The 57,671-nt window shown below is 40.0% G+C and carries 45 protein-coding genes and 6 tRNA genes (1 of these 51 running past the window's edge); 50 read left to right on the plus strand and 1 reads right to left on the minus strand.

All coding sequences use genetic code 11. The features are described 5' to 3' along the window. The first annotated feature begins 56 nt into the window (after positions 1–56). The 16 genes from BLP87_RS13170 to pckA all read left to right on the plus strand — a co-directional run bounded on the left by BLP87_RS13170 (position 57) and on the right by pckA (position 10,852). Positions 57–130, plus strand: a tRNA-Asp gene (locus BLP87_RS13170). A 33-nt stretch (positions 131–163) separates the two neighbouring features. Further along, a tRNA-Val gene (locus BLP87_RS13175) sits at positions 164–236 on the plus strand. 30 nt (positions 237–266) lie between these two features. Continuing rightward, positions 267–339 (plus strand) — tRNA-Thr (locus tag BLP87_RS13180). Between the two features lie 6 nt (positions 340–345). Then, positions 346–427, plus strand: a tRNA-Tyr gene (locus BLP87_RS13185). Positions 428–557: 130 nt separating this feature from the next. Next, positions 558–631, plus strand: a tRNA-Met gene (locus tag BLP87_RS13190). 6 nt (positions 632–637) lie between these two features. Continuing rightward, a tRNA-Phe gene (locus BLP87_RS13195) sits at positions 638–710 on the plus strand. A 192-nt stretch (positions 711–902) separates the two neighbouring features. Next, positions 903–1,505, plus strand: coding sequence for an HD domain-containing protein (locus tag BLP87_RS13200; protein WP_242871868.1), 603 nt, complete (start codon positions 903–905; stop codon positions 1,503–1,505). Beyond that, complete coding sequence (locus tag BLP87_RS13205) at positions 1,489–2,940, plus strand: aminotransferase class I/II-fold pyridoxal phosphate-dependent enzyme (RefSeq protein WP_074463080.1); 1,452 nt, start codon at positions 1,489–1,491, stop codon at positions 2,938–2,940. Before BLP87_RS13200 ends, BLP87_RS13205 begins: the two co-directional genes overlap by 17 nt. A gap of 42 nt (positions 2,941–2,982) precedes the next feature. Further along, positions 2,983–4,392 carry a pyruvate kinase gene (gene pyk, locus BLP87_RS13210; RefSeq protein WP_074463081.1) on the plus strand — a complete coding sequence of 470 codons (1,410 nt, stop codon included), beginning with the start codon at positions 2,983–2,985 and terminating at the stop codon, positions 4,390–4,392. Next, positions 4,392–4,985 carry a nucleoside/nucleotide kinase family protein gene (locus BLP87_RS13215; protein ID WP_074463082.1) on the plus strand — a complete coding sequence of 198 codons (594 nt, stop codon included), beginning with the start codon at positions 4,392–4,394 and terminating at the stop codon, positions 4,983–4,985. Before pyk ends, BLP87_RS13215 begins: the two co-directional genes overlap by 1 nt. Before the next feature lie 38 nt (positions 4,986–5,023). Continuing rightward, complete coding sequence (locus BLP87_RS13220) at positions 5,024–5,464, plus strand: YaaR family protein (RefSeq protein ID WP_074463083.1); 441 nt, start codon at positions 5,024–5,026, stop codon at positions 5,462–5,464. A gap of 12 nt (positions 5,465–5,476) precedes the next feature. Continuing rightward, positions 5,477–6,544: a DNA polymerase III subunit gene (locus tag BLP87_RS13225; protein ID WP_074463084.1), complete on the plus strand. Its 1,068-nt coding sequence runs from the start codon at positions 5,477–5,479 to the stop codon at positions 6,542–6,544. Then, positions 6,522–7,454 carry a PSP1 domain-containing protein gene (locus tag BLP87_RS13230; RefSeq protein WP_074463085.1) on the plus strand — a complete coding sequence of 311 codons (933 nt, stop codon included), beginning with the start codon at positions 6,522–6,524 and terminating at the stop codon, positions 7,452–7,454. Before BLP87_RS13225 ends, BLP87_RS13230 begins: the two co-directional genes overlap by 23 nt. A gap of 82 nt (positions 7,455–7,536) precedes the next feature. After that, complete coding sequence (locus BLP87_RS13235; RefSeq protein WP_242871869.1) at positions 7,537–8,181, plus strand: tRNA1(Val) (adenine(37)-N6)-methyltransferase; 645 nt, start codon at positions 7,537–7,539, stop codon at positions 8,179–8,181. Between the two features lie 24 nt (positions 8,182–8,205). Then, positions 8,206–9,063: a 16S rRNA (cytidine(1402)-2'-O)-methyltransferase gene (gene rsmI, locus BLP87_RS13240; protein ID WP_074463087.1), complete on the plus strand. Its 858-nt coding sequence runs from the start codon at positions 8,206–8,208 to the stop codon at positions 9,061–9,063. A gap of 175 nt (positions 9,064–9,238) precedes the next feature. Further along, positions 9,239–10,852, plus strand: coding sequence for a phosphoenolpyruvate carboxykinase (ATP) (gene pckA / locus BLP87_RS13245; RefSeq protein WP_026514212.1), 1,614 nt, complete (start codon positions 9,239–9,241; stop codon positions 10,850–10,852). Between the two features lie 147 nt (positions 10,853–10,999). On the opposite strand, the gene BLP87_RS13250 is transcribed toward pckA, so the two are convergent. Continuing rightward, positions 11,000–12,613 (minus strand): CTP synthase, encoded by a 1,614-nt coding sequence (locus BLP87_RS13250; protein ID WP_074463088.1) that lies wholly within the window; start codon positions 12,611–12,613, stop codon positions 11,000–11,002. Positions 12,614–12,884: 271 nt separating this feature from the next. On the opposite strand from BLP87_RS13250, the gene ftsH reads away from it, so the two are divergent. From ftsH to BLP87_RS13430, 34 genes are all read left to right on the plus strand, one after another. Next, positions 12,885–15,092, plus strand: a complete 2,208-nt coding sequence (ftsH, locus tag BLP87_RS13255; RefSeq protein WP_074463089.1) for an ATP-dependent zinc metalloprotease FtsH — start codon at positions 12,885–12,887, stop codon at positions 15,090–15,092. 195 nt (positions 15,093–15,287) lie between these two features. Next, positions 15,288–16,097 (plus strand): PP2C family protein-serine/threonine phosphatase, encoded by an 810-nt coding sequence (locus BLP87_RS13260; RefSeq protein WP_074463090.1) that lies wholly within the window; start codon positions 15,288–15,290, stop codon positions 16,095–16,097. 9 nt (positions 16,098–16,106) lie between these two features. Continuing rightward, the gene (locus BLP87_RS13265; RefSeq protein WP_074463091.1) at positions 16,107–17,804 is read left to right on the plus strand and encodes a serine/threonine protein kinase; all 1,698 of its coding nucleotides are present in this window, start codon (positions 16,107–16,109) and stop codon (positions 17,802–17,804) included. Between the two features lie 3 nt (positions 17,805–17,807). Beyond that, positions 17,808–18,245, plus strand: a complete 438-nt coding sequence (locus BLP87_RS13270; RefSeq protein WP_074463092.1) for a hypothetical protein — start codon at positions 17,808–17,810, stop codon at positions 18,243–18,245. After that, entirely contained in the window at positions 18,238–20,106 is a 1,869-nt protein-coding gene (uvrC, locus tag BLP87_RS13275) for an excinuclease ABC subunit UvrC (protein WP_074463093.1), read from the plus strand. The genes BLP87_RS13270 and uvrC overlap by 8 nt, the downstream gene beginning before the upstream one ends. A gap of 244 nt (positions 20,107–20,350) precedes the next feature. Beyond that, positions 20,351–24,661, plus strand: coding sequence for an Ig-like domain-containing protein (locus tag BLP87_RS13280; RefSeq protein WP_074463094.1), 4,311 nt, complete (start codon positions 20,351–20,353; stop codon positions 24,659–24,661). Between the two features lie 177 nt (positions 24,662–24,838). Next, entirely contained in the window at positions 24,839–26,506 is a 1,668-nt protein-coding gene (locus BLP87_RS13285; protein WP_074463095.1) for a trypsin-like peptidase domain-containing protein, read from the plus strand. Between the two features lie 29 nt (positions 26,507–26,535). Further along, complete coding sequence (locus BLP87_RS13290) at positions 26,536–33,066, plus strand: DUF6531 domain-containing protein (RefSeq protein WP_074463096.1); 6,531 nt, start codon at positions 26,536–26,538, stop codon at positions 33,064–33,066. Between the two features lie 5 nt (positions 33,067–33,071). Next, entirely contained in the window at positions 33,072–33,758 is a 687-nt protein-coding gene (locus tag BLP87_RS13295) for a hypothetical protein (protein WP_074463097.1), read from the plus strand. Between the two features lie 56 nt (positions 33,759–33,814). Next, the gene (locus BLP87_RS13300; RefSeq protein WP_074463098.1) at positions 33,815–34,087 is read left to right on the plus strand and encodes a hypothetical protein; all 273 of its coding nucleotides are present in this window, start codon (positions 33,815–33,817) and stop codon (positions 34,085–34,087) included. A gap of 108 nt (positions 34,088–34,195) precedes the next feature. Continuing rightward, complete coding sequence (locus tag BLP87_RS13305; RefSeq protein ID WP_143002144.1) at positions 34,196–34,600, plus strand: hypothetical protein; 405 nt, start codon at positions 34,196–34,198, stop codon at positions 34,598–34,600. A gap of 198 nt (positions 34,601–34,798) precedes the next feature. Then, positions 34,799–35,737, plus strand: coding sequence for an FHA domain-containing protein (locus tag BLP87_RS13310; protein ID WP_074463100.1), 939 nt, complete (start codon positions 34,799–34,801; stop codon positions 35,735–35,737). A 5-nt stretch (positions 35,738–35,742) separates the two neighbouring features. Further along, on the plus strand, positions 35,743–36,768 hold the full coding sequence (locus BLP87_RS13315) for an AAA family ATPase (RefSeq protein WP_074463101.1): 1,026 nt from the start codon (positions 35,743–35,745) through the stop codon (positions 36,766–36,768). 13 nt (positions 36,769–36,781) lie between these two features. After that, on the plus strand, positions 36,782–37,036 hold the full coding sequence (locus tag BLP87_RS13320; protein WP_074463102.1) for an EsaB/YukD family protein: 255 nt from the start codon (positions 36,782–36,784) through the stop codon (positions 37,034–37,036). A gap of 6 nt (positions 37,037–37,042) precedes the next feature. After that, positions 37,043–41,563, plus strand: a complete 4,521-nt coding sequence (gene essC / locus BLP87_RS13325) for a type VII secretion protein EssC (protein ID WP_074463103.1) — start codon at positions 37,043–37,045, stop codon at positions 41,561–41,563. A gap of 16 nt (positions 41,564–41,579) precedes the next feature. After that, positions 41,580–41,873, plus strand: a complete 294-nt coding sequence (locus BLP87_RS13330) for a WXG100 family type VII secretion target (RefSeq protein ID WP_143002145.1) — start codon at positions 41,580–41,582, stop codon at positions 41,871–41,873. A gap of 21 nt (positions 41,874–41,894) precedes the next feature. After that, complete coding sequence (locus BLP87_RS13335) at positions 41,895–42,203, plus strand: WXG100 family type VII secretion target (protein ID WP_074463105.1); 309 nt, start codon at positions 41,895–41,897, stop codon at positions 42,201–42,203. 83 nt (positions 42,204–42,286) lie between these two features. Beyond that, entirely contained in the window at positions 42,287–42,697 is a 411-nt protein-coding gene (locus tag BLP87_RS13340; protein ID WP_074463106.1) for a hypothetical protein, read from the plus strand. Between the two features lie 18 nt (positions 42,698–42,715). Beyond that, positions 42,716–43,087, plus strand: a complete 372-nt coding sequence (locus BLP87_RS13345) for a hypothetical protein (RefSeq protein ID WP_074463107.1) — start codon at positions 42,716–42,718, stop codon at positions 43,085–43,087. 25 nt (positions 43,088–43,112) lie between these two features. After that, positions 43,113–48,926, plus strand: coding sequence for a DUF6531 domain-containing protein (locus BLP87_RS13350; RefSeq protein WP_074463108.1), 5,814 nt, complete (start codon positions 43,113–43,115; stop codon positions 48,924–48,926). A 52-nt stretch (positions 48,927–48,978) separates the two neighbouring features. Then, positions 48,979–49,620, plus strand: coding sequence for a hypothetical protein (locus BLP87_RS13355; protein WP_074463109.1), 642 nt, complete (start codon positions 48,979–48,981; stop codon positions 49,618–49,620). A 256-nt stretch (positions 49,621–49,876) separates the two neighbouring features. Then, positions 49,877–50,137 (plus strand): RHS repeat domain-containing protein, encoded by a 261-nt coding sequence (locus BLP87_RS13360; RefSeq protein WP_074463110.1) that lies wholly within the window; start codon positions 49,877–49,879, stop codon positions 50,135–50,137. A gap of 67 nt (positions 50,138–50,204) precedes the next feature. After that, positions 50,205–50,732, plus strand: a complete 528-nt coding sequence (locus tag BLP87_RS13365) for a hypothetical protein (protein ID WP_074463111.1) — start codon at positions 50,205–50,207, stop codon at positions 50,730–50,732. 7 nt (positions 50,733–50,739) lie between these two features. Beyond that, on the plus strand, positions 50,740–50,982 hold the full coding sequence (locus BLP87_RS13370) for a hypothetical protein (protein WP_074463112.1): 243 nt from the start codon (positions 50,740–50,742) through the stop codon (positions 50,980–50,982). Between the two features lie 386 nt (positions 50,983–51,368). Then, positions 51,369–51,629 (plus strand): hypothetical protein, encoded by a 261-nt coding sequence (locus BLP87_RS13380; protein WP_143002146.1) that lies wholly within the window; start codon positions 51,369–51,371, stop codon positions 51,627–51,629. Beyond that, the gene (locus BLP87_RS13385) at positions 51,626–52,081 is read left to right on the plus strand and encodes a hypothetical protein (protein WP_074463115.1); all 456 of its coding nucleotides are present in this window, start codon (positions 51,626–51,628) and stop codon (positions 52,079–52,081) included. The genes BLP87_RS13380 and BLP87_RS13385 overlap by 4 nt, the downstream gene beginning before the upstream one ends. A 709-nt stretch (positions 52,082–52,790) precedes the next feature. Then, positions 52,791–53,030 (plus strand): hypothetical protein, encoded by a 240-nt coding sequence (locus BLP87_RS13395; RefSeq protein WP_074463117.1) that lies wholly within the window; start codon positions 52,791–52,793, stop codon positions 53,028–53,030. Continuing rightward, positions 53,030–53,473, plus strand: a complete 444-nt coding sequence (locus BLP87_RS13400; protein WP_074463118.1) for a DUF6560 family protein — start codon at positions 53,030–53,032, stop codon at positions 53,471–53,473. The genes BLP87_RS13395 and BLP87_RS13400 overlap by 1 nt, the downstream gene beginning before the upstream one ends. A 5-nt stretch (positions 53,474–53,478) precedes the next feature. After that, the gene (locus BLP87_RS13405; protein WP_143002147.1) at positions 53,479–53,922 is read left to right on the plus strand and encodes a hypothetical protein; all 444 of its coding nucleotides are present in this window, start codon (positions 53,479–53,481) and stop codon (positions 53,920–53,922) included. 28 nt (positions 53,923–53,950) lie between these two features. After that, the gene (locus BLP87_RS13410) at positions 53,951–54,406 is read left to right on the plus strand and encodes a hypothetical protein (RefSeq protein ID WP_074463120.1); all 456 of its coding nucleotides are present in this window, start codon (positions 53,951–53,953) and stop codon (positions 54,404–54,406) included. A gap of 47 nt (positions 54,407–54,453) precedes the next feature. After that, positions 54,454–54,882: a hypothetical protein gene (locus BLP87_RS13415; protein ID WP_074463121.1), complete on the plus strand. Its 429-nt coding sequence runs from the start codon at positions 54,454–54,456 to the stop codon at positions 54,880–54,882. A 254-nt stretch (positions 54,883–55,136) separates the two neighbouring features. Beyond that, a complete protein-coding gene (locus BLP87_RS13420; RefSeq protein ID WP_074463122.1) occupies positions 55,137–55,580 on the plus strand; it encodes a hypothetical protein in 444 nt (147 codons plus the stop codon). 26 nt (positions 55,581–55,606) lie between these two features. Beyond that, positions 55,607–56,110, plus strand: a complete 504-nt coding sequence (locus BLP87_RS13425) for a hypothetical protein (RefSeq protein WP_074463123.1) — start codon at positions 55,607–55,609, stop codon at positions 56,108–56,110. A 255-nt stretch (positions 56,111–56,365) separates the two neighbouring features. Beyond that, a protein-coding gene (locus tag BLP87_RS13430) for an Ig-like domain-containing protein (RefSeq protein ID WP_074463124.1) crosses the window boundary here: on the plus strand, positions 56,366–57,671 show its 5' portion. It continues 3,347 nt past the right edge of the window; the window shows 1,306 of its 4,653 coding nt (coding positions 1–1,306); its start codon is at positions 56,366–56,368; the stop codon falls past the right edge of the window.

Genomic DNA, 57,671 nt, shown 5'->3' on the forward strand with positions numbered 1-57,671 from the left:
ATCTGGAGAAGATAGTTCAGTGTTCGGTTTTGAAGGTACAAAACCTTAAATAATATGGCCCGGTGGCTCAGCTGGTTAGAGCGCCGCCCTGTCACGGCGGAGGTCAGGGGTTCGAACCCCCTTCGGGTCGCTCAAACTGAATAATGTTTGAAAATAAGAGAACGGGATCTTAGCTCAGCTGGGAGAGCATCTGCCTTACAAGCAGAGGGTCACAGGTTCGAGCCCTGTAGGTCCCATTTTTCTTCTTACACAATTCGTGTGTGTAAGCCGATGTGGCTCAATTGGCAGAGCAGCTGATTTGTAATCAGCAGGTTAACGGTTCGAGTCCGCTCATCGGCTCTATATGGATGGCTTCCCGAGTGGCCAAAGGGGACAGACTGTAAATCTGCTGCAAATTGCTTCGGTGGTTCGAATCCACCGCCATCCATTTTGTGCAGAGCACTTAACGAGTGTACGAGTTTAGTGCGAGCCATGGGTGAACACTTAATGAGGTATTTTCGAATTTAGTGTGAATCCCAATTTAATATGATTCGTACGAGGTACGGATTTTATAATGACGCGGGGTGGAGCAGTCTGGAAGCTCGTCGGGCTCATAACCCGAAGGTCATAGGTTCAAATCCTGTCCCCGCTACTATATGCCTAGATAGCTCAGTTGGTAGAGCAGAGGACTGAAAATCCTCGTGTCGTTGGTTCGATTCCGACTCTAGGCATCTTTTTTTATTTAAAAAAGAATATAAGTAAGATATCATGACTCAGTTGACTATATTGTTTACTGAGTTTTTTTATGTAATTCATTAGATTTTATTTTTTTTTCTCCTTTTTGTGCTAAGATAAATAATATTATTTTACGAGAGATATATGTGTAGAGCATTAAGATAGCAGAGTATTTATTGAGGAGTTACATGTTTAAGCTTAACGAGAATGATAAGACAGCAATTAAAGCTGTTTTGGATATTAAGGAATATAACGAGGAGAACTTTGATCCCGCTATATTAGATCAACTGGAGAATGATCCCAAGATTCTTTCTTTACTAAAAAAATATGGAGGAGAGCTTCTTAGCGACAGAAGATATTTGCAACTGACCAAATTTATACAACATGGAGATGTAACTGTTTATCAACATTGCATCCATGTGGCATTGTGTGCGCTGAAATTTAATGACAGATTTAATACAGGAGCAGATCTCAGTGCTTTGGTAAGAGGATCTCTTTTGCATGACTATTTTCTGTATGATTGGCATGATGGAAGTGCTCCGGGTAATATTCATCCCAAGCTTCACGGATTCTATCATCCGGGAATTGCACTTAAGAATGCAGTAAAGGACTATAATCTCTCAAAGAGAGAGAAAGATATAATTAAAAAGCATATGTGGCCGCTTACAATTAATCCGCCCAGATGCAGAGAGGCATGGATAGTATGTATTGCGGATAAATATGCATCTACGCTTGAGACTCTCAAGTTGAAGAAGGGAATAATCGCAACCGACTATGCAGAATCTTTATAGTAAGCTCATAGAGCTTTCGGAGAGCATGCAGTATCCGTTCCACATGCCGGGACATAAGAGAAACATTGACAGCACCCCGTTAAAGGGTGCTTTTCGTTGTGATATAACTGAAATTGATGATTTTGATAATCTTCACGATGAAGAAGGGATCATACTCAGTGCTGAAGAGCGTGCAAACAGGATATATGGGGCTTATAAGACATATTTCTGTGTGAATGGAAGCACGGCAGGCGTACTTGCCGCTGTTTCGGCATCTGTAAAAAAAGGCGGCACGATTCTTGCGGCCAGAGGAAGTCATAAATCTTTTTATCATGCAGCTTTTCTAAGGGACCTACAGATCAAATATCTTCCCGATAAATCCGATGATAAATTAAAAATTCCGGGTACTTATACACAATACGATGTGGAAAAGTTGCTTGATGACAGCATCGAATGTGTATTCATCACGTCTCCGACATATGAGGGAAAGTGTTCTGATATAGCAGGAATAGCTGAAGCCTGTCATAAGAAGGGAATCCCGCTTATTGTGGATGCGGCTCACGGAGCACATTTTGGTTTTGGAAAAAAATTTGATAAAGACGGAGAATATAATTCCGTTCCGAAAAGCGCAATTAATCTTGGAGCAGACATAGTTATCCACAGTGTCCACAAAACACTTCCGGCAATGACTCAGACGGCGCTTGTTCACATATCCGGCATGGACGGCCTTGCGGACGAAGTAAAGAAGTATCTGAGAATATTTCAAACGAGCAGTCCGTCGTATGTTCTGATGTCATCGATCGATCTTTGCATGCAGGAGATGGAAGAAAACGGCGAAGAATTCATAGAAGCACTTCTGGATTACAGAAACAGGATATCAGCAAAGACAAAGAAGCTAAAAAATCTGGCTATTCCGGGGAGCAAGATCATAGATGATCCGGCTAAACTTGTAATCTATGATACCAGCGGGACAATGACAGGAAAGCAGATATATGGTATACTTCGGGAGGAATATGGTCTTCAACTTGAGATGGCGGGAGATAAGATCGCACTTGCCATTTTGTCAGGATGGGATACGAGCGAAGGTATCGATAGGCTTATAGAAGCAGTCTTGAAAATAGATGAAAAAATCCAGAAAACAAAGATAAATACGGACACATCTGCAGATAAAACAAGTGGTGATATAGTTTCATCGGAATATCCTAAGGTCATAATGAGACTAAGTGAAGCATGGGATAAATCTTCAGAGGATATTTTGCTTAAAGATGCAGAGGGAAAAATAGCCGGTGATTTCATAAATCTTTATCCTCCGGGAATCCCGTTAATTGTACCGGGAGAAGAATTTTCGGAGAAACTGATAAAGGAGATAGTCGGCTACTTGAATGAAGACTTAAATGTTCAAGGCGTGGTGTCAGAGCCCGGTGGGACGGGCTACCGCGTTAGAATAATAAAGTAAATATATATGGCGAACATTTTTTTTAACAAGGAAAGGAATTACATGCGCAGAACTAAGATAATCTGTACAATCGGACCGGCAAGTGAAAATGAAGATAAGTTACGTGAGATAATGCTTGCTGGAATGAACGTTGCACGTTTTAATTTTTCTCACGGATCACACGAAGAACATAAGAGAAAATATGACAGAATAAAAAAATTACGCGAGGAACTCAATCTTCCTATAGCGGTTATGCTGGATACAAAAGGTCCTGAGATAAGGCTCAAAGATTTTGCCAATGGCAAAGAGGAGCTTGAGGCAGGACAGAAGTTTACTTTAACAGCAAGAGAAGTGCAGGGAACCAAGAGTGAAGTTTCAATCACATACAAGGAACTTACAAAAGATTGCAAGGAAGGTATGACAATCCTTCTTGACGACGGACTTATTGAGCTTCGAGTTGATGAAGTAACAGACGAAGATATAAACTGCACAGTAGTAAACGGCGGACCGATATCGGACAAAAAAGGTGTCAATGTTCCCGGGGCAAAGCTTACCATGCCATACCTTAGCGAGCAGGACAGAAGAGATATAGAGTTTGGTTGCGATCAGGGATTTGATTTTGTTGCAGCTTCTTTTGTAAGGACAAAAGAGGATGTTTTTGATGTAAGAAAAATTCTGGACGATAAGAACAGCTGCATGAAAATAATTGCAAAGATTGAGAGTACACAGGGAATCAACAACCTTGAAGAAATCATTGATACAGCAGACGGAATCATGGTAGCAAGAGGAGATATGGGTGTTGAAGTTCCTTTTGAGGATGTGCCTGTAATCCAGAAAGAGATGATAAAGCTTGCGGAATCAAAGGGCAAATATGTTATAACAGCAACACAGATGCTTGATTCCATGATACATCATCCAAGACCGACAAGAGCGGAAGTAACTGACGTTGCAAATGCTATATATGACGGAACAACTGCAATCATGCTTTCGGGAGAGACCGCTTCGGGCGATTATCCTGTTGAAGCAGTAAAGACGATGGCAAGAATTGCAGAGCGTACCGAGCAGGATATAGATTATGTAGGAAGACTCAGAAAAAAAGATTATGCACCTACAGATTCAACAACTGCGATTTCGCACGCAACATGTAATATCGCGACAGAAGTCGGCGCAGATGCCATCCTTACAGTCTCAATGTCAGGATTTACCGCAGCAATGGTATCAAGATACAAGCCAAGCTGCAGAATAATCGCGTGTACGACAAAGCCGACTGTTTGCAGACAGACTAATCTCATGTGGGGAGTGACACCACTTCACATAAGACAGGAAGATACTACGGACGAACTCTTTAAAGAGGCCATTAATTCTGCCAAGAACGCAGGACTTCTCAAAGCCGGTGATAAAGTAGTTCTTACGGCGGGCGTACCTCTCGGAATACCCGGAAGAACCAATATGATACGTGTTGAGGAGCTTTGATGGGAAAAATATTTCTTTTAATGGGAAAAAGCTCGTCGGGAAAAGATACTATCTACCGCGAACTCATTAAGACAAAAGAACTGGGACTGAAAAAAATAGTTTCCTACACGACAAGACCCATGCGTGAAGGCGAAACTGACGGAGTGCAGTATCTTTTCAAGAATGAAGAAGAATATAAGAAACTCAGAGCGGATAATAAGATAATCGAGGAAAGAGCCTATGACACAAAATGTGGTATATGGCGATATTTCACGGCAGACGACGGTCAGATTGATCTGAAGGACGGCGATTATCTGATAATCGGTACACTTGAATCCTACTGCTACATAAGGGATTATTTTGGAAAAGATAATGTGGTTCCTGTTTACATAGACACGAGCGCCAAGATAAGGCTGGAGCGTGCTATGCATCGGGAGGAACAGCAGGAAAAACCCAGATATGACGAAATGTGCAGAAGATTTCTTGCGGATGAAGAAGATTTTAGCGATGCAAAGCTATCTGATGCAAAGATAGAAAAGCGTTTTGAGAACAATGCTGAGATTGAAGACTGTATTAGGAAAATTACTGAATACATAGCGCAGAAAATACGATAAAATATATGTAGGAAGTATTAGTATAAGAGGTGCGCGGCATGGATATTAAAGTAAACAATATCGGTCAGACAGCTCAGGTTGCAGGGCCTGAACAGCCCAAAGAAGTAAATGGAGATTTTAAGTTTATGCTCACTTCCAAGCTTGAAGATACCGGGCTTGCGGAGCGGCTTAATCTCATGTTGCAGGATATTGTTCAGCAGGGCGAAAGAATTGCAAAACGCAACGACATCAAAGACATGCAGCGTTACAGGATTCTTATAAAAGACTTTATGAATGAAGTAGTGTCAAGATCGCATGCTTTTTCACGAGAGAACTTTTTGGACAGAAGGGGACGTCATCGCGTGTATGGGATAATCAGACAGGTAGATGATGAACTTGATGCTCTGGCAAAAGAACTTGTTAAGGATGAAAAAGATAACATTGGGATACTTGCAAAAATAGGACAGATACAGGGGTTGTTACTGGATATATTTACTTAAAGAGGAGTGGAAATGGCGGATTTTTCCGAGATTATTGATCAGGGGCAGCTAAAAGAACACATGCAGAATGCGCTTTTGACGGATAAAGTATCTCATGCGTACATAATATCCGGAGAAGCGGGCTCGGGAAAAGAATTTGTGGCAAAAATATTTGCTAAGGCTATCCAGTGTGAGAACAAAGAGGAACGAAACGGATTCACTGAGGCATGTAACACATGCCCGTCATGCATAAAGGCTTTGAGTGACAGCCATCCGGATATAATTACGATAACGCACGAGAAGCCGAACAGCATAGGTGTTGACGACATCAGACAGAAGTTAAGAGATGACGTTGTCATAAAGCCGTATGAGAGCAGGCACAAGGTATATATTATTCCGGAAGGTGAGAAGATGACACCGGCAGCACAGAATGCGCTGCTTAAAACGCTGGAAGAGCCGCCGTCATACATAGTCATAATAATTCTTACAAGCAATATCAATGCTTTTCTTCAGACGATCATAAGCAGATGTGTAGTTTTGCCGATGAAACCGGCGCAGGACGATTCCATCAGGAAGTATCTGATGGAAGAGTGTCAGGTAGTTGATTATAAGGCTATGCTATGCGCTTCGTTTGCCAGAGGAAATGTCGGAAAAGCGCTTGAACTTGCATCAAATGAGAGATTTGAAAATCTGAAGGATTCTTCCATTGAATTAATATCCAAATTGGAGCGGCTTGAGATTCACGATATGATGGACAGGCTGCATACTTTGCTTGCGCCTTCGGAAGAAGATGCCAAGACTGCCAAAAAGGGTATAGATTCAAAAAACTTTGAAGATTTCATGGATATTCTCGTTTTTTTGTTCAGAGATATGCTTGTTTACAAGGCGACCGAAAATCCCGATCACTTGATTTTCACTGATAAGTTGTCGTATATTAGAAGTGTTACTGTTAACATTTCATATGAAAAACTAAACGAAATAATAAAAACAATGGATCAAGCGAGAAATCGCATAAACTCCAATGTTAATATAGATCTTGTACTTGAGCTTATGCTCATTGCAATTAAGGGGTACATTTATGACAAGAGTAATCGGCGTTAGATTCAGAACAGCCGGAAAGATATATTTCTTTTCACCGGGAAAGTATGTGATCAAAAAGGGTGATCACGTAATCGTAGAGACAGCCCGTGGAGTTGAGTACGGAACAGTTGTCGGAGAGCCTAAGGAAGTGGAAGACAGTGAGGTCGTAAAACCACTTAAGTCAGTGCTCAGAACAGCAAGCACCAAAGATGACGAGCAGGAAAAGGCCAATAGGGAGAAAGAGAAAGAGGCATTCAAAATCTGTCTTGAGAAGATCAAAAAGCATAATCTCGAGATGAAACTTATAGATGCCGAGTATACATTTGATAATAATAAGATTCTCTTTTACTTTACGGCAGATGGAAGAATCGATTTCAGAGAGCTGGTAAAAGATCTTGCGGCTGTATTCAAGACTAGAATAGAGCTTAGGCAGATCGGTGTAAGAGACGAGACAAAGATCATCGGAGGTTACGGTATTTGTGGAAGAACACTTTGCTGCCACACATACCTTGCTGATTTTGTGCCCGTTTCCATCAAGATGGCCAAAGAGCAGAGCCTTTCACTTAATCCGACCAAAATTTCCGGAGTTTGCGGAAGACTTATGTGCTGTCTTAAAAATGAAGAAGATGTATATGAAGAGCTTAATCGCATGATGCCAAGTGTCGGTGACTTCTGTAAGACCAAGGACGGATACGAGGGTGAAGTTGCGAGCGTGAATATCCTTCGTCAGACTATCAAGCTTCTTGTTGACGTTGATGATGAGAAGGAAGTGCATGATTACAAGCTTGACGAGATCGAATACACCAAGAAGAGACAGAAGAAAAAGAATAACGCTAAAGACAATCACCGTGAAGATGAGGATGTAAAAGAGCTTGAGAAGCTTGAACGTATAGAGAAACAGGAAGGAAAGTCAAAACTTGGGGAAAATTGAACTTAAACCCGGAGAAAGACTGGACGATCTACAGAGGAACGGCTACAAGATAATACAAGATCCCGAGAAATTTTGCTTTGGGATGGATGCGGTACTTTTATCAGGATTTGCGGATGCGCCGGAAAATGGAAGAGTGCTTGACCTGGGAACGGGAACCGGCATAATACCGATATTGATGGCGGCAAAAACTAAAGCAAGTGAGCTTATAGGGTTGGAGATTCAATCCGAGAGCGCAGAAATGGCGGATAGAAGTGTTGAACTTAACGACCTCCGAGATCGGGTGAAAATAATTCAAGGCGATATTAAAGAGGCAGGTCAGATATTCGGAGCTGCTTCTTTTGATATAGTAACAAGCAATCCGCCTTATATGATAGGAGGACATGGGCTTCAGAACCCTGACGGACCAAAAGCTATCGCAAGGCATGAAGTTCTGTGTGATCTGAAAGATGTTGTTGCCGCGGCAGCAAAATGTCTTAAACCAGGCGGTAAATTTTATATGGTGCACAGACCGTTCAGACTTGCCGAGATCATGGTCACGATGCATGAGTACAAGCTTGAGCCTAAGCGGATGAGACTGGTTCATCCCTTTATCGATAAGGAACCGAGCATGGTTCTTATTGAAGGCGTCAGAGGCGGAAAATCAAGGATAAAAGTTGAAAGCCCTCTGGTAATTTACGAAGAGCAGGGCAAATATACAAGAGAAATATACGACATCTACGGATATTGATAAAACATCAAAAAGGAAATACGGATGAGCGGAACACTATATCTGTGTGCAACACCCATAGGAAACTTAGGTGATATGACTTTCAGGGTTTTGGACACACTTAAGCAGGTAGATCTCATTGCGGCAGAGGATACGAGAAACAGCATTAAGCTTCTTAATCACTTCGATATTCACACCGAAATGACAAGCTATCACGAATATAATAAATACGATAAGGCACAGTATCTTATAGAGCAGATGCAGCAGGGAAAAGATGTTGCTCTTATAACAGATGCGGGAACGCCCGCAATATCAGATCCCGGCGAAGTTCTAGTTGCAGAGTGTCACAAGGCGGGAGTACATGTTACATCACTTCCCGGGCCCGCAGCCTGCATAACGGCGCTCACACTATCGGGACTCAGTACGAGAAGATTTTGCTTTGAAGGTTTTTTGCCCTCATCGGATGATAAAAAAGCCAGAAAAAGAATCCTCGAAGATCTTAAGACGGAGAGCAGGACGACCATATTGTATGAGGCGCCGCACCATTTAAGAGCGGTTCTTGACGACTTGTACGAAGCGCTTGGCGACAGGAAAGTCAGCATCTGCAGAGAGCTTACAAAAAAGTTTGAAGAAGTTAACGTGACGACGCTTGCTCAGGCGATAGCTTTTTATAAAGAGAATGAACCGAGAGGCGAGTATGTGCTTGTTCTTGAGGGGAAAAGTCTTGAAGAACAAGAGGAAGAAAAACGTAGGAGCTGGAATGAAATGAGCATCGAAGATCATATGAAATACTATGAAGATGAGGGATTTTCTCATAAAGATGCCATGAAAAAAGTTGCAGCGGACAGAGGAGTCGGTAAACGCGAGATATATCAGGCTCTTTTGGAAAAAAGTCAGGACTGAAGCGCTAGCATTTTTCAATCGAATTTGTTTTTTTTGTGCTAAATTCTTGTTAAAAGATAGACTTTGTAGTATAAAAGAAGTATCGGTCATAATTTGTTTTCTTTTCATGAGATGATTGAAAAGAGAGTACAATTTATTACATAAGATCAAAAATAAAAGAAGAGAGGTCAATCAGATGGCAGAGATTAATTTAAGTCAGTATGGTATCACAGGAACAACTGAGATAGTTCATAACCCTTCATACGAGTGCTTATATGAAGAGGAGTTAAAGCCTGAACTTACAGGTTATGAGAAGGGTCAGGACACAGAGCTTGGCGCTGTCAACGTTATGACAGGTATCTACACAGGACGTTCACCTAAAGATAAATATATCGTTATGGATGAGAACTCTAAGGACACTGTATGGTGGACAACAGAGGAGTATCCTAACGACAACCACCCTATGACAGAAGAGACATGGGCTAAGGTTAAAGAAATCGCAAAGAACGAGCTTTGCAACAAGAGACTTTTCGTTGTTGACGCATTCTGCGGTGCTAACAAGGATACTCGTATGGCAGTTCGTTTCATCGTTGAGGTTGCTTGGCAGGCTCACTTCATTAAGAACATGTTCATCCAGCCTACAGATGAAGAGCTTGCAGATTTCAAGCCTGATTTCGTAGTTTACAACGCTTCACTTGCAAAGGTTGAGGATTACAAGGCACTTGGACTTAACTCAGAGACATGTGTAGCATTCAATATCACAAGCCGTGAGCAGGTTATCATCAACACATGGTATGGCGGAGAGATGAAGAAGGGTATGTTCTCAATGATGAACTACTACCTTCCTCTTAAGGGCATGGCTTCTATGCACTGCTCAGCTAACACAGACATGGAAGGTAAGAACACAGCTATCTTCTTCGGTCTTTCAGGAACAGGTAAGACAACACTTTCAACAGATCCTAAGAGACTCCTCATCGGTGATGACGAGCACGGTTGGGATGACAACGGTGTATTCAACTTCGAAGGTGGTTGCTACGCTAAGGTTATCGGACTTGATAAGGATTCTGAGCCTGATATCTACAACGCTATCAAGAGAGATGCTCTTCTTGAGAACGTAACAGTAGCTGCTGACGGAAAGATTGATTTCGAAGATAAGAGCGTAACAGAGAATACTCGTGTATCTTATCCTATCAACCACATCGACAACATCGTACAGAAGGTTAACAAAGTATCTGCAGGTCCTGATGCGAAGAACGTTATCTTCCTTTCAGCTGACGCTTTCGGAGTACTTCCTCCTGTATCAATCCTTACACCTGAGCAGACTCAGTACTACTTCCTTTCAGGTTTCACAGCTAAGCTTGCAGGAACAGAGAGAGGAATCACAGAGCCTACACCTACATTCTCAGCTTGCTTCGGACAGGCATTCCTTGAGCTTCATCCTACAAAGTACGCTCAGGAGCTCGTTAAGAAGATGCAGAAGAGCGGAGCTAAGGCTTACCTCGTAAACACAGGATGGAACGGAACAGGTAAGAGAATCTCTATTAAGGATACTCGTGGAATCATCGATGCAATCCTTAACGGTGATGTAAACAAGGCTGAGACAAAGAAGATCCCGATCTTCGATTTCGAAGTTCCTACATCACTTCCCGGAGTTGATCCTGCAATCCTTGATCCCAGAGATACATATGCTAATGCTTCTGAGTGGGAAGAGAAGGCAAAGGATCTTGCACAGAGATTCAACAAGAACTTCAAGAAGTACGAAGGAAACGCAGACGGCAAGGCACTTGTTGCTGCAGGCCCTCAGCTTTAATTAGAAATTAAGTCTTGGATTTATGATAAAAGGCGTCGAGAGAATATCTCGGCGCCTTTTGTAATATAGCATGATATAAAAAAGAGCTATGGTTTATGAAGTGATTTATCATTCATAACCATAGCTCAATATTTTTACTTTTAATTCTTAGCTGTTCTTTTTCTCGTGCTCAAGAGAAGCCTTGATAAATCCTGAGAAAAGAGGATGTGGTCTGTTGGGACGAGACTTAAGTTCCGGATGAGCCTGAGTAGCGATGTGGAAATCGTTTTCGGGAAGCTCGATCATCTCAACGATACGTCCGTCGGGAGACAAGCCGCAAAGCTTCATTCCGTTGCTTACAAGAACGCTTCTGTAATCGTTGTTTACTTCATATCTGTGACGATGACGCTCTGTAATATTCTCTGAACCAAAGAGCTTATATGCCATTGAGTCCTTATCAAGAACGCAAGGATATGAACCGAGACGAAGTGTTCCGCCGATATCCTCTACACCGTTCTGATCGGGAAGAAGTGCGATCATAGGATGTGTTGTATTGGGCTCAAACTCGATTGAATGAGCATCATTATATCCGATAACATCTCTTGCAAACTCAATGATGGCAAGCTGCATTCCGAGGCAAAGACCAAGGAAAGGAATGTTGTTCTCACGGGCAAACTTGATCGAATGGATCATACCTTCGATACCACGGTCTCCAAATCCACCGGGAACGATGATACCGTCAACATCTGAAAGAATGGAAGCAACATTATCTTCCGTAACTTCTTCAGAATCAACCCATTTGATATCTACGGCTGTCTGATTTGAGATACCGCCGTGTTTAAGCGCTTCAACAACACTTATATAAGCATCGTGGAGCTGAGTATATTTGCCGACAAGCGCAATCTTAACTTCATGGCTGAGAGAGTAAAGAGTATCAACCATTGCCTTCCAGTCTGTAAGATCGGGCTCGGGACAATCAAGGTTGAGACATTCACATGCAACGTGAGCCAGGTGCTCTTTTTCCATGGCAAGCGGAGCTTCATAAAGGTACTCAAGGTCAAGGTTCTGAAGAACATGATTGCTTGGTACGTTACAGAAGAGCGCGATCTTGTCCTTAGTATCCTGATCGAGTGAAACCTCTGAACGACATACGATAACATCAGGCTGAAGTCCCATTCCCTGCATAGTCTTAACAGCAGACTGTGTGGGCTTTGTCTTGATTTCCTGAGAAACACGAAGGTAAGGGATAAGAGAAACAAGAATAAGCATAGCGTTCTCGTGTCCTACCTCATGCTGGAACTGTCTGATTGCCTCAAGGAACGGCTGGCTTTCGATATCTCCGACTGTTCCGCCTACTTCGATGATAGCGATATGAGTTTCCTCATCCGTAAAGTTTCTGTAGAACTTACTCTTGATCTCATTTGTGATATGAGGGATAACCTGTACGGTACGTCCGCCGTAGTCTCCGCGACGTTCTTTCTGAAGAACGGACCAGTAGATCTTACCGGTTGTAACATTGGAATTTTTATCAAGATTCTCGTCAATAAATCTTTCGTAGTGACCAAGGTCAAGGTCAGTTTCAGTGCCGTCCTCGGTAACAAATACTTCACCGTGCTGAACGGGGTTCATTGTTCCCGGGTCGATATTGATGTATGGATCGAACTTCTGCATTGTAACCTTGTAGCCGCGTGCCTTCAACAATCTTCCGAGTGAAGCAGCGGTGATTCCCTTGCCGAGTCCGGATACGACACCACCTGTCACAAAAATATACTTTACTGCCATTTTAAATATTCCTCCTGATCTTTTGACGAGATAAAAATTTTAATAAACAAAACAAGTTATTATTATATAATTTTGGCGGAGCAAAATCTATACATTAGTGGAAATAATTTAATAAAACTTTCAGAATCAGTAATTGAAATAATAAATTGTACACTATATAATGGTTAAATATGAGGGCAAAAGCCCACACGATGTCGACTTCCATGAAGTTGCGTCGAGTTAAACATTACTACTAATTTAGTATAGCATATTGATATAAGGAATAAATAGAATGGACAACAATCAGAATCAAAGAAATAACAACCCAATGGGCGGAGGTGGACCGAATTCACCAAGACGACAGAATATCATATTGTTATTGGTTGCAGCACTTATCACGATGGTCTGCATGACATATTTTCTTAAAGCATTTTCTTCGGAAACCAATAAAGAGATAACTTATACAGAGTTTCTCGGAATGGTCGACGAGGGAAAAGTTGAGAAGATAGTCATCGAGTATGACAGGATAAAAATTTATCCGAAGGAAGAGAAAGACAAGGAACAGCACGGCCTTGGTTATGCATACTGGGCAGGTGCCGATCAGATAACCTATTTTACAGGTAAGGCTGAAGAAGATACCGACCTTACAAAGAGGATGATCGATGCGGGAGTTGAAGTAAGCAGCGAAGTTCCCGATAATGCAGGACTTATCGTTTCTTTCATACTTCAGTACGTAGCACCGGTCCTCATATTCTGGCTTATCCTTTCAGTGATATTCAGAAGAATGGGAAGGGGCGGCGGTCCTCTCGGAGTCGGCAAGAGTAATGCCAAAGTATATGTTCAGAAAGAAACAGGCGTAACATTTAAGGATGTTGCGGGTGAAGATGAAGCGAAAGAATCACTTGTGGAAGTTGTTGATTTCCTTCACAACCCTGCCAAGTACGCCAAGATCGGAGCAAAGCTTCCCAAGGGAGCACTTCTTGTGGGACCTCCCGGAACAGGTAAGACACTTCTTGCAAAGGCAGTTGCCGGTGAAGCGCACGTTCCTTTCTATTCACTTGCAGGTTCAGACTTTATTGAACTTTATGTTGGTGTAGGTGCCAGCCGTGTAAGAGATCTTTTTAGCGAGGCAAGCAAAAATGCGCCTTGTATCATATTCATAGACGAGATCGATGCGATCGGAAGAAGCCGTGACAATAAGTACGGCGGTGGAAACGAAGAGAGAGAGCAGACACTTAATCAGCTCCTTTCAGAGATGGACGGATTTGATTCATCAAAGGGTGTGCTTATCCTCGGAGCAACCAACAGACCTGAGATCCTTGATAAAGCTCTTTTAAGACCCGGACGTTTTGACAGAAGAATCATTGTTGATAAGCCTGATCTTAAGGGAAGAGAGGAAATCCTCAAGGTACATTCAAAAGACGTTAAGATGGACGAGACCGTAGATCTTAAGGAACTTGCGCTTGCTACAGGCGGTGCGGTTGGATCGGATCTTGCCAATATGATAAATGAAGCTGCCATCAATGCGGTTAAGGCAGGAAGAGAATTCGTATGCCAGAAGGACCTCATGGAAGCATTTGAGCAGGTTATCGCAGGAAAAGAGAAGAAAGACTCAATCCTTAGCAAAGAAGAGCGTAAGCTTGTAAGTTACCATGAAGTCGGACATGCTCTTGTTAGCGCGATCCTTTCAAATACAGAACCTGTGCAGAAGATTACCATCGTTCCCAGAACAAAGGGATCGCTCGGATATGTGCTTCGTCTTCCCGAGGATGAGAATCATCTCAGAACCAAAGATGAACTTATGGAACAGCTTATTGTTTCACTTGGCGGACGTGCTGCGGAGGAACTTATCTTTAACACCGTAACAACAGGTGCAATGCAGGATATTGAGGATGCGACAGCAACTGCAAGAAACATGATCACACTCTACGGTATGAGTGACAGATTCGGACTTATGCAGCTTGAGTCTATCCAGAACAGATACCTTGACGGAAACAGAGTTCTTCAGTGCAGTGACGAGACAGCAACACTTATCGACGAGGAAGTTAAGGCACTTCTTGCGGAATGCTATGAGAAGTCAAAGAAAATCCTCAGCGAGCACCTTGATACGATCGATAAGATCGCTGAGTTCCTTATTGAAAAAGAGACAATAACAGGAAAAGAATTCATGAAGATATACAGGGAAGTTGAGAACATCCCTGAGCCTACAGAGGAAGAGGCAGAAGAGGCCAAGAGAAAGCGTATCTATGCTACAAGACCTGAATCTGCCAAGATCGGTGAGAACATTCCTTTGAGGGAGAATAAGAAAAAATCCGATGATTCCGATGCTTCAAAAAAAGAAGCAGAGAAGGCCGAGACTCTTGAAGCTCCAAAGGAAACACAGGAGCAGCAGACAGCCGCATCGGAGGAAAAGACTGAGGAAAACAGCGCGACAGCTTCCGAAGACAATAATGCAGGCGGAAGATTCTCGCACGTTCCGGATAATTTCGACAATATGTAAATTATTTATCCCCGCTTTTTGTGTTTTTGCGCCTAAATATATTGGCTAGAAACACATTTAGCGGGGTTTGCATTAACGGATTGTCGTATTATCGTCGGTATATTATAATGTTAGTGCGCTGTAGTCGGTGCTGTAGTTACAAAATGGCGAATATTCGCGGTAATGCAGGCACATAGAACATAAGGTAGATCGGGAATGAATTATAAAATTTGTATAAGTACAGATAAAGGAATAGTCAAACAGGTCAATCAGGACGCCACAATGGTAAAGGTTGCCAGCACTTCCTCTTACGGCAGGATAGCAATGGGAGTTTTGTGTGACGGAATGGGAGGACTTTCTCACGGAGAAGTTGCAAGTGCGACAGCAATCGAAGGATTTGCACATTGGTTTGTCACAGAACTTCCGAGGGCGCTTACCAGAGAAAATTCTACGGAGCGTCTTGATACGGTGGAGAAGCCTGATATTACGACGGAAATTGAGCGTCAATGGATATCGCTTGTAAGAGACATAAATGCCAATATATTGAGGTACGGCGATGAGAACAGATGCAGACTCGGAACAACGATAGTTGCATTTATAGAAGTTGCAGGCGATTATCTTATAATGAATGTGGGAGACTCAAGAGTTTACAGTGTCGGAGAGAAGAAAATGACTCTTTTGACACACGATCAGAGCGTAGTGCAGGATATGATCGATAAGGGACTTATGACTGAAGAAGAAGCTGAGAAAAGCCCGCAGAAAAGCATCCTGTTGCAGTGCGTGGGAGCGTCGGATGTAGTTGTTCCCCAGTTTGTGCGAGGCAGGGTTCATGCAGGAACATCGATACTTATGTGTTCGGACGGATTCTGGAGGAAACTTTCCGAAGAAGAAATAGTAGATAAACTCACGAAGAGCAGAGCCTTATCTGAGGAAGAAATGAAGAAGGAATTGGACAATATGGTGGAACTTTTGAAGAAAAGAGGCGAGACCGACAACATCTCCGCAATCCATATTGCCATAGATTAAGGGAAACATATGTTAGAAATTGGAAGTATTGTCGGTGGTAAGTATAAAGTACTGAACGTTATCGGTCAGGGTGGTATGAGTACCGTTTACCTGGCCATGAATGAGCGTGCAAATAAGCAGTGGGCAATTAAAGAGGTCAGAAAAGACGCAGTTACGAATTACCGCGTTGTGCGTCAGAGCCTAATTACAGAGACCGATCTGTTAAAAGAGCTCTCACATCCCTATCTTCCCAGTATAGTGGATGTCATAGACGAGGACGGAAGATTCCTCATCGTAATGGATTACATTGAAGGAAACACCTTGGAGAAAGCGCTGAGACTTTTGGGACCTCAGCCGCAGGAATATGTAATTGAGTGGGGCATACAGCTGTGTGATGTGCTTGGATACCTTCACACCAGAAAGCCGCCTATCATATATAGAGATTTAAAGCCCGGAAATATCATGCTCCGTCCAAACGGAACAATTACACTTATTGATTTCGGAACAGCGAGAGAATATAAGGAAGCCAATACGGGAGATACATCATACCTAGGAACAAGAGGATATGCAGCTCCCGAACAGTTCGGCGGAATGGGACAGACTGATGCAAGGACGGATATCTATTGTCTGGGAACGACAATGTATCATCTTGTAACGGGACACAATCCCGGAGAACCTCCTTTTGAGCTTTATCCGATAAGATATTGGAATCCGCAGCTTTCACCGGGACTTGAATATATTATTGCAAAATGCGTACAGAATAATCCTGATGACAGATATAACTCTTGTGCGGAAGTTATGTACGATCTTCAGAATTACAAGGAACTCGACAGAGGATACAAGAAAACAGCCAAGATCAGTATCGCTTTGTTTTCGGCAGTTGTAGCTCTTTTTGTTGTCTTTCTGTCATCGGCGGTATCTTTTAAGGTAAAAGCCAATGCGATACAGAAAGAGAATTACACACATTATATAACAGAGGCAAAAGGCGCTGCGGACAATCTTACATCTGTTGAGATGTATGCTAAGGCTATTGCGATGCAGCCGGAAAATAAAGACGCTTATATAGATCTTTTGGATAATTTCTTTCTTGATGACGATAATTTCACACCTGAAGAAGATAAGCAGCTTAGGGAAATACTTATAACTCCTACAAAGGATGGAACTGTTGAAGAATGTCTTGCCAAGAATAAGGATGTTTATGCTGAGATAGCGTATAAGCTTGGAATTGCATATTACTACTGCTATGATGGAGTTGGCAATAAGCAGATGGCAACAAAGTGGCTTGGTATCGCAGCGGAGAACGGTAAACTTTCGACAGCGCAACAGGAAAGAGCAAAGCGTCTCGGAAAGATTGCCGGTTATTATAACTTGATAGGTAAAACAAGTAAGGATGGTGATAAGTCAGTAACATTAAAAGTATTTTGGGATGATCTTGTAGCCATTGCTGACGGTGATATCGCAGCGGTTGATAACGAAACAACGGCGCTTATCATCTATAAGGAGATTGGAAGTCAGGTATATGACCGTGCGGACAAATTTCTCAAAGACGGTGTGACATATGAGGAAATTAACGATGAGATAACTCTTTTACTCAGAAGCATTGATTATATTGTCAGCAACTACGAGCTTACAGACAGAACCAGAGAACTCGTCAGCGAAAGCCAGAGAAATCTTGCGCTTGCAAAAGATGCACTTGAAACCGCTGCCGGTAAAAAGAAGAATGGATAAAAAATGAGCGATATAGAATTATACAACCTTATGGCGATCATATCCGCAGGCGTGTCGCTTATAATGCTTATTCTTGCCATAGTAATGTGGATAAAGCTTGATATAAGGCATTATATAGCTGTGCTTACGGGAACCGAAGCCAGAAAAAGAATAGAGAACCTCCGGAAATCTGCGGAAGCGGGAAGCGTCCATGCAGACGTATACGGAAGTAACAACAAGGCCAAGCTTTCATGGAATACATCGGAAGGTCTTGCGAGAGTTGCTGCTATGGAGATTTCCGATGAAGACGGAACTGTTGTGCTTGCACCTACGGGAACTATGCAAAGAGAAGGCACAACTGTGCTTGAGAGCAGTCAGGAATATGCAACAACAGTATTAGATGCAATAAAAGATTCAGAATTTGTTGTTGAGAGAGAAATAGTTAACAGAGGCGATGAGTGATTTTGACGTCAAAGAAGAATTAAAGAAACTTCCCAATAAACCCGGCGTATATATTATGCGTGATTCAAACGACACCATAATGTACGTTGGGAAGGCGGTTAACTTGCACAACCGTGTCAGGTCTTATTTTCGAGCAAATATCGGAAGAGGGCCGCAGATAGACAGAATGGTCGAGCAGATCGCCCGCTTTGAGTATATCGTGACCGATTCTGAGCTCGAAGCCCTCGTTCTTGAGAATAATCTCATCAAAGAGCATTGTCCCAGGTATAATACCCTTCTAAAGGATGATAAGACATATCCCTATATTAAAGTAACTGTCTCGGAGGATTATCCGAGAGTTCTTTTTTCCAGACTAATGAAAAAAGACAGATCGAGATACTTCGGCCCATTCACAAGTGCGGCGGCTGTTAAGGACACCATCGATCTGATAAATAAGCTCTATGGCCTGAGAACCTGTAACAGAGTTCTTCCAAGGGACATAGGGCTTGACAGGCCATGTCTTAATTACCATATGAAGCAGTGCAGCGGCCCTTGTACCGGTAACATAACCAAAGAAGAGTACAGAGAGCACGTTGATAAGGCGCTTGAATTCTTAAACGGCAACTATGGACTTATTATAAAAGAGCTTGAGCAGAAGATGAATGATGCTTCGGAAGAACTTGATTTTGAATCTGCCGCAAAGTATCGAGATCTTCTTGCCAGCGTAAAAGTTGTGGCACAGAAACAAAAAATGACAGACTCGTCAATGGAAGATAAGGATATAATCGCAATAGCTTCAGATGAAAATGATGCGGTGGTTCAGGTTTTTTTCGTAAGAGACGGAAGACTTATCGGAAGAGAACACTTCTATATGACTCATGTGTCGGAAAATCCGGAAAAAGAGATCCTATTAAATTTCGTCAAACAATTCTATGCCGGAACACCTTTTATCCCCAGAGAATTAGTGCTTCCCGAATCCATAGAGGATATGGAGATAATCCAGGAATGGCTCAGTGAGAGGAAAAGCAGCAAAGTCTATATCACAGTTCCCGAAAGAGGACAGAAAGAAAAGCTCATGGAGCTTGCAGCGCAGAACGCAAGACTTATCTTGTCCAAGGACAAAGAGAGGATAAAGCGCGAAGAAGGAAGAACCATAGGTGCGGTAAAAGAGATTGAGAAACTCCTGGGACTTAAAGATATAAACCGTATGGAAGCATATGATATCTCCAATATAAGCGGATTTGCGAATGTAGGTTCCATGGTAGTTTACGAAAAGGGTAAGCCCAAGAAGAGTGACTACAGGAAGTTCAGGATACAGTCTGTATCAGGCCCCGATGACTACGCATGCATGCACGAAGTGCTGACAAGAAGACTGCTTCATGGAATCGAAGAAAAGAAAGATCTGGAAGTAAGGGAGATTGACGCACGATACGGAAGTTTTACCAAGTTCCCCGACCTGATACTTATGGATGGAGGAAGAGGACAGGTCAATATTTGCCTAAGAGTTCTCGATGAACTTGGAATCAACATTCCTGTGTGCGGAATGGTAAAGGACGACAATCACAGAACCAGAGGGCTTTATTATAACAATGTCGAGCTTCCCATAGATACAAGATCTGAAGGGTTCAAACTGATCACAAGAATACAGGATGAAGCGCACAGATTCGCAATCGAATATCACAGGTCCTTGCGTAGTAAAGCTCAGGTTAAAAGTTCACTTGATGACATTCCCGGTATTGGACCTGCGAGAAGAAAGTCGCTTATGAAGCACTTTAGATCGATAGAAGACATCCGAAATGCTACAGCCGACGAAATTGCGGAAACTCCGGGGATTCCTTTAAATGTCGCAATAAAAATTAAGGAGTTTTTAGATAAAACATAACAACTAAAAAGACTAATTTATTACACGAAAGCGATGGTTAAAAAGTGGCTAAAATGGCCACTTTTTTTAATTAAAAAAATTAATGCGTTTTTTGATATTTTTAGCGGAAAATCTATTGCCATTATCAAAAAAAAGATGTAATATTAGCGAAGCAGAATTAACATTCAATAACAAATGATTAACACCTGCATCACAAATGCTTAGGGAAAAGCAGTGAAAAGTCTTGGATAGCTTGGAGGAACATATGAAGAAGGTCAAATTAAGGTCTATGGCGAAAAGATTGTTACCGGTAATGATGATACCGGTTCTTTTGTTTGGCAATTATGCCACAATAACAGCTTCTGCAGAGGAGGTTACTGCACAGGAGAAGTCTGCGGAAGAGAAAACCGGGGAAGAAAACAAGGCCGAAGAGAAGGCTGCCGAGGAAACAAACAAGGAAAATAAAACTTCAGAAGAAAAGAGTTCCGAGGCAAAGCCTGAAGATACGACTAAGAAGGAAGAGACATCCAAGAAGGAAGAGACGCAGGCCGAAGTAAATAAAGAAGAAAAGGGAAAAGAAGAGAGTAAGAAAGAAGAAAAGGCCGTAGACAACAAGGCTACAGAAGATAAGAAGGTTACTGAGGAAGCAAACAAGGAAAATAAAGCTTCTGAAGAAAAGAATTCCGAAGCAAAGCCCGAAGATGCGGATAAAAAGGAAGAAAGCACCAAGTCCGGCGAGAGTAAGCCTGATGTTGTAGAACCTGTGAAGAACGTTGACGACGTACTTGAGAACAAGCAGGAGACTACACCTGAAGAGACTGAAAAAGACAAGAAGGATGCTACAGACAAAAAGCCTGTTAAGAAAAATAATAAAAAAGTCACAATAAGTTTTGATATACAGAACAGAGGCAACAGCGGATTGAAGATTTCTGCTGAAGATAAGAGTGATATAGGCAGAAGCTATAATTTCGAAGTAGACGCTGAAGAAGATGCGGCAGAGATTGAATTTAGCTATTCCATTGCAAGTTTTTATGAGTTGTATTTTGTTTCAGGCGATGAATTTACTATTGATGCCGAGAAGCATACAATAACATGCAAGTTGGAAAATCTGAAAGACGGAGAGAATAGGTTCAAACTTTCTGCAAAGGTAGACGTTACTGACAAAAAGGCTCCCGAGATATCAGAAGCCGGAGCAAAGGGAAGTGCAGATTACACGGGAAGTAACGGCGAAGCTGTTGTTGCAGGATCTGATAAGTCAAAGCCTTCTTTTACAGTAAAAGTTACCGACGAAGAATCCGGTGTTGACAAGGTTTATGCCGTAGATTCATATGGCATACGACGTGAGATGTCAGGTGATGACGGAGTATATTCATGGTCACCGAGTAGCTACGGAAATTATAAGATCGTAAAAGTAATCGCAAAAGATAAACTTGGAAACAATGCCGAGAGCGGAGTGGGAGATATTCCTCTTATCTGCTATTACGCAGAGAATGAAGAGAAGTCTTTTGGCGTAAATACAAAGACTGAAGACTGGTATTCACTTGTAGCGAATAATGAATCAAACTTCATGCTTGAAGTTACAGGTATATCTACCCGTGAGGTTCAGGAAATCACAGTTTCCGGTGTATCGACAAAGTTTGATATTTCAAGAAGCAACTACGGCGGAAGATATACATTTAGAGCAAATATCCCGCTTCCTGTAAAAGAAGGCGAAAAAGAATATGAAGTAAAATGTCTTTTCTACGGAGACAAAGAAGCAAAGACAATCGCAAAGAAGATAGTAAGAATCGATAATACAGCACCTTCTGCAGAAATCATAGTAGACGGCGAAGAAGAGAAGCTTACTCCTTTTGAGAGATTCCTTCGTCTATATGACAGATTCGGATGGTTTGCTTCAAACAAAGACATAAATGTTCTTATCAAGGTTCCAAAGAACTGTGACGGAGAAACAAAAGACAAGAAGACCAGCGGATTCTACGGTATTGTTTACAACGTAAACGGCCAGAGAAGAGAAAAGACAATTAACGAAGCAAGCGGCAAGAGTGATAAGGATTATTACGTATTTGAGGAAAGAGTTCGTTCATACGGCGGTTTGTCAGAGTGCAAGTACGATGTTGAAGTAGTGAGCATCAGGGACTATGCAGGAAACGTGGCAGATCACGTTGAAGGCGGAACAGGTTCATTCGTTATCGATAAGTCAGCACCTACCATCGTTTACGATGTTGACGGTATGGTTGCACAGGATGAAAACAGAATGTACTTTGGCGGCAACGCTCGCGGAACAGTAACGATCGAAGATATGGATCTTGATATTGATTCAATCAAGTTTACGGAAGGTTCCAAGGACAACTTCAAATATGCTATTCCTTCGTATAATGAAAAAGAGAGCGACGGAAAGCACAAGGCAGTATATGATTTCAAGCTTGAAGGCGACGGAGCATACAAGATCGAGACATATGCTAAGGATACACTCGATCAGGAGAATACAGCACTCAGTACAGAGATGATCGTTGATACAACAGCTCCTAAGATTGAGATCTCTTATGACAAAGAGGCTCCTTCAGCAGACGGAAACAAGTATTATGCACAGAATGTTCAGGTAACAGTAAAGGTAGACGATAAGTGGCTTGATGAGACCAAGTCTTTTGTATACATCAAAAAGCTTGATGTTTCGGGAGCTGAAGTAGGTACTGCACCACTCAATGACTGGAGCGGCGACCTCGGTGATGAGAGCCATCAGATCACATTCACAACTGACGGCGACGGAATGTATCAGATTTCAGTTGAAGCTTATGATATGTCCGAAAACCACGAAAGTGCAGAAGGAAACAAGTTTGGCGTAGATACAACAGTACCTGAGGTAACTCTTGTATTTGATGAGAACGATCCTCAGAATGATAAGTACTACAACAAGCCCAGAACAGCTACACTTACAGTTACAGACTTCTCTTTCTACAACGAGGGAGAAACACTTGATATCGACCAGAAGGTTGGCGACGCAGAGGTAGGCGGTTGGGCAAACACAGGCCTTAACACATATACACGTACAATTAAGTTTGCGGAAGACGGATTCTACAGCTTTAATTTCCTTTGCAAAGACAGAGCAGGAAATGAGTCAAAGAATGTTTTTGAAAAAGAATTCGTAATTGACCGTACATCACCTGAAATTAACGTTACATACAACAAGATTGCTGTTGGAAATGAAAAGTTCTACAAGGACACAAGAGTTGCAAACGTAGACATTAAAGAAATGTCTTTTGCCGACAAGCTTGTTGAAGTTACACCTCAGGCAGTACCTGATGTTTCATCGGTACCGGCACTTTCGGGATTTGCTTCAAACAACTTTAACAACGTTTCACATATCTCATTCAGTGAGGACGGAACATACGGCTACACGATCAAGTGTACAGACCTTGCAGGTAATACATCAAAAGAGTTCACATCGGATGTATTCATCATCGACAAGACAGCACCTGAAGTAACATTCTCGGGAGTTGAGAACTACTCGGCAAACAACGGTGTGGTAGCACCTTCGGTAGTTTACGGAGACAAGTATATTGATATAGATGCTTCAAAGGTTGCACTCAAGGGTGCAAATAACGGCGGAGTAAACGTAGAATGCGCAATTAAGCCTATTGAGAACGGCTTCTCGGTTTCATACAGCGACTTCTCACACGACAAGAAGATGGACGACCTGTATGTACTTGAAGCAACAGTTCGCGACAAGGCAGGAAACGAGACCAAGGATAAGCTCGTGTTCTCAGTTAACCGTCACGGTTCCGTATTCGTAATCGGAGACGTTGCAAAGCAGTTTAACGAGAAGTATTACATCAATGAGCCCAAGGATATCACGGTCACAGAGATCAACATCGATGAGCTCACACAGAAGAATGTTTCAATAAGCCGAGACGGAGACATCAAGGAACTTAGAAAGGGAAAAGATTTCTCAGTTAAGCAGCAGGGAAGTGAAACATCTTGGAAGACTTACACATATACAATTTCCAAGAACAACTTCACTACCGACGGAGTTTACGCACTTACCGTATACAGTAAAGATAAAGCTACAAACGTTCAGGATAACAAATCAAGAGACGCAGAAGTATCATTTGCAATTGATATGACCGCACCGGGAATAGTTGCAGCAGGTATCAAAGAAGGTGAAGTATACAAGCAGGAATCACTTGACTTCAACGTCAACGTAACAGATAACATGGGCGTATCAAAGCTTTCAATCTGCAACAACGGACAGGAGATTGATTCATGCACAGGCGAAGAACTTGAGGAAAAAGGCGGCGTAAGAAGCCTTACACTTAAGGAATCAGATAAGGTACAGGAGATTACGGTTATCGCCGAGGATCTTGCAGGTAATAAGGAAACAATGGCGATTGGCGGAGTAATAGTTTCTACTAAAGAGATTCCGGATCCGTTTGTTGCCAAGAAGGATAAACCGAATCCTGATAATAAGCCCACCCCGGGTACAACAAATAACATGTCATACTTCGTATTTGCAATCGCAGCGATCGCAACAATGTCAGTCGGCGGCGGAGCAATATGGCTTATTAGGAAGAAGAAATAAAAATCAGTGTGTTTTGATATCGTGAATTATAGAAGGTGGTGAGTACAAGCAGGAATCACTTGACTTCAATGTCCTCGTAACAGATAATATGGATGTTGAAAATCTTATAAAGCACTAAGACGAAAAAGTGATATAACCTGATAAGATAAAAAAATACACGATAAAAAGAGGTAACAGATGAGTACAGCTGCAAAACGTATTTTAACAATGTTTTTGGTTATGGGAATAACGGTAGCACCGCTTAAAGTATATGCTCGCGAGGAAGCTCCTTTGGAAAGTTCCGGTTTGGGATTCTCGGTTTCGGAGAACATTACAGAGGACGGTGCGGCGCAGGCAAGCTCAGGGGCTTCGGAAATGCCTGAAGAGCCTGCGGATTCTTCCGATGGAGAGGAAGATACCAAAAAGTTATCCTCCGTACAGGAAGCACGAAATGGCGTTTTGCAGGTGAACTGCATTTATGAAGATGATCTTGGAAAGACATCTATAATACAGGGTGGAACAGGATTTCTTATCGGAGATCCCGAAGAAACCGAATATGTCATAACAAACAATCACATAATCAATCCCGACAAGAAATTCAGGGATAAAGCTTTTAAGGCACTTGGGGTACCCAAGGAAAAAGATGAAGATTGGGATAAGATAAATCTCAAAGTACAGGTAGTCGTTGAAAACGATGTTGTGCTTGAAGCATCGGTTGTTAAGGCAAGTGTGGCGCTGGACGTTGTTGTTCTAAAGCTTGAACAGCCCATATATACAAGAACTCCATTGACAATTCTGGCGGCAGAAAATAAGTCAGCGGAGAAACCGTATAAAGTTGCCGACAAAATCTTTACACTTGGTTATCCTACGGGAATTTCATATGACGTTCCTGTGTATTATTCAAATGACAAAGTATCTATGACATCAGGAGCAATTGCGAATCTGACGACACTGGACAATACAATGGTTATCCAGCACGACGCCAAGATTGATGTCAGTAACTGCGGAGGACCGCTTATAAATGAAGATGGTCTCGTGATCGGAATGAATGAACTGATCGATGACGGAAGCAATTATTATACTCTTGATGCGGCAGAGATTACAGCTATACTTGACGGACTCGGGATTGTGTATAACAAGATGAATCCAACAGAGTATGACGAACTTAAGAACGGTGTTAGTGCAGCAACGGAAGTAAGCACCACAGGTAGCAGCGCATCAGCAGATGAAGTTGTCAATCCCGGAGGTGACGGCCGTGATACCAAGAAGCTGATTATTACAATCGCAATAGTAGGTGCGGTTGTTGTAGCTCTTGCTGCAATTGCTTTGACGGTTGTTCTTATTATGAAGAAAGTAAAAGAGAGCAAAGAAAAAGCCAGAAAAGCTGCAGAAGAAGAGAACAGAAACAGATTTGAAAATCAGGGTGGTACAGGGGCAGGACAGTTCAATAAACCGATGACGAAAGTGCAGAGTAACAGTGGAGCATTTGCGAAAGGAACGGAGACAACACTTCTTAATTCCGCAGCGCCGGATGCAGGCACAACAGTATTGTCATCATCGGCAAGACCGGATTTCCTTGGAACACTTATACGAAGGAAAAATGGCGAAAATATAATTATAAACAAAAATAATTTTTCTATCGGAAAAGACAGTTTAAATATTGATTTCAGAATTTCAGACAACAGTGCAATTAGTAGACGACATGCAAGTATTAAGATAGAGAACGGTCAGGTCGTGCTGGAAGATAACTTCTCTACGAATGGTACATTTGTTAATGGAGACAAGATTCCGGGAGGACAGACAAGACAGCTTAAGAGTGGGGACGTAATAAAGCTCGCGAATGAGGAGTTCGATTACAGGGCTTAAAAAAATATATATAGAAGGAAATTTTTATTATGGGGACTAGCAATTACTCGGGGGAGAACATTGAGTGGCACCAGAAGAAGATAAGGGAATATTTTGATGAGTGTTTCAACACTATATACAATCCATTCCTTTGTATGTCAGATACACTTCTTATACCGTCACTTTTAGATTTTATTAACGATGAGACGCACACAGGACCTGAGGCTGAGTCAGCCAAAGCGTTCCTTAACGATCAGCAGATCACTATCGTTGCCATGATCACGGACTGCGTACAGCAGCTTCAGAGCATGATGCAGAAAGGAGGCTTTGCGGGACTTGTTCCTCTTCTTGATGACTTCCTTGCAGATCTGTCTGAAGATGAATCTCAGGATCCCGTTATCAAGACACAGCACCTTAAAAAGGTGATAGAAGATTTTGCTAATTACAATACGATCTTTAACGAAGTGCATCCCAAAGTAACAGAGATAAGAAACAAAGCTAACAGCATTGTTTCGGGATGCGACGTTATATCTATAAATGAACTCATAAATCCGGATTCTGCCGCTTCGGTAAGGGCATTTGACGACTTTGCCACGAGGGATAAGGCATCCGGTTTTGTTCCTGAGTTCAATCAGAAATTCCTTACATTCCATGAAGAACATTCAAATGATATAGCAGGAAGTACCTTTAAGCAGCTCCTTGATGACATCGTAAGACTACTTAAGTCTATTATCGATGGCATGAACAAGGGAACTTTTGATATCACAAGATACGAAGAGACCAAGGGAAATATCAGATGGATAGATCCTAAGGACGTGGAAGGTCTTGAGGCATATCTTAGGACTTACAAACTCTACCTTCAGGGACTTGTTGACAGATGTCAGGTATATAAGTACGACCCTGTAAACATGAGTAGCGGAAACTACATAAATGACAGGACAGACCTTGAAGTTGGAACAGATACAAAGATTACATTTAGAAGGTTCTATAACGCAAGATCAGAATTTAAGGGCGCAATGGGACGCGGCTGGAGCTGCAATAGTGACGTGCACCTTTATAAAGAAGATAACGGCGATATCAGAGCTATCTATATCGACGGAAGAGAAGGTATTTACAGAAAGCCTGAAAACAGTAAGGCTGCTCAGAAGGAAAATACTCCTGAGCTCACTTTTGATGGAGAAGAAGGAGCTACCAACAAGAGTTCTTCTGTTTCAGAGACTTACTACGAGATTCACGGAGAACCCGGAAAGCTTGTAGAGGATAACTACGGTTATAAGCTCATAAGAGAAGACCTTTCATATGAAGAGTATGACAAAGACGGATATCTTGTAGCTAAGGGAGACAATACAGGCGAGAATACAAGATATACTTTAGGCGTCTTTACTAAGAATGACGATAACGGTGAGAGCATAAGATATGCGCTTCCCGTAAAGATAGAAACTAAGGAAGGATCATACATCTCACTTTCCTACAATGAGGACGGAATCCTTACAAGGGTATCAACCTCACAGGGAAAGAACGTAACCTACGGCTATGAGAAAAGAGAAGATGAATACTTCCTTACAGCTGCTACATATCCAAATGGTAGCACAAGAAGATATACCTATAACGAAGAAGGCCTTATACACAAAGTAATAAGCCCTGACGGTATCATAGCGCTCACAAACGAATACGATGAGCAGAGACGTGTCATCCATCAGATATTCCCTGATGGTGGTGAGATGTCTTACAGCTATGACGATGAAAAGAACATAACAACAGCAACAGAGCAGAATGGACTTAAGGTAGAGTACCTCTCTGATGAGCGCGGAAGACATACAGGAACAAGATACATAGGTCTTTCAGATGACTATGCATCTCAGGATGTTGAAAACGGTAAGAACATCATTGAAGAAAAGTACACTTATAATGAAAGAAACCAGAAGACTTCTGTTACAGATAAGAACGGCCATACGGTAAGATTTAGCTATGATAACAGAGGAAACCTTACAAAGATAGTAGGGCCCGAAGGCCTTAGCGAGAGCTATACCTATGATGCTGAAGGAAGACTTATCGCAAAGAAAGATTCTGAAGGAAACTCATATAGATTCATCTATGACTTTGATGGTAACCTCTACTGCGTAACAGATCCTCTCGGAAACAGGACTAAGTATGACTATAAGGACGGCAGAGTCGTAAGGATAAGGGATGCTGAGAACAATGCTATATCAGTAACCTATGATGAAAAAGGAAATATCTCTTCCATCACTGATAAAGTGGGCGTGACTACACGTTATATCTGTGATAACAGCGGAAGGGTAACAAAGACGATAGATGCAGAGGGAAATGTGACATCCTATACGATGGATGAGAGTGATAACATCACATCCGTAACAGACCCTCTTGGAAATACAACAAGCTATACATACAATGCGGCAGACCTTCTTACAGAAGTCATAAACCCTGACGGAACAACAAGAAGATGGGATTATAACGAGATAGGCCATCTTGCATTCTATACAGATGAGAGCGACCATACGACAGCCATAAGATACAACACATCATGGAAAGAAGAGAGCATCACGCTTCCAAACGGCGGAATGATGCACTACGACTACGACCTTTTAGGAAATCTTGTTAAGATAACAGATCCTATGGGAAGAAAGACAGTATACAGCCATGATAACAACGGTAACGTACTTACTGTCGGAACTGAGATAAACAAAGAAGAAAACGACGGTACCTTAACCGAAACAATCATAAAGAATTCCTACACCTACGATAAACTCGGACGCATCAAGACCGAGACAGATGGGGAGGGAAATACTACAACTTACGACTACGATAAGAACGGAAACCTTACCTGCAAGACAGATGCTCTTGGCGGAAAGACCTGCTATGAGTATGATGCACTTGGCAGAGTAATAAAGGTAACAGATGCCATAGGAAGAGAAGAATCATGTACCTATGACAAGAACGGAAATATAAAGACAGTAACGGATGCTGCAGGCGTAGTGACAGAGAATCACTATGAGAAGGGCAGGCTCCTTAAGGTTACCCAGAGATCTGCAGATAATGAAGCACCGGAGATAATCATAAATGAGTTTGAGTATGACTCATGCGGAAGAATCTGCAAGCAGGTAGAAAGAGACGGATTTACTCTTTTCTATGAGTATGACAAAGCAGGAAGAGCAAACAAGGTAACAGGCTCAAACGGCAGAGTCATGGTATACTCCTATGATTCCATGGGAAGAGTTATTGAGACCGACGACTGTGGTACTATCACAAAGTATCGCTATACAGGCACAGGAAAGCTCTCTAGTGTCATTGACGCGCTTGGAAACGAGACAAGATATACATACAATGACCTTGACCTTCTCAGTAGTGTAGAGCGAGCAGAGGGAACAATAGAAAACGAGATAACAGACGATAACTTCCCTCAGGTAGACGGAAAAGGACATATCACTGTTTATGAGCATGACCTTTCAGGAAAACTTGTAAGCGTTACAGATGCTCTCGGACAGAAAGATATCTACAGATATGATGAGAGTGGTGAGCTCATATCACAGATAGACAGAGATGGTAACGAGACTGTCTATACAAGAGATAAGAACGGAAACATTACAGGCATAAAGTATGCTGATGGAAATGAAGTGCGTTACAGCTACAGTGCAATTAATCTGTTAAAAGAAGTTCAGGATAAGATAGGACTTACAAAGATCGAATCAGATATCGTAGGAAGAACAATATCTGTAACAGATTCTGACGGACAGCGAGTTGGCTATGAGTATGGCCCTTATGATGAAAAGACTGCGATCGTATATCCTGACGGAAAGAGAGCAGAGTATCACTATGATGCTTTTAGAAGACTCATAGAACTTAAGGATACAAATGCACAGGAAAGCATAAACTATGAATATGACACAATAGGAAGACTTAGAAAGAGAGCTTTCCCGGGTGGAGCATCCGTAGTATATGATTACTATCAGGGCGGACTTCTTAAGAAACTTACAGGAACAGATAGAGACGGACTTCTTGATAAGTACGAGTATGCTTATAACGAAAAAGGTAACAGGACTCAGATAAAGAGATACAGAAGAGACCTTAAGGATGTAAGCGGAGTATATGACTATGCTTACGATGAGCTTGGAAGACTGTCTGAGAGCAGAAAAGATGGTGCTGTGCAAAGCAGCTATTCATATGATGCATTCGGAAACAGAAAGGCTTTAGTTTCTGATGGAGTAAGTGCGACATATTCCTACGATATAATCGACAGGCTTATCAGCAAGAAGGAAGAAAGCACAGCGAATGTTTCTTCTGGTGATCTATTACCTGTTATTACATCATACAGTTACGATAACAGAGGCAATCTCATAGAGGAAAGACAGGGAGATGCCATTTCAAAGATCTATCGCTTTGATGCGGCAGGAAAGATGGTAACTGCCGTAAATGCGAAAGACGGAGAAGCTGAGTATGTCTATGATGCTCTTGGACACCGTGTTGGTGTAAAGGAAAACGGAAGGCTTATTAAAGAGCTGAGAGACCATACATTTACAGGTGATAACATTCTTCAGAGAAGTTATGAAAACATCACTGAAGATTACATGTTTGACGGCAATATATGTTCTGTTTCAAGAAACAATGAAAACATATATATGCTTAATGATGAGCTTGGAAGCCCTGTATATCTTACGGGAACAGATGGAAAAGCTATAAGTGCGTTTTCTTATGATGATTTTGGTAAGAGAAAACGCGCATCCTATGAAAAGAAAGAAAATATCCTATATCCGATAGCATTTACAGGCTATCAGGAAGACAGGATAAGTGGCTTGTGCTATGCACAGGCAAGATATTATTCTCCTGATAACGGAAGATTTATAAGTGAAGATATAGTCCGCGGCGTTCCCACAATGCCCGATACGGTCAATCATTACCTTTACTGTTTAAATGATCCTAAAGTTTATGTTGATAAAGACGGAGCATTCCTTCATATCCTTGCAGGTGCTGCGGCAGGAGCACTTACAGGAGCGGTAGTAGCAGGAGTACATTCGGTTCTCACGGAAGGCCATGTTGACTGGGCGGCAGTTGGCGGAGCGGCAATAGGCGGAGCCGTAACGGGAGCAGTTGTAACAGCTTGTCCTGCGGCGGCACCCGCAGCAGTAGGTGCACTCGGCGGAGGAACAACATCTCTTGCGACAGGAATACTTAAGGGAGAGAGTGCAGGACAGATAGCAAAAGATACTGTTATAGGAACAGTAACCGGAGCCATAGGAGGAAAACTCTTCCAGGGAATAGGTGCAACCGTAGGAAAGAGTGTTTTTAATTCGGTTGGAAAATATGTTGGATATACAGCCGGAAAAGTTGCAAGTGAAAGTGTTACATCGGCATTAGGCGGTGGAACCATAAACATGGGAATGAATGCCATAAGCCATTTGGTTCAAGGAAAAAAATATGGTTTTGGTGATGCGGCGAAAGATTTTGGAATAGGAATGGCCGATGGTGTGGCAGGATATGCTACACATAGAGCTTCGTCATTTGGCTTCAATAAGCTTGCATCCATGGCTGAACGGACAAATACCGGAAAGACAATCAATAGTCTTGCAGATAAGGCATCAGCAAGGATAGGAAGTACATATGAGAGATTTGCTAATACAAGAGCAGGTTCACTGATAACAAAAGGAACCTGGCGCGTAGCGCAAGGTTTGGCAAAAATTGATTATAAGATCAATGATTACGCAAATACAAAATATAACAAATTTACGGGAGCAATGAAGAATCTTGCAAAACTTTCAAGTCCGCTTTTGACTAAGGTGGGCGCAGGAAAGCTTGCTAATATGATGTGTCAAGGTGAAAATGGAGTTCTTCCTAGTGAATGTTCATCGGAATTAGATTATAAGTCACAGCTGAAATTGGAGGAATACTATAAAAAGAATGCAGGAAATCTAACGGATAGTCAAAAAGCTAAATTGGTTTCTGATTTAAAAGAATTATATTCTGAAACAAGTAAAATGGAACGAGGAGATGTAACAGTTCCAGAGGATCCGAGAGATGTAGCTGGTATACGTAAAATTAGAAATATGGAAAGATATAATCCTGCGTATAAATGGGAAAGCGATGATACTGTTCCTGCAACAAGAAGAATGGAAGTTTTAAAAGCCGGAGAACAATTTGATAGGCTGGGGTCACCTACTGGAAGTTGTGTGGGACATGTTGGTGATGATGGGTCATGTGCCACAATAAAGGAACGATCTGTACCCTACCATTTTGAAGGTGATGATGTTACACAAGAGCCTTCTTATCACAGATATGAAGCGAGGCAGGATTTTACAAGGGCTAATCTTGAAAAGGCTATAGATAATTCGCTCTATAGTAATGATACTAAAGTTCAAATGCATGATAGACTAGATACGTATTATTCCGAAGCTGAAGGAAGATATGGCAAAGGTGACGGTCTTGCAACTGGAGAAATTGCTGAGATGTTTAATAAGACAACTGGAAGTACTGGCGGCGGCTTGCAGAGCGATATGCCGTTTAATATGAATGAATTAAAGAGTATAGGAATGATAAAAGAGGTTCCTAAGAGAGTATATGCAAATAGGTAATTAGTATGCTGAAAGATGAATTATTAAAATTGGCTGAGTTATTAAATGGTAGTAAGAAACAAGAATATAATGAGGTTTCGGATGTGAATAGAACGGATATTATGTGGACAAAAACAGAATTAATAAAATGGTTTGAGTCATTAAATGGTGGAAGAATACCAGATTATATTGAAGTTTCAGATGCAAATCATAGACAGGTTTGTATTGAAGGAGAGTGGCAAAATGCACTTTATTATTGGAGCCTGTTTTTTGATGGATCTAAATGGAAATATGTTGAAACAGATGATGAAAGAGGTTATGTTTTTGCATTAAAAGAATTTAATGATGAAGAATCAGCTGTTAAATATGCCAAAAGACATTTGTATATTTATTATTTAGCTAGTGTGGCAGATGATTCACATGAAGCTATGCTCCGCAGATATATCAAGAAAAACTACAATTGTTCAGAAATAGAATCTCGTATGTTGGTTAAGCAAATTAAGCAATACAAGGATATTTTTGAAGAGTTTTTTAATTATGCTTGTATTGAAGAGTTTTGCAAAGATGATGGAGAGCAAACAGAAGCATGTGGCTATACTGCTGAAATATTGAATCGTGATTATAATATGTCTCCGCTAGATGCTTATCTTTTCTTAATACAGCTTAAGAAAAATCCTAAGGAAGCATTGGAAGATTTAAAAAATAGGCAATAAAGTGTCTGGCGATATATTACTGATAACGGAATACGATGAACGGAGCATTAATTGAGATGACAGTAGAAGGATTAAAAAAACGATTGGATGCGATCGGTGTACCGGATGATTTATATTCTCTTTTGATTGGAGGTTTTCCTAATGAAGCATATTGCTTAATCAAAAATGGAGAGGGATGGGAAGTGTATTATAGTGAGCGAGGTCATAAATCAGGTGTACAACAATTTGTAAATGAATCAGAAGCTTGCGAATACCTATTTGAGGAATTAAAAATTTATGCGGGTAAATATATTTGTCCGACTTCACATCTTAAGAACAAGAAATCGTAGATTATTGTAACCGTATTTCAAGAGGGTTTTAGCTCTTTTGAAATGCGGTTATGTATGTTAAATGATATTTGTACATATCTTGAGCAGAAGGAGGTACTGAGTATAAAATTGGGAATACTTAAAAAAATAAAAGACAAATTCAGCACAAATAAACCTGCTCCAAAATTGAAGGAAGAATCAGAAAGTGATATTTCTGTTTATAATAATTTTGATGGCAAAATAGATTATCCGACCTGGCAACAGGTGCGGGAATATTTGGATAAGATGATTGAGATTGAGGAAGAATTTATAGTTTTATGCCGTAAAAAGGCTGCAAATAACGTGACTTTTATCCAAGCTGCAACCATTCCGGGAGGATACACTTTTCAGATCGGGATTGAAGTCGAAGGGAAGAATGAGGTCCTTGAAAAAACATGTGAGATAGATGAAATAATACAAGCGTTTTCTTGTTATTATAATGACGGAATTGTTGAAGTTGATGCGGGTTTTTCGCCTCTTGAAATGATGCGGTAATACATGGAAATGTGAAAGAGTAGACAGTGAGTGTATTTGTTAAAAATGGATTAAAAAATCACTTGAAATCATAAAAAAGTTATTGCGAATACGTTGCAAATACGGTATTATTTCATGTGTTAGAGTTATTAATTTTTGGATAATATTGTTAAGCGAAAATACAGAAAAACATAAAAGGACATAAGGGACCGTGCTGCTATGAATGTATCAAACTACCAAACGCATATAGCATTCAAGCTTGATGCTAACGAGAAGATGTCGAGCTTTGGAATGAAGATGCTAAAGCAACTGAATAACAGAAGCATACTTGATATTGCGCTTATCAAACAAAATGGAAGTAACAGACTTATATGCAGGACTGAAGGGCTTGAGAGCATCAATGCAATAGACAGGCTTTTGACTATAGACAGCAGGAAAGATCTGATAGCAAGGCTTGCACAGCTTATAGGCATGTTTGAAGAAAATGCTTTCCTTAACAAAGAATTTATTGTGCTTGATCCGGATAAGGTCTTTATCAATCCGGAGGATGGAAGTGCAAGATTTATTGTACTTCCTGTAGTGTCTAATGCCACAGGAGCTCTTGGAAGAGAGTGGCTCGAAAAGTTGTATGAGTATCTTGAGACTGTGGTCTATAGTGTTGAAGCGGGAACGGATGCTTCGATAGACAGGTTGAGGGACATACTTATTAACCTGGATGATGACAGGACGGATAGCGGAGAACTTGCAATCAACGGACTTATAAATTTGTGCCGCTATATTGTAGAGAATTACGCAGGTGCAGCAAAAGAGATACAGCCAAAGGTAGCAATGCCAAAGAGTAGCAACATTGCTGTCGGACTTAATTACCACGGAAGATACGGAAACTTTTCTTTGTACATCATAAAGAAAGAGTTTTTAATAGGAAAGTCAGAAACCTGTGACGGAAGAATACCGTTTAATAACGCTATTAGCAGGCAGCATGGGATGGTTTATATAGAAAACGGCGAATGCTTTTACGAAGACCTCGGAAGCAGCAATTATTCAAGGTTAAACGGAGCAGTACTTGAGCCGAACAGAAGAGTAAAGTTAAATAACGAAGATATCTTAATGCTTGCGGATATGGAATTTAAAGTAGAAATACTGGAAAGTGCCGGATAAAACTGATGAAAGAAAAAAAGATTCTTTTAATAAGTTTTGACAAAGAATATGTTGATAAGATCTTGTCGGAATTGCCGTTTGTATTAAATGACAGTTCAGAGCTGATAGTTATTTCGAATGAAGAATACTTTTCGGAATACTGTAGGCAGGGACATCCTAAGGTGGATGTGCTTATTGCAGATGAATATATCAGCAGGGAAGCATTTTTTTCCCAACAGGCGGATACAACATACTATCTTGTTGAAAACACTGAAGCAAAAAATACCATAAGTAAATATGATGCAACGGAGGGCATTGTTAATAAGCTTGGAGAAGATTATGTCACAACCGTGCAGGAAGATGTAGGAAAGACAAGGATAATCGATGTCTGTGCCGCAAGCGGAGGCTGCGGAAAGACCAAAGCCGCCATTGGAATAGCGGCAAGATTGTCCCAGATGGGATATGACGTCTTGTATGTTGACGCGGAGGAGACTCAGAACTTTTATGAATTCCTTCCTGAGAACCTCAAGGAGGACTGGGCTGAAGCATCATTGGCAATCGCCTTTATGAACGGCGGAGCCTTGGATATGCTTATCAAGAACATCAGAAAAGCTGCATTTGATTATGTTCCCGCGTTCAAAGATCCTCTTTATGCCTATAACATATCTTTACAAGCCTATTATGACATGGTGAATGAGATAGCAGGCAGAGAGATGTACGACTACATAGTTGTTGAACATACACCGGGGCTTACGAAGGAACTTGCCAAGCATCTCTCAGACAGCAAGATGATGGCAATGTGTACCAAAGACATTGCGGGAGAAGCTGAGAGGGTAAAAAGATTTGTCGGAAACCTGGCAGGATTCGGCGGACAATGCGTTGTGATATGTAACTGCGATGAAACAAGCGTAGATGCAGATATAAACATCAAATCGGATGAATATGATTATCCTGTATGTGAGATGGTTGCTTTCGATAACAACGCGGCAATAGATGCTGCGAAGTTGATTGAAGGAAAAAGATATTTGGCAACGGTGATTGCTGTGAAATAAAAAGGTGCTAAACATGAGTGATAACATAATAGTTTTATTCAGAAACAGCAAAAATAATAAAGAAATTGATCTGGAGGTTCCGGGAAACCTCACAGCCAATGAACTTATTTACGGGCTAAATGAGAGCTTTAATCTTGGAATCAACATGGATAAACCAAAGCAATGTTTCCTTAGGGCCGATTACCCCAAAGCTCTTATCAGAGGGGAAAAGACCTTAGAGGAGCTTGGAATCAGAAACGGCACAATAATCTATTACGACGAGCGATGAGAGACTATGAACTATAAGCTGACTATTTACAACAACAAAGTTTATAAAGAGCTAAGCCTTACAGAATACATGGAACACGTCACTGTCGGTACCGGCAAAGACAGCAAAGTATGCTTCTTTAAAGAGGATATCGGCAGAGATCTGGAGATAGAAGTTATCAAGCAGCAAAATGACTATATCGTTTCATCTTCACAGGATCTTTTCTTTAACACTGATTCTGTAAAAGAGAAGATTCATGTTCTTAAGACGGGTGAGAGCATAGATGTATGCGACGGAACTACCGAGAGTGTAATTCTTTCACTTGAATTCAGCGAGGATTTCGGAGATGTTCAGGGCGATTACAATCTTGATATCACAATTTCGGGAGCGAGCCGGATAACTATCGGAGGCAGAAATGACTCAGACATAACCATTTCTGACAGAACTCTTGCCGATGATATCATCACGCTTATAAGAAATCCCGAAGGATTTGATGTAGATATCTCTGCCAGCCGCTATGGCGTTAAGGTAAACGGAGTAAATCTCAAGAAAAAGGCGAGCATTGTCCTTAAGGATAAGCAGTTCCTTGAATATTGCGGGAATTTCTTTTACCTGGAGGGTGACCACCTGTTTACTTCCGACAGCGGAGAGATAAGGACAAGGCTTCAGCATGTGGATAATCTTCCGCAGAAGAATCACTTTAAATATCCGCAGTTCATAAGAAGTGCAAGGCAGCAGTATGCAGATCTTGATGAAAAGCCGGAGATTCTTCCGCCTAAGACTGCACCTACTGAGCCTAAGAAGAACCTGATAAGGATACTTCTTCCTGTAATACTTATGCTGGTTCTCATGGTGTTTGTAAGAGGTATGCTCATGCCGGGCAACAAGCTCTACATAGTGTATTTCGCGGCATCTATGGTTATAAGCGGAAGTATGTCGGTGTGGAATTATTTTGACAACGGCAAGGACTATCGCAAGAAGAAGGCAAACAGAATAAAAGTATATAACGAATATCTTGATAAAAAAGAGGAAGAACTTACAAAGCTTCGAAACGATGAGAGAACTCTTATTTCCGAGAGAAACAGATCGGTTGAAGAGACTGTAAGAAATATAAGTGATTTCAGCGCAAGACTTTTTGAAAAAGAAAAAGATCACGACGACTTCCTTGATATCAGAGTCGGAACGGGAAGAGTTGAATCAGAGTGTCAGGTATCTTTCAGAAAGCAGGAATATCTTGAGACCGAAGATATGCTCATGGATTATCCCGAGAAGATACATGACAAATATCAGTATATAGATGGCATGCCGGTTATCCTTGAACTCGGCAAAGTCAACGCCGTAGGTGTTATCGGTATCAGAGACAAGCTGTATCAGATGATGAAGAACATGATACTCACAGTTTCGGGCCAGCACTTCTACGATGATGTAAAAGAGTTTTTGATAATTGACAAAGAAGACGTTAAGTACTTTGATTGGACAAGATGGATCAAGAACTTCAGTGATGAATCAACAGGAATGCGCTTTATCATCCACGATGATGAAAGTTCCAAATCGGGACTTGAGTTCCTGTACGGTGAACTCGCAGCAAGAGAAGCACTTAAAGATAAAGAACTTGAGCAATTTGCTCATTTTGTAGTGTATGTATATCGCTCAAGCAAATTCATGGAACATCCTGTTAAGGAATATGTACGCAATGCAAACAAGCTTGGATTTACATTCGTATTCTTCGAAGAATTTGAAGAGCTTTTGCATAAGAACTGCGACAAGAGAATGTTCCTTGAGCCTGATAAGAATCACGGATTTATTCAGGATACCGAAGACGGAAACAAGATTCAGTACTTCGATTACGATCATATCTCAATGGATACGGTCAAGCAGTGTGCAATGAAGCTTGCGCCTGTGTATGTAAAAGAGCTGAGTCTTGAGAGTACACTTACCAAGAATATATCTTTTTACCAGTTGCTTAATATCATGAATGCTCATGATCTCGACTTGGGTAAAAGATGGAGTGAATCAAAGGTTTACGAATCAATGGCTGCGCCACTCGGAGTAAAGAGCGGTGATGAAGTTGTAGCACTCGACTTGCATGAAAAATATCATGGTCCTCACGGACTTGTTGCAGGTACTACAGGTTCAGGTAAGTCAGAGATTATGCAGTCATACATTTTGTCAATAGCAACTCTGTTCCATCCTTACGATGTAAGTTTCATCATCATCGACTTTAAGGGTGGTGGTATGGCGAACCAGTTTAAGAACCTGCCACACCTTAACGGTGCTATTACAAACATTGACGGAAAGCAGATAAACAGATCGCTTAAGTCGATCAAGGCGGAACTTATCAAGAGGCAGGAGCTTTTTGCCAAGTACGAAGTTAACCAGATCGACAATTACATAAAGTTGTATAAAGAGGGAAGGGCAGAGGTTCCGCTTCCGCACCTGATACTTCTTGTAGATGAGTTTGCGGAACTTAAGGCAGAACAGCCTGACTTCATGAAGGAGCTTATTAGTACCGCCCGTATCGGACGAAGCCTTGGCGTTCATCTGATACTTGCAACACAGAAACCTTCGGGTGTCGTAAACGACCAGATCTGGAGTAACTCTAAGTTCAAGCTCTGTTTGAAGGTGCAGGAGAAGAGCGATAGTAATGAAGTTCTTCATTCTCCGCTTGCTGCAGAGATCAGAGAGCCAGGTCGTGCTTATCTGCAGGTTGGTAATAATGAGATATTTGAACTTTTCCAATCCGCATACAGTGGGGCACCTGCGCTTGTACAGAGTACCAATGCAAAGAGAAAGTTCAGGATAAACAGTGTAAGCCTTTCGGGAAAAAGAAAGGTCATATACGAGCAGAAGCCCGAGAAGAGCGAAGCTTCTCTTACGCAGCTTGAAGCAATGGTTGAGTATGTCAACGAATATTGCACGGAAGCGCATATTGCCAAGCTTGATGACATTATCCTTCCGCCGCTTCCTGAGATGGTTCCTTATCCTCACAAGCTTGAGAAAGTTGGAACCGATGTTACAGTTCCTATCGGAATCTGTGACGATCCCGACAGACAGGCACAGGATCCGTTTGAGATCAACCTGTCAAAGAGTCATTACTATATACTCGGCTCGTCTCTTAGCGGTAAGACGGCGATGTTGCAGGGCATGATGATGGGAATTACCGCAAAGTATTCTCCGAAGGAAGTAAACATCTACATCATTGACTTTGCTTCTATGATGATGAAGATATTTGAAGGACTTAACCACGTCGGAAGCGTAGTAACGATCGCTGACGAGGATAAGCTCAAGAACCTTATTAAGATGCTTCTTGAGAAGATCGGTCGCAGAAGAAAACTTCTTGCTGACAGAGGACTTAGCTCTTTCAGCTCCTACAGGGAAGCAGGATATAAGGATGAAGCGCAGATAATCGTGTTCATCGAGAACTACACGGTATTTAAGGCTACCTACCCGAATTACGAGAATGATATTCTTGCTATATGCCGAGATGGTGTGGCAAACGGAATTTCAGTTGTCTTCACCAACCAGCAGATGTCGGGAATCGGATATAAGCTTATGTCGAACATCGCAGGTAAGATTGCTCTTAACTGTAACGACAAAGGTCAGTATGTAACATTGTTTGACAGATGCAGGATTCAGCCTGATGAGGTTCCGGGAAGAGGTATCACAAAGTTCGGAACAGAGCTTAAGGAATTCCAGGCATATATGGCATTCCCGTCCGAGAAGGAAATTGATCGTATCAACAAGATCAAAGAGTACATCAAAGCATGTAATCACAAGTACGGATCGGAGATGGCCGAGAAAGTCAGATTTGTTCCTGCCGAGCTTACAGAAGATTTCCTTAAAGAAACCTGTGGCAATACAGAAGTTGAGAACGGCAAATTGATGTTTGGTCTTCATTATGCCAAGGTTGAGCCTGTATGGCTTGATCTTTTGGAAGGAAAAGAGATTGCAATATCAGGTAGAGAGGATCTCGGAAGATCTAAGTTTGTCGATTATCTGATCGGTAAGCTCATGAACGCGGACAGAAACGGATACATCAGACTTTATCTGTTTGATTCGGAACAAAGACAGTTCGAATCTGCCGCGCAGGCTAACAATATTATGTATTATTCATCAAATGCAATGGATGCTATCGAGGTCATTGAAGACCTTCACGACGGATTAATCCGTGAAGATAACAATGACGCAGGTGTAAGTAATGGACCTGTCAAAGTGGTAGTATTTGCAGATAGAAAAACCATTGAAGTAATTGGAAAGGAGGAGAACATACTAGAGAAATACCTGGAAATTGTAAAGTATTCAAAGCAAAACAAGGTATGCATTATGTACACCGATGTAGAAAACGTTGCTGTTACCGGATTGGCTAATCCTATAAGCACACACATCAGAGACGAAGGTTCAAAGATATTCTTTGAGAATCCAAAAGACATTGCTCTTGTAAAGATGCCACAAAATGTCATAACCGCTGTAAAAGTTTCTGCAGGCATGGGTGATACATTTTACATAAATAACTCAAAGATCAAGAGAGTAAAGGTACCTCTTGGATAAAGTAAAGGAGAAAGATATGAGTGGAAAAAAAGGTGTAAACGTAGAATTTCTTGACGAAAAGTCACGCCTCTTAGAGGCAGGCGCACAGGATCTGGATGATTTAACATCTCAGGTTGCAGGACTTCAGGGACCCCTTGAGGATTGCTGGCAGGGTGCAGAAGGTGAAGCATGTATCGAATTCATCAACAATCTGTCACTTAAGATGGGCAAGATGTCCGAGCAGATCCGTAAGATCAATGACTGGGTAAATAGCGTTTCTAAGAGCTACCAGGAAGATGCTGAGAACGGACGTAGAGCGTACGAGATCTAAGAGAACGAAAGGAGAACTAATATGGGTGCAAATGGTATGATCGCTGGTGATAGCGGAATAATTTCAGAGAATGGTGCAAAGCTTGTAAACTTTGCTGCAGATTTAAGAGAGAAGCTTTCTATGCTTAAAAGTGAGGTTGATGAGATCACAGAAGAAGGTATCTTCGGTGATTCAGCTGCAACACTTCTTAGTGTATATTATGATCTTGATCAGGATCTTAACAAGTATGCAGAGACATTGGATGTACTTGGAAGCAACGTTAAGACATCAGCCAGCAACTTGGAAGAGATTGATACAACACATTCTTCAGGTCTTACATACGAGGGATGAGGTTTATCGACCTATGACAGTGTCAAAGCTGTCGTAGGTCTTCACGAATAATATGATTACAACCTAATAAAGGAGGAGTATAAATGAAATTAAAGCGTGATTATATGCATGAGATTAAAGACAGAACTGCAGAAAGAAATAGATATGCAAGCATAATGCATAAGCTGGAAGAACTTAGAGACGAACTTATCTGGCAGAGAACGAAGTTGCAGGAATATGTAAAGAGTCCTGTAGAGCAGTACATGCTTGCAGGCGGATCTTCTGAGGATTGGAAAGGTGCTAATTTTACTATTGCTGTAGAAAAGAAGAATACTCTTAATTCAGCACTTGGTAACTATGCAGGAGATGCTGCAACGCTTAATAGCCAAATAGACAGAGCTATCCAGGATGTAAGTAATAAGATAGATGCACTTAATCGTGAAATTGACAGATTGTGGGATAAGTGGGAACATGCTCCAGAACACGAGCCGGATCCGGAACCACGAAATAATTGATAGTTAGGAGGAAGCGAAATGTTTATTAGAGCGAGAAAATATGCGTATGAGATAAGTGCTGGCGGAGGAGCAGGTGTAGGAAGCTCATCTGAGATAAAGATTGATGTTGATGAATATGAAAGAGTTGTTGATAACATACATGCTCAGACATCAGAGATTATAAAAACATATACAGGTTATGTTGCACCTGACAATGTTTGCAGACTTAATTCTGTTATTCCTGATTATGAGCAGGCAGATCACGAAGTAGAAGATATGCTCAGACTCTTAAAGAGGGAGCTTTTTCAGGTGGTTAGGGTGATGAGAAAAGTTAAAGATGACATTGTATCTATTGATGCACAGAAATCTCAGGAAGCTGCGAATAATATATATGACGGAAGTAAACATTAATCTTGGAAAGGGAGTTTAAGGAGTTATGGGATTTAACGGGGATAATATAGAGTGGCATCAGGCCAAGATAAGGGAGTATTTTAATAAGTGTTTTGGGGAAGTATATAATCCGTTTCTTCATATGTCATCAGAACTTATACAGGCACTTACCGCATTTGTAACTGATGAGACACATACAGGACCTGAAGCAGATTCAGCAAAGAAGTTTATAGATCAAAGGCAGATAAAACTTGTAGAAGATACTATATACTGCATTCAGAAACTTCAGAGTATGATGCAGGGAGCAGGATTTGAGAGCGAAGTAGCGCTTCTTGAAGATTTTAAGGTGGATCTTTCTGAAAGTGATGATTCAGCGGTTATCAAGACGCAGCATCTTAATAAGGTTGCAGAAGACTTTGCAGGTTATAATTCGGTCTTTAATGAAATTTACCCCAAGATTACCCATATCCATAGAGAAGTAGAGAGCATTGCGGGTGGCTGCGACGTTATCTCTAGGAAAAGCTATACATGGCCTAATCCGAGAGAATCCCATCTTGCACTTGATGCTATTACGACTCCAGATAAGAGTGGTGGTTTTGTTCCCGAGTTTTCAAGGAAGTTCCTTGCTTTCCATGAAGAACATTCCAATGATATAGAAAAGAGTGCATTTAAGAGCCTTCTTGATACTATCGTTCATAATCTCCATGAGATAGTTGAAGGCATGAACAAGGGCGCTTTAGATATAACAAATTTTGATGGTACCAAAGACAACATTAGCTGGAAGGATCCAAAGGACATCCTTGCTCCTGAAGATGCTGAAGAGTACCTTAAATTCTTTGAGAGTTACAAGGCATATCTTAAGGGAATGATCCCAAGATGCCAGGTATATCTTTATGATCCTGTAAACCTTAATAACGGAAACTATATAAATGACAGGGAAGACCTTAACATTGCAGGTGTATACCCGTTATCTGTAAGGCGTTTTTATAACGCACAGAGTGAAAAAAGTGGCTATTTCGGCAAAGGCTGGACGAGCCTTTTTGACATGCACCTTACTAAAGAAGGTGAAGATGATGACAGTAAGATAAAGATCCTTTTTGCTGATGGTCACGAAGGAAGCTACGTAAGGTATTTTACCAAGGCTTCCACAAATGAGAAAAAGAGAAAAGATAATGAAATCATCGGCGAAGAAGACAGCAAGAAATATGATCTTGATGAAATTGGCGAGATCGAGTTTGTAACTACAAAAGACGGACGTGCTGTAGTAAAAGAAGACTACGAGAACGAAGAAAAAGAATATATAGAAGAACACGGTGAGTCAGGGAGACTTATCGAGTATAAGGATTATTACAGACTTATTCAGGATGATGGTTCATATACTGAGTTTAAGAAAGATGGAAAAATATCAGCATTTGGTAACGAAAGGTGTGAGCTTGCAAGAGTTGAGTATGACGGCGAGCGTCCTCTTGGTATCTGCGATGAATATAGATATATAAGACTTTACTTTAATGATAACGGATGCATTTGCACAGCAAAGGATAATACAGGAAGAGCTGTAAGATATGAGTATGAGGATAAGAATGGGACTAACCTTCTTACACTTGTAACATATCCTGACGGTGCAACAAGAAAGTATCGTTATGATAAAGATGGAGTGATCAACGAGGTTGATACTCCTAATGGAACAACCTTCCTTAAGAATGAGTATGACGATAAGAAACGCGTCACAAAGCAGAGTTTCCCTGATGGTGGTGTTATCACTTACCTCTATGATGAAGATAATCATATTACAACTGCAACAGAGCAGAACGGACTCAAAGTAGAGTATCTTTCTGATGAGTTCGGACGCCATATTGGAACAAGATATCCTGAGCAGGGAATAGGCGAGAGCTTTACTTATAACGATAAGAACCAGAAGACTACAGCAACGGATAAAAGAGGTTATACTACAAGATTTAGCTATGATAATAGAGGCCATCTTACAAAGGTAATCGATGCAAAGGGTAATATAACAAATATCACTTATAACGCGGCAGGAAAGCCTATCGTAGTAAAAGGCCCCGATGGAGCTACTTACAAGTATTCTTATAACAGTTACGGAGAGCTTACAAATGTAGTAAATCCCCTTAATGAAGAGAGTAGGATCTACTATGATGACAACGGGCAGGTAGAGCGCATAAGGGATGCGGAAGGAAACTATACATACCTTAAATATGATGATAATAAAGACATCTGCTATGTAAAGGACAGTAAGGGCGTCGAGACGTTCTATGAAAGAGATAATCTTGGAAGGGTTATCTCTACTAAGAATGCCCTTGGAGCAGAGACTACCTACGAATACGATGACATGGACAGGATAAGCAAGGTTACAGATCCTCTTGGAAATGTGACAAGATATAGTTATGACTTATTAGGCAAGCTTATCCGTGTAGAAAATCCTGATGGAACTTCTAAGGAATGGACTAATAACAATATAGGAAAAGTGTCGGAATATACCGATGAAGCCGGAAGGAAAACATCTATTAAGTATAACAACGTCTGGGATGAAGAAGAGATCACACTTCCAAACGGCGGTAAAGTGACCTACGAGTATGACCTTCTAAAGAGACTTATAAAGGTAACAGATCCGGAGCATAGGGAAACATCCTACGACTATGATGAAAACGGAAACGTAATAGCTGAGTACAACGGCGATATCAGAGTACGCAGTATTACTTATGATGCAGTCGGAAATATCACATCAGAAACAGACGCTCTCGGGCATGTGCAAAAATATGACTATGACGTAAATGGAAATCTTATTGCAGTTACAGATGCAGTAGGTAACAGATATACAAGAGAAGTGGATGCTCTTGGAAGACTAATAAAAGAAACCGATGCACTTGGAAACAGTACATGCTATGCATATACAAAGATTGGTGAGTTACAGAGCATAACAGATGCAGAGGGTAGGACAACAAGGTTTGACTATAGAAAAGGTCAGCTTATTGCTACATATTTCTGCGAAAGACTTGAGCAGAAACTTATCTATGACAGACTTGGAAGGGTAGAAAAGAGAAGCTTTGCTGATGGCTATGAGATAAGCTATAAATATGACGCTCTTGATAGAGTAGAGAAAGTAGAAGGTTCTGACGGAAGGACTGTATCTTACGAGTATGATGTTATGGGCAGAGTCATCAAGGTGGTTGATGGTAATAGCACAACTCTTTATACATATACACCTACAGGTCGACTTAAGAGCGTAGTAGATGCTCTTGGAAATGAGACAGCCTATACTTATGATGCTCTTGATAAGCTTAAGAGTATACATAGGGCAGAAGGTCTTGTAGATGATGCAGAAAAATCCGGAGATGTATTCCCTACAGTTGGAAAAGACGGACGTGTAACAATCTATTCATATGATCTTTCAGGTCAGCTTACGGAAGTAACTGATGCTCTTGGCCAGAGAGAAACTTATGAGTACGACCAGTATGGACGTCTTAAGACAAAGACTGACAGGGATAACTATGCAACAACATATGAGTATAACAATGCAGGTGCAGTAACAAAGGTAGGATATGCTGACGGAAGAAGTGTTTCATTCTCTTATAATGAACTTAATCAGCTTAATCAGATAAATGACTGGTACGGAAAGACAATCCTTGAAAATGATATCTTAGGACGCCTTACAAAAGTAACAGACTTTAAGAACAGGACTGTTGCTTATGAGTATGGCGCTACAGGAGAAAGAACAAAGCTTACATATCCTGACGGAAGGGCAGTTTCTTATAAGTATGACGATAAGCTTCAGCTCAGCAGCGTTATCGGAAACGGTGAAGAAACGACCTATGCTTATGATGAGATTGGCCGACTTGTAAGCAAGAACTTTGCTAACGGTGTGAGCCAGGCTTATACCTACATGCCCGGCGGAAATCTTGAGAGCATGACAAGTACCGATAAGCAGGGCGTACTTGATAAGTATTTCTATTCGTACAATAACGTAGGCCTTATCAGCGGCATAGATAGAAACAGACGTGGTCTTGATAAAGTATCGGGAAGATATGAGTATAGCTATGATGCTATCGGTCGTCTTACAAAGACAACACATGATGGAATAACCAAAGCTTCCTACGAGTATGATGCATTCGGCAACAGAACAAGTATGTCTGAAACAGAGACAAAGACATCTTACACATATGATGTCCTCGACAGACTTGTAGAAGCTAAGGAACTTAATAATTCTCAGGCTATACTTAAGACTTATGATTATGATAAGCGTGGTAACCAGACGAAAGAGTTCATAGACGGTCTCTTACAGAAGACCTTTACTTTTGATGCTACAAACATGCTCTCAAAGGTAGTTGATAAGGATAAGGGAGAACTTGAGAACCATTATAACGGACTTGGATTCAGAGTAGCATCCATAAGACCTGAAGAAAACATTGAGTATCTCTGTGACCTTTCAAAGGATTACTATAACCTTCTTGAAAGAACTGTAAACGGAGAGACAGAGAGCTTTGTATATGATAACAACGTAATCTCTATGTCAAAGTCAGGAAATAACTACTATTATCTCCAGGATGAACTTGGATCACCTATGTACATGACAGGTACTGACGGAGCAGTTGTATCATCATATGCATTCGATGATTTTGGAAGAAATATAGATCCGTTTACAGGCAATATAAGAAACAATAACTCGAAGCATGCATACACTAAACAGGGCAATATAATTCAGCCATTTGCTTTTACAGGCTATCAGGAAGATGAAGTATCAGGTCTTAAGTTTGCTCAGGCAAGATTCTACAAAGCAGAAACGGGTAGATTCCAGTCTGAAGATAATGTGAAAGGGTTCGTTGATATTCCATTCACATTTAACCATTACGGTTATTGTTGGGAAAATCCAATTGGTATAGTTGATAGAGATGGTAATTTTGGTGGATTTATTGCAAATGCGCTTGATAAAGCTGGTAATACTTTGGCACAAGGAGTATCAACAGTGTCATCGGCAGTTGTTTCAACGGCGAAAAGAGCAGGAAAATTTGTAGTAGATCATAAAACAGAGATAGCAAAAGCTGGAATAAAGGTTGTTGCAGGAGTTGCCATTGGTGCATGTTGTGTGGCTGCAGCACCAGCAATTGCATCGGTTGCTGCAGGGGTATTTGCAGCATCTTCTGCGTCCGCTGCAATTGGTACAATAGTAACTACAACTGTTTTGGGAGGAGCCTTTTCGGGAGCAACATCAGTTGTTAATCAGTTTGTAGATGGTGATTTTAGTTATAAAGCCATTGACGGAAAAAAAGTGTTGTTAGATACTGCCACAGGAGCGCTTAAGGGAGCTGCGACCGGAATACTTGGAGTAGTTGGAGCAGGTGCATTTGGAGTGAATGCTGTATCAAAATTTGTGGCTAGTAAAGGCGGAGATCTGCTTTTGAGAACAGTTACAAATGCAGCAATTGATATAGGGGGTGATTTTGTAAAAGCAAAGATTGGCAATAGTAATTATGGCGGCAGTGATGTTGTAAAATCCGGAATGTCCTCTGTTTTTTCTACATTGGCGGGAGAAGTGATTGGTAAATTTACACCTATAAAAAATCTTATTGAAAAGAAGACAAATTTGAATATAGGAGATTCTAAAGCTGAAAATATGTATAATACATATTCGGATTTAGCGAAAGCTTATCCAACTAAGGGAATATTTAATTATCCTTATAATGAAGCTAAAGATAGATTGCAAGAAGTTGTTTTGGCATGGCTTATTAAGAATTCTTTGAATTATGATAAGGGTGTTATTCAAAAAACAATTCAAACTATGTTTAAGTGCACTTTCCCAGAATTAGCAGAAGATGTATGGAATTTTTGTGAAACGTGTATTGCTTGATTGATAAAAAATGATAATGGAAAATATAAAATTATTATGAGGCGAAAAGAAAATGACAGATTATAGACTTAATGACGAAATACAGGATAACTATCAGAAAATAAACATAAAATTTTTAATTGTCGCTGCTATAACTATTGGTGCGGGAGTATGTGTGTTTATATATGATTCGCCAGACCGGGAGTTGTATTTCTTGGATTTATTATTTGCGACAATTGTTCTTGTTGCTGGATGCATAGGGATGGTAGGAGCATTGCATAAATATAAGGAATTACCCGAAGGAGAGTTTTGCTGTAGACCTGGAAAGAATTCTATTGTATCTGCTAGATTTAGCATTTGTGTATGGTTTATAGCCGGATTATTATGGTATGGTTACTATAATACGGAAGATTTAACAATGGGACAGGTGCTTTTTGGCGCGTTTCAAACAGTGCTTATATTATTTTCTATGATAAATTTTCTTTGTAGTAGAGTATATGGAATAGTAGGAAATGGAGATAAATATATTAAGTTCGGAATTATGGGGCAAAAAGAACAGAGATATTCTGATATTGCTTATATTAGTAGAAAAATAAAATGGTTATTGTATTACAATGCATATAATCATGAAAAAGAGAAACTGTTTGGAGTAAATGCATTTTGGCAGGACGCAGACAAACTGCTTAGAAATGTTAGTGAAAAAGTTATAGATTGAAATTTATACAGTAGCAGATAAAACAATACTTTTGAAAGGCATGGATTATGCTGAGAGTATGTCGTTTATAGGATGTTTTTTCGAAAATGGTATGAGGAAGGTATAAATGACATTTTTAGGAAATTTCAAAGTATCAATAACAGAAATATTAATGACAATGTTAGTAATGATAAGCTGAAAGAGTAAACAGATTGAAATAACGTATATTTGTTGGAGCGGGTTTTTACCCGCTTTAACTGTATATCCTAACGGAAGAATGGATATCATCTATGGGAAGAATAATAAGGTAGTTGAGAGCAGAAGCACAACTCTTTATACCTATACCGCTACAGGACGTTTTAAGAGCGTTGTAGATGCTCTTGGCTGGAAAGAAACATATGAGTACGACCAGTATGGACGCCTTAAGACAAAGAATGACAGGGATAACTATGCGACAACATATGAATACAATAATTCAGGTGCTGTAATCAAGGTTGGATACGCTGACGGAAGAAGCGTAGAGTTCTCTTATAAGTAGCAAATAGGAGGAAGTGAACATATCTTAGATATAAAGATATTTAAGATTGTTTCATAACAGAAGAAATATGATTTTTAAATATAATAAGTATGATTTAACGGAGAAAAATCTATATTATCTTACTATGGTGGCTATGCTAAATGTAGAAATCATAGTTGAGTTGATTTTTGTTGTTGGTGCAGTCCACTTGACTTATCAACAGGAAAGTATTGATGCAAAAACAATTATATATGCGATTATAATTATTTCTTTTGGATTTATTTTTTTTATACCGGATGCATTATATAGAAAAGTAACATTAAGAAAAAGAATCCAAAAGATAAATAATGCATTAGATGTTGATATGTTCTCAGCATTAGCGGGGAAAAAGATAAGTAAGGATCTGATATATAAAGACGACGAGTGGTTTATTGCAGTACCATCACCGGATTGTATTGTATTAAATAAAAACTATATAACGAAAGATATTGAAATCAAGCCAAAATCTCGAGTAATTAAAGTTGTTATACATACGGTTGATGGAGATACTATTACATATATGGTAGAAGAAAAATGGAAATATATGATTGATCGTTTGAAAAAGTGGATGAGGTGATAAGGAGATGAAATATCTAACAAGTGCAATTACAGCATTACTGATTATAATAAGCTATTCAGTTTTATTGAATCTAAGTAAACAAACAGCTTTTTTGGATGAGAGCGGAAATGGTTTTATTGTTAAGTTCCCTAAAATCTTAGACTTTGCAGCTCGTCTTAATATAATTGGGGTAGTTTTGGAGTTTGTTTATGTGAGATGGAATATTGTTGTTGATGAAAATAAACTCACATGCAATCGTATTTTCTAATGTAGATATAGAAGAAATTGACGAGGTGGATTTATCAAGAGAGATTGTAAAAATATCTACTAATAACAAAGTAATAACGTATATTGATAAAGATTGCGATAATTTTGATAAAATATGTGAGAAATTGGCTGAATATGGTAAAGCTGAGTGACAATATTATTGGTGGCTGAGTGTATATATGGCGGATTGAGAATTGAAACTTCATATTGGTACATACAATTCTTCGATTGATATTGTTAATAACATGTCTCGATATATCAATATAAAAAAGGTGTAATAGTTTGCAATTATAGGTTGGTGTTCGATATTCTATAAGGATAAAAAGAATAATAGAAAAGTATCTATTTGTTAGAGCGGGTATTTACCCGCTTTAACTGTATATGCTAGTGGAAGAGAAGATATTTATAATTGCGTGGATAAACGTCAGATTTTATAAAAGGTATCCTACACATGAAGAGGCTGCTGAAAGATTAGAGAAAAGGTATCTTGATATTGCTAGACAGTCAAAAAAACTACGAAAAGAGTTTAATGATATGGTGAAGATATGGCGCGATGATATGGATGATATAACGGATGTTTTGTCGGGCAATCTAATTGATTTATTAGGAGCAATTCTTGATATTGGAAGGCAGGAGGAGTGCGCATGAAATTTGTGGTGAAATGTAAAAATAAGCTTTTTAAGGCTATATCGTATTTTCTTTCTTTTGGTGTATATATAGCAATGTGCGTAGCAATAGTATTAAATAGTGCGACGCCGAAGGATTTTTGGATGATTTTGGTGTTGGCTGTTTCGTCAATTATAATTATGGGGGTGTATGCTTTTTGCAAACTCGGAGCTATAATAGTTAATTCAATAGAAGTGGAATCGGACATTCTGATTATAAAGAAAATATTTAAGCCAGAAAGAACAATAAGTGCTTCTGAAATAAAAAAATATACTATTGGTAGAAAAAAAATGAATAAGGGCCCAAGGCGAGAGTATATTCATGTGTATTATGATGATACTTTCGTTGAGTTATATGAAGATAACGTATGTAATTTTGAAATGTTGTTAGATTATTTAAAAAATCAAAACTGTATGGAGGGAATAGAGTTATAAATGCTATGTATGAGCAACGAGAAAAATTTATCAATAAGTATCTAAAGTTTGCAGTGCTTATTGTCCCGATAGGCTTTGGAGCATATCCGACTATACATTTTAATGGAATGGCGAAGAGGTTATTTTGCATATTTATTGTCTCAATTGGAGCGTCGCTTCTTCTTATTCCTTTAATGTGGATTTCATTGAAGCATTTTTATGTATATGAGGATAGGATTGTAATAAAAGGTTTATTGTACAAGAAGCAGTATCTATATGAAAACATTATTAAGTGTTTTTTTAGAAGGAATACAGAAACGCTATGCTTATATATGGCGGATCGAGAAGTGAAACTTCATATTGGTACATACAATTCTTCAAAGGACATTGTTGGTAACATGTCTCGATATATTAGTATTAAAGAGGTATAGTATAAACCGTAGCTATATAAAGCGGACGGTTGAGCTTGTAGAATTAAGATTTTTCATAAAAAAAGTGGCTATGTAGATTTATGAGGCGTAGTCATTTTTTAAAGCAATATGTGTTTTTTAGAGCGGGGATTTCCCCGCTCTAGCTATATATAAAGCATATTATCTATGAGAGTGATGAATATAGTGGTGCGATAGTTTTTTCAATTATGATGGTGCTATCAATATTTGCTTCGATGTATGCATTATTGCTTTGGCTTTTATACTTTCATTATCCGATACTATTAGATATACCGAATTGCATGAGCGGTAATTATTGCTATGGAGAAGGAGTTTCAAAATCTAATGATTATTCTGATGAGAATTATATAGACAGAAGAAGTGTTGATATGGAGATAAATGGTGACACAAAACGGATGTATTTGTATTCTTGCGGAATACGAGAGGGAGACAGATGTGTGGTGGTGTATCTTCCTCATAGTAATGTTGGGCAAGCTGTGCCGGTGGATAGTGTCGGTGATTACAAAAAGGAGGATAGGTAATGAAAGACAATGGTATTAGGGAAAAGAACAGTGTTGATGCTGATAATATAAGCGAGATATATGATATTAAGCTTCCTGGAGCATTGGCGGGACTGTGTGTTGCATGGGTTGTTTTTGGGGTGATTTTTACTACTACAATGTTGGTTACTTCAAAAAATTCCAATACTGTAACTAAAGGACATTATTATTTGGGAATGGCGTGTATTGCTATTGGCCTCATAGGCTTCATATTTAGCAAAAACTGGAAAGTTACTGTTTCGGAAAAAAATATAATACATACAAGTGTCTTTGGCATTACAAAAGAGTATTCCAAAGATGATATAACGGATGCAAAACTTGGAAGTAAGAGAGAATTAGTAATACGCTTTAAAAAAGGCAAGGTAACAATTGATCCGGCAGCAACAAATTATTCGCGATTGGTTTGTGAAGTGTTAGAGGAGTGATGTTAATGACTACAGGTGTTTTGGTTAGAGAGTATGCCAATATTGTAGTGACGTTAATGGCATTAATATATGCGACTGTCAAATTATTAAGATGTAAACGATTATTTACTCATTTAAACTTTGAAAGTGAGAATGCAAAAAAAGTTATAAACATAATTTTTACGCCGATTGTATATGCAGGAATATTTCTAGTGTTATATAAATATTATCCACTAGTGTTAGATTTGCCATTTGTATTAAATAAAACGTATTGTGCTGAAAGGGCAATTGCCAGAGGATATAGTCATTCTGATCCTGAATTTTATGAGAGGAGATATGTCGATATGGAGATAAATGGCAAGATTGAAAGAATGAGGTTGTATTCTTATGAAATAAATGAGAATGAAGAATATAGGTTAATATATCTTCCTAATAGTAAATTGGGACAGGTTGTGCCGGATATAAAATAATTTTAAAAAATGGAGAGTGTTACGCATAATGAATGAAAAAAGTATAGTGATGAGACAAAAATTGTGGTGGTTGAATTTTGGAATTGGAGTATTTATTTTTGTAGTATTGATTTATTTTTTGGTAGAAGCACAACTAAAATATGGCAATTTTTCTGTTTTAGATATTGGAACAATTATAGTTTTTGCTTTTTTGTTATTGTTTTTTTTTGTAATCGTTTCTTATACGGTAAAGATAACGGTAAAGGATAGAACTATTGTAATAGAAACTTTATTTGTATTGCATAGGAGTTTTTCAATAGAAGATATCGATTGTGTTAGGATAGTAAAGAAAGAGTCTGGGCATACAAAGTATAAAGGAATTGAAATTATTGTTAATGGAAAAAAAGTAAGAATGCTTAGGAAACCAAGCGAGTTATGGAATAATTTTGATGAGCTTATTATGTATTTTAAGGAAAATAATATTCTATTAGAACGAGAACAGTAAGTTTTTAATAAGGTATATTTCTTGTAATTTATGGAGTAAAAGACGGCATGGAGACTATTGTTATTAAGCAAGAAAAAAGTAAGAAAGGGATTGCAGTAGCTATTCCTATTGTGGTAGCGGCAATACATACTCTTATCAGAGGAGCATATAAAATGTCACTGTTTGATTGTTTAATTGTTTTGCTGGCTTTTGCATTGAGTACAGTGATTATTGTTTTCATTGTTGATGTTATGTGTAAGCAAACAATATATATAGAACAGGATAGATTTATAATGAGAATAGGAGCATTATCGCGTATTTACTATTACAAAGATATTGATAGGTGTATATATAGAAATAATGCTTACTTGAAATTGAAGCTAAAAAATGGCAAAGATAAAGAATTGTATTTAGGTGAATTTGACTTTGATAGTAGACAACAGTTTGTATCAGTAATAAAAGAGCAAAAAGTTCCATTTGATGAATTATCAATATGAATAAATGGCTTTTATATGTTGAGAAAGAGCTCACGAAATACGACTTAGCCCGATAGCAATTTAGCTCTCGGGCTATAAATTTGAATTCTAAGCAAGGATTGGTTATTTCTGTTGTCACTATCTTGACGGGAGTATACATTGTAAAAGAACATATATAGTTGGTGTTGAATCTTCATAATGATAGAAATGGAAACGTTAGTATGACGTCTAATCATTGAGAACGTCTATGTATGTGAATAAGGGGAGCGTAGTTAATGACTACAGGTATTTTGGTTAGAGAGTATGCGAATATTGTAATATTTTTGATTGCACTAATATATGTTACGGTCAAATTATTAAGATGCAAACGGTTATTCACTCATCTGAATTTTGAAAGCGAGAAAGTAAAAAGAGGTATAAATATAGTTTTAATTCCGCTAATATATGCGGGAATACTGTTTGAACTATACGAGTATTATCCATTAGTATTAGATTTACCGTATGTATTGAATAAATCTTATTGTGCAGAAAAAGCGATTTCCAGAGGGTATGATCATGCTGATCCTGAGTTTTATGAAAAAAGATACGTTGATATGGAGATAAATGGAAAGATTGAAGAAATGACGCTGTATTCTTATGAAATAAATGAGAATGAAGAATATAGGTTAATATATCTTCCTAATAGTAAATTGGGACAGGTTGTGCCGGATATAAAATAATTAAAAAAATGGAGACTAAACATAATATGAAGGGTAATGGAATCAAAATCTTAGTTAATGTAATTGCTTTGCTGATAATATTTTTTTATAAGAACAATGGACATAAGAATAATGTGACAGACAGTATGAGCGAGATATATGATATCAAACTCCCTGGAGCGATGGCGGGATTGTGCGTTGCATGGGTTGTCTTTGGGGTGATTTTTACTACTACTATGGTGGTTACTTCTAAAAATTCCAATACTGTAACTAAAGGACATTATTATCTGGGGATGGCATGTATTGCTATTGGTCTCATAGGCTTCATATTTAGCAAAAACTGGAAAGTTACTGTTTCGGAAAAAAATATAATACATACAAGTGTCTTGGGCATTACAAAAGAGTATTCCAAAGATGATATAACGGATGCAAAACTTGGAAGTAAGAGAGAATTAGTAATACGCTTTAAAAAAGGCAAGGTAACAATTGATCCGGCAGCAACAAATTATTCGCGATTGGTTTGTGAAGTATTGGGGGAAAACGCTGAATAAAGCATTGAATTAAGGAATTATGAATATTAGTATTTATAATCCCTCACGAACGATAATTACTTAATAAATAACAAGATGAAAAGCAGTTTAACGACTGCTTTTTTATTTCGGAAAAATAATTTCACATTTGTTTTTCCGTATGAAAATATATTGTCAATAGTACAAAACTGCGGTACTATAATCGTTGCGGGCGTAAAAACCCGCATGCTTTTGGGGAAAAGCATATAAAGTCTGGATATATCTTGGAGGAGAAGTATGATGAACACCAAAGTCAAGGCTATTGCGAAAAAAGTGCTTCCGGTTATGATGGTACCAGTTCTTTTATTCGGCAATTATGCCACGATCACGTCTTATGCAGATGATGTCGAGATATCTGCAAGTTCCACAGAAGAAAAACAAAAAACAGAAACAGAACAAAACAGTACAAGTACAGAAAATGGCCCTACAACGAATGGTCCTGTAATAATCGATGGAGAGGATAAGTCTAAACCGGTTGAGCCAAAGAGCGAGTTCGGAGCAGAACAGGATATTTCAAATTCCGGCGATCTAAACAAGCAGGAAGATGAAAAATTGGGCGGCGCATCAGAGCAGAGGGATGAAGCCGGCAACGATTTACCAAAGCAGAATGGCGTAGGTGCCGATGGTTCAACGGAACAGAATGGTAAAGAAACCGTAGAGCCCGGCAATGCAGAATCAAACGATTTAGGAAAAATGGACGGAGCAAAAAGCAAAGATGTAGCTCGAAATTTGCTGACATCTATGGCTGTTATCGGTAATACCGGAAATCAATTAGATCTTTTGACAAAAGCCAAAGACGGAGTGTCTAATCAGGATAATCAGGCGAAGAATACCACTGCCTCAACTCCCAAAGTAAAAAAATGCAATATATCATTTAACATTGAGAATAGAGCCGAAGGTGATTTTAAGCTTTATTTGGATGGTGATGAAATCGACGGTAATACATATTCTTTTGACGTGTCGGAAGACAGTGAGTCAAGAGAAATTGTTTTTAACTATGCACTTGCCGACAACTACAAGCTGGAAGAAGTTTCGGGCGGCACTATAGATACTGAAGAAAAAACTATCACATGTTCATACGAAGATATTGATTTCGGCGATGATAGTGAAAATGATGCCGGAAACAATAATGACAACGAAAACAATAACGATAATGATGCCGGAAACAATAACGACAACGAAGACAGTAACGAAAACAATAACAACGACGGTGATGGCGAAAACAACACAGATAATAATGCTAACAGCGGAAGCAATAGTGGAAGCCATGGACAGGAAGAACTCAGCAAAGATTACACATTCTCTGCCACAGTAATCAAGATTGATGATGAGGGACCTTCCATCGAATCACCTTCTGTAAAGAATGACACCGGCGCTGTCTCTTATGAAGGAAGTGGCGGAAAGCGTGTCATAGCTTCATCAACTGCTACTGACCTTGTATTTACAATAAATGTAACTGATGATGAAAAGTCGGATGTTAAAGAAGTTATCGCAGTAGATTCGACAGGTGCCAGGCATTTCATGGATAAAGCTGATGGCGATG

It is taken from the genome of Butyrivibrio hungatei (assembly GCF_900101605.1).
Classification (GTDB): domain Bacteria; phylum Bacillota; class Clostridia; order Lachnospirales; family Lachnospiraceae; genus Butyrivibrio; species Butyrivibrio hungatei_B.

Excerpts from the sequence above, each read along its gene's own strand:
- BLP87_RS13200 (WP_242871868.1), top strand. The coding sequence starts at position 903 with ATGTTTAAGCTTAACGAGAATGATAAGACAGCAATTAAAGCTGTTTTG.
- BLP87_RS13205 (WP_074463080.1), top strand. The coding sequence starts at position 1,489 with ATGCAGAATCTTTATAGTAAGCTCATAGAGCTTTCGGAGAGCATGCAG.
- pyk (WP_074463081.1), top strand. The coding sequence starts at position 2,983 with ATGCGCAGAACTAAGATAATCTGTACAATCGGACCGGCAAGTGAAAAT.
- BLP87_RS13215 (WP_074463082.1), top strand. The coding sequence starts at position 4,392 with ATGGGAAAAATATTTCTTTTAATGGGAAAAAGCTCGTCGGGAAAAGAT.
- BLP87_RS13220 (WP_074463083.1), top strand. The coding sequence starts at position 5,024 with ATGGATATTAAAGTAAACAATATCGGTCAGACAGCTCAGGTTGCAGGG.
- BLP87_RS13225 (WP_074463084.1), top strand. The coding sequence starts at position 5,477 with ATGGCGGATTTTTCCGAGATTATTGATCAGGGGCAGCTAAAAGAACAC.
- BLP87_RS13230 (WP_074463085.1), top strand. The coding sequence starts at position 6,522 with ATGACAAGAGTAATCGGCGTTAGATTCAGAACAGCCGGAAAGATATAT.
- BLP87_RS13235 (WP_242871869.1), top strand. The coding sequence starts at position 7,537 with ATGGATGCGGTACTTTTATCAGGATTTGCGGATGCGCCGGAAAATGGA.
- rsmI (WP_074463087.1), top strand. The coding sequence starts at position 8,206 with ATGAGCGGAACACTATATCTGTGTGCAACACCCATAGGAAACTTAGGT.
- pckA (WP_026514212.1), top strand. The coding sequence starts at position 9,239 with ATGGCAGAGATTAATTTAAGTCAGTATGGTATCACAGGAACAACTGAG.
- BLP87_RS13250 (WP_074463088.1), bottom strand. The coding sequence starts at position 12,613 with ATGGCAGTAAAGTATATTTTTGTGACAGGTGGTGTCGTATCCGGACTC.
- ftsH (WP_074463089.1), top strand. The coding sequence starts at position 12,885 with ATGGACAACAATCAGAATCAAAGAAATAACAACCCAATGGGCGGAGGT.
- BLP87_RS13260 (WP_074463090.1), top strand. The coding sequence starts at position 15,288 with ATGAATTATAAAATTTGTATAAGTACAGATAAAGGAATAGTCAAACAG.
- BLP87_RS13265 (WP_074463091.1), top strand. The coding sequence starts at position 16,107 with ATGTTAGAAATTGGAAGTATTGTCGGTGGTAAGTATAAAGTACTGAAC.
- BLP87_RS13270 (WP_074463092.1), top strand. The coding sequence starts at position 17,808 with ATGAGCGATATAGAATTATACAACCTTATGGCGATCATATCCGCAGGC.
- uvrC (WP_074463093.1), top strand. The coding sequence starts at position 18,238 with ATGAGTGATTTTGACGTCAAAGAAGAATTAAAGAAACTTCCCAATAAA.
- BLP87_RS13280 (WP_074463094.1), top strand. The coding sequence starts at position 20,351 with ATGAAGAAGGTCAAATTAAGGTCTATGGCGAAAAGATTGTTACCGGTA.
- BLP87_RS13285 (WP_074463095.1), top strand. The coding sequence starts at position 24,839 with ATGAGTACAGCTGCAAAACGTATTTTAACAATGTTTTTGGTTATGGGA.
- BLP87_RS13290 (WP_074463096.1), top strand. The coding sequence starts at position 26,536 with ATGGGGACTAGCAATTACTCGGGGGAGAACATTGAGTGGCACCAGAAG.
- BLP87_RS13295 (WP_074463097.1), top strand. The coding sequence starts at position 33,072 with ATGCTGAAAGATGAATTATTAAAATTGGCTGAGTTATTAAATGGTAGT.
- BLP87_RS13300 (WP_074463098.1), top strand. The coding sequence starts at position 33,815 with ATGACAGTAGAAGGATTAAAAAAACGATTGGATGCGATCGGTGTACCG.
- BLP87_RS13310 (WP_074463100.1), top strand. The coding sequence starts at position 34,799 with ATGAATGTATCAAACTACCAAACGCATATAGCATTCAAGCTTGATGCT.
- BLP87_RS13315 (WP_074463101.1), top strand. The coding sequence starts at position 35,743 with ATGAAAGAAAAAAAGATTCTTTTAATAAGTTTTGACAAAGAATATGTT.
- BLP87_RS13320 (WP_074463102.1), top strand. The coding sequence starts at position 36,782 with ATGAGTGATAACATAATAGTTTTATTCAGAAACAGCAAAAATAATAAA.
- essC (WP_074463103.1), top strand. The coding sequence starts at position 37,043 with ATGAACTATAAGCTGACTATTTACAACAACAAAGTTTATAAAGAGCTA.
- BLP87_RS13330 (WP_143002145.1), top strand. The coding sequence starts at position 41,580 with ATGAGTGGAAAAAAAGGTGTAAACGTAGAATTTCTTGACGAAAAGTCA.
- BLP87_RS13335 (WP_074463105.1), top strand. The coding sequence starts at position 41,895 with ATGGGTGCAAATGGTATGATCGCTGGTGATAGCGGAATAATTTCAGAG.
- BLP87_RS13340 (WP_074463106.1), top strand. The coding sequence starts at position 42,287 with ATGAAATTAAAGCGTGATTATATGCATGAGATTAAAGACAGAACTGCA.
- BLP87_RS13345 (WP_074463107.1), top strand. The coding sequence starts at position 42,716 with ATGTTTATTAGAGCGAGAAAATATGCGTATGAGATAAGTGCTGGCGGA.
- BLP87_RS13350 (WP_074463108.1), top strand. The coding sequence starts at position 43,113 with ATGGGATTTAACGGGGATAATATAGAGTGGCATCAGGCCAAGATAAGG.
- BLP87_RS13355 (WP_074463109.1), top strand. The coding sequence starts at position 48,979 with ATGACAGATTATAGACTTAATGACGAAATACAGGATAACTATCAGAAA.
- BLP87_RS13360 (WP_074463110.1), top strand. The coding sequence starts at position 49,877 with ATGGATATCATCTATGGGAAGAATAATAAGGTAGTTGAGAGCAGAAGC.
- BLP87_RS13365 (WP_074463111.1), top strand. The coding sequence starts at position 50,205 with ATGATTTTTAAATATAATAAGTATGATTTAACGGAGAAAAATCTATAT.
- BLP87_RS13370 (WP_074463112.1), top strand. The coding sequence starts at position 50,740 with ATGAAATATCTAACAAGTGCAATTACAGCATTACTGATTATAATAAGC.
- BLP87_RS13385 (WP_074463115.1), top strand. The coding sequence starts at position 51,626 with ATGAAATTTGTGGTGAAATGTAAAAATAAGCTTTTTAAGGCTATATCG.
- BLP87_RS13395 (WP_074463117.1), top strand. The coding sequence starts at position 52,791 with ATGAGCGGTAATTATTGCTATGGAGAAGGAGTTTCAAAATCTAATGAT.
- BLP87_RS13400 (WP_074463118.1), top strand. The coding sequence starts at position 53,030 with ATGAAAGACAATGGTATTAGGGAAAAGAACAGTGTTGATGCTGATAAT.
- BLP87_RS13405 (WP_143002147.1), top strand. The coding sequence starts at position 53,479 with ATGACTACAGGTGTTTTGGTTAGAGAGTATGCCAATATTGTAGTGACG.
- BLP87_RS13410 (WP_074463120.1), top strand. The coding sequence starts at position 53,951 with ATGAATGAAAAAAGTATAGTGATGAGACAAAAATTGTGGTGGTTGAAT.
- BLP87_RS13415 (WP_074463121.1), top strand. The coding sequence starts at position 54,454 with ATGGAGACTATTGTTATTAAGCAAGAAAAAAGTAAGAAAGGGATTGCA.
- BLP87_RS13420 (WP_074463122.1), top strand. The coding sequence starts at position 55,137 with ATGACTACAGGTATTTTGGTTAGAGAGTATGCGAATATTGTAATATTT.
- BLP87_RS13425 (WP_074463123.1), top strand. The coding sequence starts at position 55,607 with ATGAAGGGTAATGGAATCAAAATCTTAGTTAATGTAATTGCTTTGCTG.